51 protein-coding genes (2 of these 51 only partly in view) are annotated in these 56,031 nt (G+C 63.2%); 25 read left to right on the top strand and 26 right to left on the bottom strand.

Going from position 1 to position 56,031, the window contains the following annotated elements; all coding sequences use genetic code 11:
• The 6 genes from CGZ66_RS25540 to CGZ66_RS25565 form a co-directional block, all read right to left on the bottom strand.
• Positions 1–13: the beginning of a pyruvate dehydrogenase complex dihydrolipoamide acetyltransferase gene (locus tag CGZ66_RS25540; RefSeq protein ID WP_095089226.1), read on the bottom strand. It extends 1,403 nt beyond the left edge of the window; the window shows 13 of its 1,416 coding nt (coding positions 1–13); it begins with the start codon at positions 11–13; its stop codon lies beyond the left edge, outside the window.
• 3 nt (positions 14–16) lie between these two features.
• Positions 17–1,015: an alpha-ketoacid dehydrogenase subunit beta gene (locus CGZ66_RS25545; RefSeq protein ID WP_095089228.1), complete on the bottom strand. Its 999-nt coding sequence runs from the start codon at positions 1,013–1,015 to the stop codon at positions 17–19.
• The gene (locus CGZ66_RS25550; protein WP_095089230.1) at positions 1,015–2,043 is read right to left on the bottom strand and encodes a thiamine pyrophosphate-dependent dehydrogenase E1 component subunit alpha; all 1,029 of its coding nucleotides are present in this window, start codon (positions 2,041–2,043) and stop codon (positions 1,015–1,017) included. Before CGZ66_RS25550 ends, CGZ66_RS25545 begins: the two co-directional genes overlap by 1 nt.
• A gap of 2 nt (positions 2,044–2,045) precedes the next feature.
• A complete protein-coding gene (locus CGZ66_RS25555) occupies positions 2,046–3,374 on the bottom strand; it encodes an NAD(P)H-dependent oxidoreductase (protein WP_095089232.1) in 1,329 nt (442 codons plus the stop codon).
• 273 nt (positions 3,375–3,647) lie between these two features.
• On the bottom strand, positions 3,648–4,412 hold the full coding sequence (locus CGZ66_RS25560) for a phosphodiesterase (RefSeq protein WP_095089234.1): 765 nt from the start codon (positions 4,410–4,412) through the stop codon (positions 3,648–3,650).
• An 85-nt stretch (positions 4,413–4,497) separates the two neighbouring features.
• Positions 4,498–5,286 (bottom strand): 3-hydroxybutyrate dehydrogenase, encoded by a 789-nt coding sequence (locus CGZ66_RS25565; RefSeq protein ID WP_095089598.1) that lies wholly within the window; start codon positions 5,284–5,286, stop codon positions 4,498–4,500.
• A 246-nt stretch (positions 5,287–5,532) separates the two neighbouring features.
• Here CGZ66_RS25565 and CGZ66_RS25570 point away from each other — a divergent pair, with 246 nt between their 5' ends.
• Positions 5,533–6,321 (top strand): acetoacetate decarboxylase, encoded by a 789-nt coding sequence (locus tag CGZ66_RS25570; protein WP_095089236.1) that lies wholly within the window; start codon positions 5,533–5,535, stop codon positions 6,319–6,321.
• Positions 6,314–7,474, top strand: a complete 1,161-nt coding sequence (locus tag CGZ66_RS25575; RefSeq protein ID WP_095089238.1) for a patatin-like phospholipase family protein — start codon at positions 6,314–6,316, stop codon at positions 7,472–7,474. The genes CGZ66_RS25570 and CGZ66_RS25575 overlap by 8 nt, the downstream gene beginning before the upstream one ends.
• 155 nt (positions 7,475–7,629) lie before the next feature.
• Here the strand turns inward: CGZ66_RS25575 and CGZ66_RS25580 are convergent, their stop codons facing one another.
• On the bottom strand, positions 7,630–9,231 hold the full coding sequence (locus tag CGZ66_RS25580) for an inorganic phosphate transporter (protein WP_095089240.1): 1,602 nt from the start codon (positions 9,229–9,231) through the stop codon (positions 7,630–7,632).
• A gap of 128 nt (positions 9,232–9,359) precedes the next feature.
• The gene (locus tag CGZ66_RS25585) at positions 9,360–10,574 is read right to left on the bottom strand and encodes an ROK family transcriptional regulator (protein WP_095089242.1); all 1,215 of its coding nucleotides are present in this window, start codon (positions 10,572–10,574) and stop codon (positions 9,360–9,362) included.
• Between the two features lie 208 nt (positions 10,575–10,782).
• Here CGZ66_RS25585 and CGZ66_RS25590 point away from each other — a divergent pair, with 208 nt between their 5' ends.
• From CGZ66_RS25590 to CGZ66_RS25615, 6 genes are all read left to right on the top strand, one after another.
• The gene (locus tag CGZ66_RS25590; protein ID WP_095089244.1) at positions 10,783–12,021 is read left to right on the top strand and encodes an extracellular solute-binding protein; all 1,239 of its coding nucleotides are present in this window, start codon (positions 10,783–10,785) and stop codon (positions 12,019–12,021) included.
• A gap of 82 nt (positions 12,022–12,103) precedes the next feature.
• Positions 12,104–12,988, top strand: coding sequence for a carbohydrate ABC transporter permease (locus tag CGZ66_RS25595; protein ID WP_095089246.1), 885 nt, complete (start codon positions 12,104–12,106; stop codon positions 12,986–12,988).
• A complete protein-coding gene (locus CGZ66_RS25600) occupies positions 12,988–13,833 on the top strand; it encodes a carbohydrate ABC transporter permease (protein WP_095089248.1) in 846 nt (281 codons plus the stop codon). The genes CGZ66_RS25595 and CGZ66_RS25600 overlap by 1 nt, the downstream gene beginning before the upstream one ends.
• Complete coding sequence (locus tag CGZ66_RS25605) at positions 13,830–14,852, top strand: SIS domain-containing protein (RefSeq protein ID WP_095089250.1); 1,023 nt, start codon at positions 13,830–13,832, stop codon at positions 14,850–14,852. Before CGZ66_RS25600 ends, CGZ66_RS25605 begins: the two co-directional genes overlap by 4 nt.
• Positions 14,852–15,790, top strand: coding sequence for a PfkB family carbohydrate kinase (locus CGZ66_RS25610; RefSeq protein WP_095089252.1), 939 nt, complete (start codon positions 14,852–14,854; stop codon positions 15,788–15,790). Before CGZ66_RS25605 ends, CGZ66_RS25610 begins: the two co-directional genes overlap by 1 nt.
• Entirely contained in the window at positions 15,777–16,865 is a 1,089-nt protein-coding gene (locus CGZ66_RS25615; RefSeq protein ID WP_095089255.1) for an ABC transporter ATP-binding protein, read from the top strand. The genes CGZ66_RS25610 and CGZ66_RS25615 overlap by 14 nt, the downstream gene beginning before the upstream one ends.
• On the opposite strand, the gene CGZ66_RS25620 is transcribed toward CGZ66_RS25615, so the two are convergent.
• On the bottom strand, positions 16,856–17,422 hold the full coding sequence (locus tag CGZ66_RS25620) for a TetR/AcrR family transcriptional regulator (protein ID WP_095089256.1): 567 nt from the start codon (positions 17,420–17,422) through the stop codon (positions 16,856–16,858). The genes CGZ66_RS25615 and CGZ66_RS25620 overlap by 10 nt on opposite strands.
• Positions 17,423–17,567: 145 nt before the next feature.
• On the opposite strand from CGZ66_RS25620, the gene CGZ66_RS25625 reads away from it, so the two are divergent.
• Together CGZ66_RS25625 and CGZ66_RS25630 are read left to right on the top strand one after the other, a co-directional pair.
• A complete protein-coding gene (locus CGZ66_RS25625) occupies positions 17,568–18,878 on the top strand; it encodes an efflux RND transporter periplasmic adaptor subunit (RefSeq protein WP_095089257.1) in 1,311 nt (436 codons plus the stop codon).
• The gene (locus CGZ66_RS25630; protein WP_095089259.1) at positions 18,875–21,958 is read left to right on the top strand and encodes an efflux RND transporter permease subunit; all 3,084 of its coding nucleotides are present in this window, start codon (positions 18,875–18,877) and stop codon (positions 21,956–21,958) included. The genes CGZ66_RS25625 and CGZ66_RS25630 overlap by 4 nt, the downstream gene beginning before the upstream one ends.
• A gap of 275 nt (positions 21,959–22,233) precedes the next feature.
• Here CGZ66_RS25630 and CGZ66_RS25635 read toward each other — a convergent pair whose 3' ends face one another.
• Positions 22,234–23,604, bottom strand: a complete 1,371-nt coding sequence (locus CGZ66_RS25635) for an IS1182 family transposase (RefSeq protein ID WP_095081263.1) — start codon at positions 23,602–23,604, stop codon at positions 22,234–22,236.
• 188 nt (positions 23,605–23,792) lie between these two features.
• Positions 23,793–24,254, bottom strand: coding sequence for a L,D-transpeptidase (locus CGZ66_RS25640; RefSeq protein WP_095089260.1), 462 nt, complete (start codon positions 24,252–24,254; stop codon positions 23,793–23,795).
• Positions 24,255–24,499: 245 nt separating this feature from the next.
• Between CGZ66_RS25640 and CGZ66_RS25645 the strand changes: the two genes are divergently transcribed.
• Together CGZ66_RS25645 and CGZ66_RS25650 are read left to right on the top strand one after the other, a co-directional pair.
• On the top strand, positions 24,500–24,940 hold the full coding sequence (locus CGZ66_RS25645; protein ID WP_245331219.1) for a hypothetical protein: 441 nt from the start codon (positions 24,500–24,502) through the stop codon (positions 24,938–24,940).
• Between the two features lie 35 nt (positions 24,941–24,975).
• Complete coding sequence (locus CGZ66_RS25650) at positions 24,976–25,143, top strand: hypothetical protein (RefSeq protein WP_095089262.1); 168 nt, start codon at positions 24,976–24,978, stop codon at positions 25,141–25,143.
• A 70-nt stretch (positions 25,144–25,213) separates the two neighbouring features.
• On the opposite strand, the gene CGZ66_RS25655 is transcribed toward CGZ66_RS25650, so the two are convergent.
• A complete protein-coding gene (locus tag CGZ66_RS25655; protein WP_095089263.1) occupies positions 25,214–25,900 on the bottom strand; it encodes a response regulator transcription factor in 687 nt (228 codons plus the stop codon).
• A gap of 45 nt (positions 25,901–25,945) precedes the next feature.
• Between CGZ66_RS25655 and CGZ66_RS25660 the strand changes: the two genes are divergently transcribed.
• Positions 25,946–26,719 carry a response regulator gene (locus CGZ66_RS25660; protein ID WP_206073772.1) on the top strand — a complete coding sequence of 258 codons (774 nt, stop codon included), beginning with the start codon at positions 25,946–25,948 and terminating at the stop codon, positions 26,717–26,719.
• A 76-nt stretch (positions 26,720–26,795) separates the two neighbouring features.
• Positions 26,796–28,883 (top strand): PAS domain S-box protein, encoded by a 2,088-nt coding sequence (locus CGZ66_RS25665; RefSeq protein ID WP_167392247.1) that lies wholly within the window; start codon positions 26,796–26,798, stop codon positions 28,881–28,883.
• A 125-nt stretch (positions 28,884–29,008) separates the two neighbouring features.
• Here the strand turns inward: CGZ66_RS25665 and CGZ66_RS25670 are convergent, their stop codons facing one another.
• Positions 29,009–29,419, bottom strand: a complete 411-nt coding sequence (locus CGZ66_RS25670; RefSeq protein WP_095089265.1) for a hypothetical protein — start codon at positions 29,417–29,419, stop codon at positions 29,009–29,011.
• A gap of 497 nt (positions 29,420–29,916) precedes the next feature.
• Between CGZ66_RS25670 and CGZ66_RS25675 the strand changes: the two genes are divergently transcribed.
• Positions 29,917–31,119, top strand: a complete 1,203-nt coding sequence (locus CGZ66_RS25675; RefSeq protein WP_095089266.1) for an aromatic ring-hydroxylating oxygenase subunit alpha — start codon at positions 29,917–29,919, stop codon at positions 31,117–31,119.
• Positions 31,120–31,170: 51 nt separating this feature from the next.
• Here the strand turns inward: CGZ66_RS25675 and CGZ66_RS25680 are convergent, their stop codons facing one another.
• Positions 31,171–32,589, bottom strand: a complete 1,419-nt coding sequence (locus CGZ66_RS25680; protein WP_095089606.1) for an aminotransferase — start codon at positions 32,587–32,589, stop codon at positions 31,171–31,173.
• A 271-nt stretch (positions 32,590–32,860) separates the two neighbouring features.
• On the opposite strand from CGZ66_RS25680, the gene CGZ66_RS25685 reads away from it, so the two are divergent.
• Genes CGZ66_RS25685 through CGZ66_RS25695 form a run of 3 tightly spaced genes read left to right on the top strand, consistent with a single transcriptional unit; the run spans position 32,861 to position 35,710 of the window.
• Positions 32,861–33,778: an ABC transporter permease gene (locus CGZ66_RS25685; RefSeq protein ID WP_095089267.1), complete on the top strand. Its 918-nt coding sequence runs from the start codon at positions 32,861–32,863 to the stop codon at positions 33,776–33,778.
• Positions 33,775–34,599, top strand: coding sequence for an ABC transporter permease (locus CGZ66_RS25690; RefSeq protein WP_095089269.1), 825 nt, complete (start codon positions 33,775–33,777; stop codon positions 34,597–34,599). Before CGZ66_RS25685 ends, CGZ66_RS25690 begins: the two co-directional genes overlap by 4 nt.
• A 37-nt stretch (positions 34,600–34,636) precedes the next feature.
• Positions 34,637–35,710: an ABC transporter ATP-binding protein gene (locus CGZ66_RS25695; protein WP_095089270.1), complete on the top strand. Its 1,074-nt coding sequence runs from the start codon at positions 34,637–34,639 to the stop codon at positions 35,708–35,710.
• Here CGZ66_RS25695 and CGZ66_RS25700 read toward each other — a convergent pair.
• The 5 genes from CGZ66_RS25700 to CGZ66_RS25720 form a co-directional block, all read right to left on the bottom strand.
• Positions 35,674–36,984 carry a flavin monoamine oxidase family protein gene (locus CGZ66_RS25700; RefSeq protein WP_095089272.1) on the bottom strand — a complete coding sequence of 437 codons (1,311 nt, stop codon included), beginning with the start codon at positions 36,982–36,984 and terminating at the stop codon, positions 35,674–35,676. The two genes, CGZ66_RS25695 and CGZ66_RS25700, sit on opposite strands and share 37 nt — an antisense overlap.
• Positions 36,981–38,057, bottom strand: a complete 1,077-nt coding sequence (locus CGZ66_RS25705; protein WP_095089273.1) for an extracellular solute-binding protein — start codon at positions 38,055–38,057, stop codon at positions 36,981–36,983. The genes CGZ66_RS25700 and CGZ66_RS25705 overlap by 4 nt, the downstream gene beginning before the upstream one ends.
• Positions 38,058–38,172: 115 nt before the next feature.
• Positions 38,173–39,255 carry an ABC transporter substrate-binding protein gene (locus CGZ66_RS25710; protein WP_095089274.1) on the bottom strand — a complete coding sequence of 361 codons (1,083 nt, stop codon included), beginning with the start codon at positions 39,253–39,255 and terminating at the stop codon, positions 38,173–38,175.
• A 25-nt stretch (positions 39,256–39,280) separates the two neighbouring features.
• The gene (betI, locus tag CGZ66_RS25715; protein ID WP_095089276.1) at positions 39,281–39,994 is read right to left on the bottom strand and encodes a transcriptional regulator BetI; all 714 of its coding nucleotides are present in this window, start codon (positions 39,992–39,994) and stop codon (positions 39,281–39,283) included.
• 6 nt (positions 39,995–40,000) lie between these two features.
• Positions 40,001–41,383 carry a GNAT family N-acetyltransferase gene (locus CGZ66_RS25720; RefSeq protein WP_167392248.1) on the bottom strand — a complete coding sequence of 461 codons (1,383 nt, stop codon included), beginning with the start codon at positions 41,381–41,383 and terminating at the stop codon, positions 40,001–40,003.
• 200 nt (positions 41,384–41,583) lie between these two features.
• Here CGZ66_RS25720 and CGZ66_RS25725 point away from each other — a divergent pair, with 200 nt between their 5' ends.
• The 4 genes from CGZ66_RS25725 to CGZ66_RS25740 are packed head-to-tail and all read left to right on the top strand — an operon-like array spanning position 41,584 to position 46,263.
• Positions 41,584–43,203, top strand: coding sequence for a phytoene desaturase family protein (locus tag CGZ66_RS25725; protein WP_095089608.1), 1,620 nt, complete (start codon positions 41,584–41,586; stop codon positions 43,201–43,203).
• Positions 43,190–44,752, top strand: coding sequence for a phytoene desaturase family protein (locus tag CGZ66_RS25730; protein WP_095089278.1), 1,563 nt, complete (start codon positions 43,190–43,192; stop codon positions 44,750–44,752). Before CGZ66_RS25725 ends, CGZ66_RS25730 begins: the two co-directional genes overlap by 14 nt.
• Positions 44,753–44,755: 3 nt before the next feature.
• Positions 44,756–46,015: an aminomethyl transferase family protein gene (locus CGZ66_RS25735; protein ID WP_095089280.1), complete on the top strand. Its 1,260-nt coding sequence runs from the start codon at positions 44,756–44,758 to the stop codon at positions 46,013–46,015.
• A gap of 2 nt (positions 46,016–46,017) precedes the next feature.
• Positions 46,018–46,263 (top strand): hypothetical protein, encoded by a 246-nt coding sequence (locus CGZ66_RS25740; protein WP_095089281.1) that lies wholly within the window; start codon positions 46,018–46,020, stop codon positions 46,261–46,263.
• A gap of 6 nt (positions 46,264–46,269) precedes the next feature.
• Here the strand turns inward: CGZ66_RS25740 and CGZ66_RS25745 are convergent, their stop codons facing one another.
• The 4 genes from CGZ66_RS25745 to CGZ66_RS25760 form a co-directional block, all read right to left on the bottom strand.
• Positions 46,270–47,328, bottom strand: coding sequence for a dipeptidase (locus tag CGZ66_RS25745; protein WP_095089282.1), 1,059 nt, complete (start codon positions 47,326–47,328; stop codon positions 46,270–46,272).
• Between the two features lie 153 nt (positions 47,329–47,481).
• The gene (locus CGZ66_RS25750; RefSeq protein ID WP_095089283.1) at positions 47,482–47,781 is read right to left on the bottom strand and encodes a GNAT family N-acetyltransferase; all 300 of its coding nucleotides are present in this window, start codon (positions 47,779–47,781) and stop codon (positions 47,482–47,484) included.
• 2 nt (positions 47,782–47,783) lie between these two features.
• Complete coding sequence (locus CGZ66_RS25755) at positions 47,784–48,404, bottom strand: alpha/beta hydrolase (protein WP_095089285.1); 621 nt, start codon at positions 48,402–48,404, stop codon at positions 47,784–47,786.
• A gap of 4 nt (positions 48,405–48,408) precedes the next feature.
• On the bottom strand, positions 48,409–49,341 hold the full coding sequence (locus CGZ66_RS25760) for a VOC family protein (RefSeq protein WP_095089610.1): 933 nt from the start codon (positions 49,339–49,341) through the stop codon (positions 48,409–48,411).
• Between the two features lie 226 nt (positions 49,342–49,567).
• On the opposite strand from CGZ66_RS25760, the gene CGZ66_RS25765 reads away from it, so the two are divergent.
• On the top strand, positions 49,568–51,127 hold the full coding sequence (locus tag CGZ66_RS25765; protein WP_095089286.1) for an alkaline phosphatase family protein: 1,560 nt from the start codon (positions 49,568–49,570) through the stop codon (positions 51,125–51,127).
• A gap of 58 nt (positions 51,128–51,185) precedes the next feature.
• Here the strand turns inward: CGZ66_RS25765 and CGZ66_RS25770 are convergent, their stop codons facing one another.
• A complete protein-coding gene (locus tag CGZ66_RS25770; RefSeq protein WP_095089287.1) occupies positions 51,186–52,523 on the bottom strand; it encodes a PRC-barrel domain-containing protein in 1,338 nt (445 codons plus the stop codon).
• A gap of 255 nt (positions 52,524–52,778) precedes the next feature.
• Here CGZ66_RS25770 and CGZ66_RS25775 point away from each other — a divergent pair, with 255 nt between their 5' ends.
• Positions 52,779–53,699: a diacylglycerol/lipid kinase family protein gene (locus CGZ66_RS25775; protein WP_095089289.1), complete on the top strand. Its 921-nt coding sequence runs from the start codon at positions 52,779–52,781 to the stop codon at positions 53,697–53,699.
• Between the two features lie 29 nt (positions 53,700–53,728).
• On the opposite strand, the gene CGZ66_RS25780 is transcribed toward CGZ66_RS25775, so the two are convergent.
• Entirely contained in the window at positions 53,729–53,902 is a 174-nt protein-coding gene (locus CGZ66_RS25780; RefSeq protein ID WP_095089291.1) for a hypothetical protein, read from the bottom strand.
• 155 nt (positions 53,903–54,057) lie between these two features.
• Between CGZ66_RS25780 and CGZ66_RS25785 the strand changes: the two genes are divergently transcribed.
• Positions 54,058–55,599, top strand: a complete 1,542-nt coding sequence (locus CGZ66_RS25785; protein WP_095089293.1) for a sensor histidine kinase — start codon at positions 54,058–54,060, stop codon at positions 55,597–55,599.
• A gap of 75 nt (positions 55,600–55,674) precedes the next feature.
• On the opposite strand, the gene CGZ66_RS25790 is transcribed toward CGZ66_RS25785, so the two are convergent.
• On the bottom strand, positions 55,675–56,031 hold the 3' portion of the coding sequence (locus CGZ66_RS25790) for a hypothetical protein (RefSeq protein ID WP_095089294.1). It continues 102 nt past the right edge of the window; only the last 357 of its 459 coding nucleotides appear in the window; its start codon lies off the right edge, out of view; it ends in the stop codon at positions 55,675–55,677.

Here is a 56,031-nt window from a genome sequence, read left to right on the forward strand (position 1 = left end):
CTTCGGTCGGCATCGATCAGCGAACCCCTTTCACGAGGTCGCGCGCAGCCGCGATGATGTCAGGAACTTGCGGCACGACAGCCTTTTCCAGCTCCGGATTGTAGGGGATCGGCGTCTCGGCGCCGCCCAGCCGCACGATCGGCGCATCGAGGTAATCGAACGCCTCGCTCTCGGCGATCATCGCGCTGACCTCGGCGCCGATGCCCAGCGTCTTGACCGCTTCGTAGACGCACATCAACCGCGATGTCTTCTTGACGCTGTCGATGACGGTCTGCTTGTCCATCGGCCGGATGGTCCGGAGATCGATGACTTCGATGTCGATGCCTTCGGCTTCCAGCGCCGCCGCGGCGTCGAGCGCCTTGTGCACCATGATCGAGGTGGCGACGATGGTCAGGTCGCGGCCCTCGCGACGGATGTCGGCCTTGCCGATCGGCACCGTGTAGTAGCCTTCGGGCACCGGGCCCTTCATCTTGTAGAGCAGCTTGTGCTCGAAGATCATCACCGGGTCGGGATCGGCGACTGCGGCCAGCAGCATGCCCTTGGCATCGTATGGTGTCGCCGGCTGGATGACCTTGAGGCCCGGCACATGGCCGAGCCAGGCCTCGAGGCTCTGGCTGTGCTGGGCCGCGGCACCTGTGCCGGAGCCGGCGGGAAAGCGCATCACCACCGGAACCGAAACCTCGCCGCCGAGCATGAAGCGCATCTTGGCGGCCTGGTTGACGATCTGCTCCATGGCGAGCGTGGCGAAATCGGAAAACTGGAACTCGAAGATCGGCCGCATGCCGGTGAGGGCGGCGCCCACCGCCATGCCCGCGCCACCCAGTTCCGAAATCGGCGTGTCGATCACCCGCTCGCTGCCAAACCGATCGACCAGATCGCCAGTCACCTGGAAGGCGCCCCCATAGACGCCGATATCCTCGCCCATCAGGAAGACGCATTCGTCCATGTCCATGGCGATCGCCATGGCTTCCTGGATCGCCTGGGCGTAGCTCAGTTCACGCACCATCGCGTCCATCACGCCTGCTCCGTATAGACATAATTGCCGGTGTCGCGCACATCCGGCGACGGGCTCGCCTTGGCGAACTCGATGCCGTCGGCGATCTCCTGTGCCACCGCGCCGCGAATGGCCTCGATGCCCTTGTCGTCGATGAAGCCGAATTCGCGCAGCTCGCTTTCGAACAGGGTGATCGGATCGCGGTTCGACATCCAGTCCTCGATCTCCTCCTTGCTACGATAGCGGTTGCGGTCGCTCTTGGAATGGCCGCGATGGCGATAGGTCTTGGATTCGATCAGCGTCGGCCCCTCGCCGGCGCGTGCACGCTCGACAGCCTTGTACGACGCCTCGGCGACCTCCGAAAAAATGTTGCCGTTGACGATGACACCCGGCATCGAATAGGCGGCAGCGCGCTCGGCGATGTTCTTGACGGCGGTCGAGCGCGCCGTCGAAGTCGACATGCCGTAGCCGTTGTTCTCGCAGACGAAAATCACCGGCAGCTTCCAGACCGAGGCCATGTTCAACGCCTCGTGGAAGGCGCCTTCATTGTTGGCGCCATCGCCGAAGAACGACACCACGACCTTTCCGGTCTTCATCATCTTGGCGGAAAGTGCTGCCCCAACGGCGATCGGAATGCCGCCGCCGACGATGCCATTGGCGCCGAGATTGCCCTTGCCGACATCGGCGATGTGCATCGAGCCGCCACGGCCCTTGCAGTAGCCGGTGGTTTTGCCGAAGAACTCGGCGAACATGCGCTTGACCTCGGCGCCCTTGGCGATGCAGTGGCCGTGGCCGCGATGCGTCGAGGTGATCTGGTCATCCTCGGCAAGCGGCATGCAGATGCCCATGGCGCTGGCTTCCTGGCCGATCGACAAATGCATTGTGCCGTGGATGAGGCCGCGCGTGTAGCACTCCTCCGCGCCCTCTTCGAAGCGCCGGATGAGGTACATCTTGTAGAGCACATTTCTGAGCTGCTCGGCGCTGTACTGTCGATAGACGAAGGGCAGGTTGGCGCGACTGTCGGCGACGGCTTTGCTGGCTCCGGCCATGGTCAGGCTCCCACGGACCCGTAGACGAGCTTGTCCTGGCGGGCGCGCAATTCGGCGATCTTGGAGCCTGGCGCGGGAGCAGCATTCGCATAGGTGATGAGCTCGCCCTTCTTGATCTGCTGGGTCACCGAGCCGCCTTGCAGCAGGCCGCAGGGAATGGCCTTGGCGGCGCGCGCCTCCAGCGCCGTCATGATCCAGGCGCGGTAGCAATATTCGCCGATGGCATCGAGCTTCTCACCCGGCTTCATGTCCTTCTTGGCCACCGCGCAGACTTCGGCCGTTGGTTTCGCCAGCGGGACCATATCCGCCTTGCCGTAGAGCACGACACGGGCGCAGGTCAGCGGCACTTCGAGCGAGGTCAAATGATAGGGGCGGTGGAAGGTGAAATACGGACCCTTGCCCATGTTCAAATCTTCCATGCGCTCCGAAATGCGCGGGTGCGACATGTCGGCGACGACGAAGACGCCAGGCGCGACACCCTTGCCGATCGAGTAGTCGACGACGCCGACCTTCGACAGCACGCCGCCGTCCTTCTGCGGCACCAGGACCTTGGACAGTTCGCCAAGCGTCGCCGCTGGGCCGTGCATCCCGGGCTTGTCCGGAACCAGTCCGGTGGCATTGGCGATCGCCGCCATCTCGACCATGGTCTTGGAGCCATCGACGAATTCGACCAGCATGCGCACATTCATATGCCGGCGCTCGGCCTCCTCCTCATAGTCGGGGGGCGTGGCGTCGATGTTGAGCGGATTGTTCTTGCCCTTGCCGGCGGCGACGATCGGATGGCCCATCGCCGAGACGAATTCGATCAGCTCCATGCAGGACGACGGCTCGTCGCCGGCACCCAGCGAATAGGTGACGCCAAGCCTGTCTGCCTCGCTTTTCAGATAGGCACCGATGGTGACGTCGGCCTCGACATTCATCATCACCAGATGCTTGCCATGCTCCATGGCGCGCAGGCCGATCTCGGCGCCGACCGCCGGAACGCCGGTGGCGTCGATGACGACATCGATCAGGTCATTGTCGATGACCAGGCTGGCATCATTGGTGACCGCGACCTTGCCGGCCTCCATCGCCGCCGTCATCGCCGAAGCGTTCGACACTTCGCGCGCATGGCCGGTTTGCTGGAAGGCGATATCCACCGCCTTGCTGGCGGCGGGCAGGTTCAGTTCGGAAATGGCGCCGATCTCGATGCCGGACATATGAGCGACGCGGGTGACGATATCGGTTCCCATCTCGCCGGAGCCGATCAGGCCGATGCGGATGGGCTTGCCCGACCTGGCGCGCTCCTCGAGATCGCGGGCAAGGCCCGTCAACGAAACATTGGAAGCCATACCGCTCGTTCCTCCCATAATGCAGGCTATTCAACTGCCTGACCGGTATTGAACATATGTATTTCTGTCAAGACTAATGTGCATACTTGTCGTTTTTTTGGCGCCCCATTGTGGAGGCTCCGCGTGACCCAAAACAGCCCACCAAAGCGGGGCCGCGCAGCGGGTTGCGCAGACAACACACTGGCATGGCTGCGTGCCTCCCGGCACACGGATTCTGGGTAGCTTGTCCACCGGTCGTGGCGATCGCTGCGCCACGCCTCTCGACGCTTCAGGCTATGGAGCCGTCGGCACCGGAAAATCGTGAAAATGCACGATCACCCCACCCGCATCGATCAGGATCACGGCATAGGCAGGTGGCTCGTGGCCGAGGCTCCAGCCCTCCGAGAAATCCAGCGCGGTCTGATGATTGGTGCTGCGCAACGTGCTGACGGGAATGCCACGCCAGCTGCCGGCGATCAGCCGGTGGACGTGTCCGGCGAAGATGTGGCGGACATTGCCGTGGCGTAGCAGAACCTCATGCAAGGCATCGGCGTCGACCAGCATGACACGGTCGAGCTCGGGGATGTGGATCCGGAACGGCGGATGGTGCATGAACAGGAAGACCGGCCGATCGCAGGCCTCTTGCAGCCGCTCATCGAGCCAGTCGAGACGCGCTGCACATAGCTTGCCCTCGACACGTCCGCTGTCCAGCGTGTCGAGCAGGATCAGGCGGCCATGAGCGCCATCGACGACGCTCTGGACGAAGCCGCGCTCGGCGGTGGCTTGCGGGAACATCTCGAGAAACAGTGCCCGGTCGTCATGGTTGCCGAGCATCAGCCGGCAGGGCGGACCGAATTTTGTCAGACTCTCTCTCAGCGCGGCATAGGCGGGGCGCTCGCCGTCATTGGTCAGGTCGCCGGAAATCACCACCAGATCAGCGTCGGCATGGTTGGCGCCGATGTCGGCAAGGCAGGCTTGCAACCTGGAGAGCGGATTGGAGCCGTAAAGAAGACCGCCCGGCGTCATCAGATGGGGATCGGATATCTGGATGACTTTCATGGACCTGGCCGGGATGCTTCCTGCTGGCGGCTTTCATGTTGAAGCCTGGCAACACCAGCCGGCAAACGAAACGCCTTGACCATCCTCACTGTGCGGTCCAGCCGCCGTCCATGGGCAAGGTCGTGCCGGTGATCTGCTTGGCAGAATCCGAGCACAGGAACAGCGTCAGCGCGGCAAGTTCGTCGACGGTCACAAATTCCTTGGTCGGCTGCGCCGCCAGCAACACGTCGTGCTTGACCTGTTCCTCGGTCATGCCGCGCGCTTTCATCGTGTCGGGAATCTGCTTTTCGACCAGCGGCGTCCAGACATAGCCTGGCGCGATCGCATTGACCGTGATGCCGTCAAGCGCTGTCTCGAGAGCCACCGTCTTGGTCAGGCCGGCAATGCCGTGCTTGGCCGACACATAGGCCGACTTGAACGGCGAAGCGACCAGCGCATGCGCGGAGGCCGTGTTGATGATGCGGCCCCATTTGCGCGCCTTCATGCCGGGCAGCGCGGCCTTGATCGCATAGAAGGCGGCGAGCAGGTTGATGCGGATGATGGCTTCCCATTTGTCGTCCGGGAAGTCCTCGATCGGCGCGACATGCTGGATGCCGGCATTGTTGACCAGGATATCGAGGCTGCCGAACGCGGCCTCGGCCTCATGCACCATGGCGCTCACCGCCGCGCCGTCCATCATGTTGGCATCGGAGTAGCGGCACTTGACGCCGAAATCCTTCTCGATGCCGGCGCGCTCCTTTTCGATTGCCGCGGCATCGCCCAGCCCGTTGATGGTGACGTTTGCGCCTTCAGCGGCAAAGGCGCGGGCTATTGCCAGGCCGATACCGCTGGTCGAGCCGGTGACGAGGGCATTCTTCGAAGACAGGGAACCCATGGTGATCTCGCGCGAGGTGGGAGGGAACATGACATATAATTGTGCATCGCAGCATGACAATGGCAGAGCCATGTGTCGATGCGATTACAGCCTGACGACACCGCTGGAACATGGCTCCTGTCCCTTCGAAACCGCTGTCGCCGGGGTGACACGGCACTGTCATGGTGCCGTGCAACATAATCGGTTGCGCATTCGCGCGGTCATTCCTGACGAAATTTTGCCTGTAAAAGACCTTGGGGGTGCAGCTTGGAAATCGCCGATGTCGTCAAGCGCGCCTATGCGATGCCGCTGACCAATCCGTCCTTCCCTCCGGGGCCGTATCGTTTCTTCGATCGCGAATACGTCATCATCACCTACCGCACGACGCGCGAGGCGCTCGAGGCCGTCGTGCCGGCGCCGCTGGAGATCGATGAGCCGCTGGTCAAGTACGAATTCATCCGCATGCCTGATTCAACTGGCTTCGGCGACTATACCGAGACCGGCCAGGTGATCCCGGTGCGCTACAAGGGCCAGCACGGCGGCTACGTTCATTCGATGTATCTCGACGACGACGCGCCCATCGCCGGCGGGCGTGAACTGTGGGGATTTCCCAAGAAGCTGGCCAGCCCCAAGATCGTGCATGAGGGCGAAGTGGTGGTCGGCACGCTGCACTATGGCAGCGTTCTGTGCGCCACCGGCACCATGGGCTACAAGCACCGTGAGGCCGATCACGATTCCGTGCTTGCCTCGCTGGCTGCTCCCAACTTCCTGGTCAAGATCATCCCGCATGTCGACGGCACGCCGCGCATCTGCGAGCTGGTTCGCTACTACCTTACCGATATCACGCTGAAGGAGGCATGGACGGCGCCCGCGGCACTCGATCTGCGGCCCCATGTCATGGCCGACGTGGCGAAGTTGCCGGTGCTCGACATCGTATCGGCTGTTCATTTCACCGCCGATCTGACGCTCGGGCTGGGCGAGGTGGTTTACGACTACCTTGCTGATCGCAACCACTCCGAGATCAGCGCAACCCAGCCGGAGAAAATTCGTGCTTGAACGCAATCGCAAGAAGGAGGCCACCGCCACCATTGAGGAAATCTCGGCGCAGTATGACCGTATCGCGCTGGTGTTTCAGGGTGGCGGCGCGCTCGGCGCCTATCAGGCCGGGGTCTATCAGGCACTGGCCGACGCCGGCTGCGAGCCGAGCTGGCTTTCCGGCGTATCGATCGGCGCCATCAATGCGGCGATCATCGCCGGCAATGAATCAAGCCGCCGCCTGCAGCGTCTCGAGCAGTTCTGGCAGACGATCTCGGGCCGCAAGATCTGGGCCTTTACGCCGGAAGGCGACATCTACCGCGACATCCGCAACCGCACCAGTTCGTGGATGACGATGACCATGGGCCAGCCCGGCTTCTTCAAGCCGCGCAATCCCAATCCCTGGTTCGAACAGCCGGGAGCCGAAGGCGCCACCAGCTTCTATGACACGGCCGAATTGAAGGAGACGCTGGAAAGCCTGATCGACTTCGATATCCTCAACGACGGCAAGAAGCGGCTGAGCGTCGGCGCGGTCAATGTCAGGACCGGCAACTTCGTCTATTTCGACACCGAGAAAGTGCGCATCGAACCGGAGCATATCATGGCCAGCGGCGCACTGCCGCCGGCCTTCCCGTCGATCCGCATCGAGGGCGAATACTACTGGGACGGCGGCATCGTCTCCAACACGCCGCTGCAATACCTGCTCGACCAGGAGGAAGACCGCTCATCGCTGGTGTTCCAGGTCGACCTGTTCAGCGCGCGCGGCACCTTGCCACGCGGCATGGCCGACGTGCTGTCGCGGCACAAGGACATCATGTATTCCAGCCGCACGCGGCAGAACACCGACAATTTCCAGCGCATCCATGCGCTGAAGATGAAGCTGCTCGAGGCGCTGAAGCGCGTGCCCGCCGAACTGTTGAAGGATGGCGAAAAAGAGCTGATCGAGGACTATTCGCAGGCCGGCGTCGTCAACATCGTCCACCTGATCTACCAGCACAAAGGCTATGAAGGTCACGCCAAGGACTACGAATTCTCCGGCACCTCGATGCGCGAGCACTGGGAGATGGGGCTGGAGGACACGCAGCGCACGCTGCGCCATCGCCAGTGGCTGACCCTGCCGACCAATGTCGAAGGCGTCGCCATCCACGATCTGCACCGCGAGGATCCGACCTGAGGTCATTGCTGCGCCTTCCTCTGACGAGGCGCACGCCAAATTTCACAGTTTTGCAGACCAAGGCCTTCGGCCGCGTTGAAATAAGCCAGACTACCCCAAACGAAAGACGGCGCCGAAACCGGCGCCGTTTTCATTTCAACATCTGATTGTCCGCTCTAGAACACCTGGCGGAAGACGATGAACAGCACGAAGGCGAGCGTGATCGAGCACGGCAAGGTCAGCACCCAGGCAAGCAGCAGGTTGCGCACCGTCGACCATTGCAGGCCCGAACCGTTGGCCGCCATCGTTCCGGCAACGCCCGACGACAGCACGTGCGTTGTCGACACCGGCAGTCCTAGCCGGTCGGCCATGCCGATGGTCACCATCGCGACAAGCTCCGCGGCGGCACCCTGGCCATAGGTCAAATGGCTCTTGCCGATCTTCTCGCCGACTGTGACGACGATGCGCTTCCAGCCGACCATGGTGCCGAGGCCGAGCGCCAGGGCAACGGCGACCTTCACCCAGATCGGGATGAACTTCGTCGCGTTGTCGACCGCCTTGTGATAGTCGGTGACCGCTTTCAGATCGGCCGCCTCCATCGCCAGCAACTTCTTCTTGTCGATCAGCTTGAGTGCCTCGCCGATCAGGTAGATGTCGTTGCGGGCGTTGCTGACCAGATCGGTCGGCACGTTGTCGACAGTGGCATAGGGCTGCAGGCCCGCTGTCGTGTTGTGGATGTAGGTCTGCAGCGCGACCGTCGTCTGGTCGTTCCAGGTCCGGGTGCGCACGGCATCCTGGACGGCGGCCTTGGCGTCGGTGACGGTGACGCCCGGCTTGACATATTTGCCCAGCGCCTGTTCGACGCTGACGGAAGCCGACTTGTAGGCCTCGAGATAGTTGATGTCGGGCGTCCGGTTCAGCGCAAAGGCCGTCGGCACGACACCGATCAGGATCAGCATGATAAGGCCCATGCCTTTCTGTCCATCGTTGGAGCCGTGCGCGAAGCTGACGCCGGTGCAGGTGAAGATCAGCAGCCCGCGGATCCACCATGGCGGCGGCGTGTTGCCTTTCGGCGCTTCGTAGAGGGCCGGATTGCGCACGAGCAGCTTCATCGCATAAAGCAGGATCGCCGCCGCGAAGAAGCCGATGATCGGCGACACCAGCAAGGTGATGCCGACATTGGTCGCCTGCGACCAGTCGACGCCGCTGGTGGCGCTGCCGGCAGGCGCCATGAACTGGTTGGCGAGGCCGACGCCGATGATCGAGCCAACCATCGTGTGCGAGCTCGACGCCGGCAGGCCGAGGAACCAGGTGCCGAGGTTCCACAGGATCGCGGCGACGAGCAGTGCGAACACCATGGCAAAGCCGGAGGATGAGCCGACCTGCAGGATCAGCTCGACCGGCAGCAGCGACAGGATGCCGAAAGCGACCGCACCGCTGGAGGTGAGAACCCCGAGGAAATTGAAAGCGCCCGACCACATGACCGCGAACTCGGCCGGCATGGAGCGTGTGTAGATGACCGTCGCCACCGCATTGGCGGTATCATGAAAGCCGTTGACGAACTCGAAGCCGAGCGCGATCAGCAAGGCAATGCCGAGCAGGATCCACGGCACGGTCTTGGCCTCGGCCAGATCCTGGCTGAGCGCATAGCCGACATAGACGACGCCAACGAGCACCAGCACGCCGAAAGCCGGCAGGAACCACTTCGCGCTACCCGAATTGTGCAGCGGATGATCCGGTCTCGGAATGCCCGCCTCACTAGAAACTATGTCCACCATGTCCCACTCCTATTGCATTGCAGCAAAGAACCGGGACGAACGCTATGTCCGCACAATGAACCCTGTGTGACGATATCGAACACAACTTCCGAGGACATTTCAGGCGAAAAACCTGGCGGCCGACGCTGTCAGGCGCCGCGCGACCGCGTCTTCAGGATCGCCGAAAACAGCGGATCGAAGGCCCGGCTGATCGGCGCCGCGGCGGCACCGAGCGCGATCGACCAGGGATCGGTGGTGCCGAGCTGCAGGCGCGGCAAATTCCGCTCCGGCCGGTCGGCGATCGACGGCAGCAGCGGATGCATCGCCTCGACCAGCCGGCGGGCCAGCGCTTCCGGCGCTCCGCTGGTCAGGATGACGGTCTGCGGATCGAAGATCGTTTCGATGAGATGCACGCTCCAGCGTAGATCATGCGCCGCACCATCGATCCAGGCAATGATCTTGGGATCCTCGGCCGCGACCAGGCCGTTCATCTGTTGGTAGATGTCGTCGTCGGCCGGGTTGAGGCCGAGATGCTGGTAAAGCGAGGCCAGCGACGCGCGATGTTCGAGCGGCGTCGAGCCGGGGCCGGCCGGCGACAGCAGCGCCATGCCGATCTCGCCGGCATTGCCATAGCCGCCGCTGTAGAGCTCGCCGTTCAGGATCAGTCCGGCGCCGATGCCGTAACCGACGTAGAGGCAGACCGCGTGATCGACACCATGCGCCGCACCGACGATGCGCTCCGCCGTCGCGCAGGCGGCGGCATCATTTTGCAAGCTGACATTCAGGCCTGTGCCTTCGGCGAGCGTCTCCAGCAGCGGAAACTTTTGCCAGGCCGGCATCATCCATTTATCGTCCGAATTCTTCAGCCCGAAAGGACCCGGCATGGCGACGCCGAGGCCGACGAGCCTCTCTTCGGATTGGGCGGACATCTGGGATAGCTCACGCCGGACGCCGCCGACCAGGCCAAGGATCACCTCGACGCCCTTCGACGGCTCATCGAACGGCAGGTTGGCCTCGGCTCGCGCCAGCACGCTGCCGACCAGGTCGACGGCGACCGCCCGCGTCAGGTGGCGATCGATCTGCAGCCCGATGGCGAAGGCGCCTTCGGGAACCAGTCTGTAAGGGGTGGAGGGCTGGCCCCTGCCCTTGCGCACCGCCTCGAGGGCAATGACCAGGCCGTCGCTTTCGAGATCCTCGATGATGTTAGAGACCGCCTGCTTGGTGAGTTGGGTCGCCCGCGCCAGGTCGGCGCGCGACAGGGCGCCATTGAGGCGCAGCGCCTCGATCATGACACGACGGTTGTGCGCGCTCGTGCCTTCCTGGTTGGTGCCGCTCTTGGCGCGGATCGGGCTGATATCGTCCACCGGCGTTTCCCTCTTGACTCCATTAGGATATTGATCGACTAATTAAGTCAAGCGAATTGACTTAATAGCAAACCGACGCAGAAAAAGACGGCCAGGGCTTTGTGCCGGGCGCCGCCCACGGTCGGGGACCATTGGGTCACGTGACATCAATCCGGGGAAGGCAACGCATATATCGCCCGCCCGCCAACATCGGAAATGGGAGAAGAAGATGCTGAAATCGATCGGTAAGACACTCTTGGGCGCAGTCTTTGTCGGAGGATTGCTCGTTCCCCATGCTTTCGCCGAAACGTCCATCAATGCGCTTTTCATGGCGCAGGCCGCCTACAGCGAGGCTGACGTACGCGCCATGACAGACGCCTTCACGAAGGCCAATCCCGACATCAAGGTCAATCTCGAATTCGTCCCCTATGAGGGCCTGCACGACAAGACCGTGCTCGCGCAGGGCTCGGGCGGTGGCTACGACGTCGTGCTGTTCGACGTCATCTGGCCGGCCGAATACGCCACCAACAAGGTGCTGGTCGATGAGTCGTCGAAGATCACCGGCGACATGAAGAAGGGCGTGCTGCCCGGCGCCTGGACCACGGTCCTGTATGAAGGCAAGTACTACGGCATGCCGTGGATCCTCGACACCAAATACCTGTTCTACAACAAGGATATCCTGGAGAAGGCCGGCATCAAGGCGCCGCCGAAGACCTGGGAAGAACTCGGCGAACAGGCCAAGATCATCAAGGACAAGGGCCTGCTGAAGACACCGATCGCCTGGAGCTGGTCGCAGGCCGAGGCCGCGATCTGCGACTACGCCACGCTGGTCAGTGCCTATGGCGGCGACTTCCTCAAGGACGGCAAGCCGGACTTCCAGAATGGCCCCGGCGTCGCGGCGTTGAAATACATGGTCGACAGCTACAAGTCGGGCCTCACCAATCCCAATTCCAAGGAATTCCTGGAAGAGGACGTGCGCAAGGTCTTCGAAAACGGTGACGCCGCCTTCGCGCTGAACTGGACCTACATGTACAACATGGCCAACGATCCGAAGGACAGCAAGGTGGCGGGCAAGGTCGGCGTTGTGCCGGCGCCAGGCGTCAGTGGCACCAGCGAGGTGTCGGCCGTCAACGGCTCGATGGGCCTTGGCGTCACAGCGGTCTCCAAGCATCCGGACGAAGCCTGGAAATACATTGAATTCATGACCTCGCAGGCGACGCAAAACCAGTATGCCAAGCTCTCGCTGCCGATATGGGCGTCGTCCTATGACGACCCGGCGGTGACCAAGGGCCAGGAAGAGCTGATCGCCGCCGCCAAGCTCGGCCTGGCTGCGATGTATCCGCGCCCGACCACGCCGAAATACCAGGAGCTGTCGACCGCCTTGCAGCAGGCGATCCAGGAATCGCTTCTCGGCCAGTCGTCACCGGAAGACGCCTTGAAGACCGCCGCGCAAAACAGCGGCCTCTGAGCACTGTTGTCGTTCAACATGGGCGGCCTTGTGCCGCCCATGTTATGTCCAGATCAAAGATGAACGAAGAAAGGCTGCTCCGATGTCGGGCACCTGGATGACAACCCGTGCATGGCTGTTGATGCTGCCGCTGCTCGTGGTCATGGTCGCCGTCATCGGCTGGCCGCTGGCCGATACCGTCGGGCTTTCCTTCACCGACGCCAAGCTTGTCGGCACGGGCGGCAATTTCGTCGGCTTCGACAATTATGCGAACATGCTGTCCAGCTCGAATTTTTCGCGCACGCTGGTCACCACGACACTCTTCGCGGTGATTTCGGTCGCCGCCGAAATGGTGATCGGCGTTCTCGCAGCACTGCTGCTCAATCAGCAGTTTCATGGCCGCGCCATCCTGCGCGCCTTGATGATCCTGCCCTGGGCGCTGCCGACCGTGGTCAACGCCACCCTGTGGCGGCTGATCTACAATCCCGAATATGGCGCGCTCAACGCTGCCCTCACACAAATGCACCTCATCGATGCCTACCGTTCCTGGCTCGGCGAGCCGGGCACCGCGCTGGCGGCGCTGATCGTCGCCGACTGCTGGAAGAACTTTCCGCTGGTGGCGCTGATCGCGCTGGCCGCGCTGCAGGCGGTGCCGCGCGACATCACCGCCGCCTCGCTCGTCGACGGCGCCGGGGCTTTCAACCGCTTCCGCTTCGTCATCCTGCCCTATCTCGCCGGCCCGCTGATGGTGGCGCTGGTGCTGCGCACCATCGAGGCTTTCAAGGTCTTCGACATCATCTGGGTAATGACCCGCGGCGGCCCGGCCAACAGCACGCGCACGCTGTCGATCCTCGTCTACCAGGAGGCCTTCTCCTTCCAGCGCGCCGGATCCGGCGCGTCGCTGGCGCTGATCGTCACCTTGCTCGTCACCGTGCTGGCCGTCGCCTATGCGGCGCTGGTGCGCAAGACCGCCGGGAGTGCCGCCTGATGGAACGCCAGAGCCCGGCCTTCACCATCTTCATCCATGCCTGCGCTTTGCTGCTCGCAGCCGTCATCCTGGCGCCCCTTGCCTGGCTGTTCATCATGAGCATCTCGCCGGCCGCCGACCTTGCCGCCAAGCCGCTGCGCTGGTGGCCGCAAAGTGCTGACTTCTCGCGCTACGGGCAATTGCTGTCGACCGCCGAAAACAGCGCCGGCGCTGCCTTCACCTCATCGTTGCGCAACAGCCTCGAGATTGCCGGCATGGCCACCATCGCGGCGCTCGCGCTGGCGATCCCGGCCGGCTGGGCCGTCTCGCGCACGCCGTCGATCGGCTGGTCGCTGTCGATGGTCATCGCCACCTACATGCTGCCGCCGGTGGCGCTTGCCGTGCCGCTTTATATGGGCCTGTCGTATCTCGGCCTGCTCAACAATGTCTTCGGCCTGGCGCTGGTCTACCTGACCATTCTGGCGCCCTTCACCACCTGGCTGATGAAGTCTGGTTTCGACTCGATCCCACGCGAAATCGAGGCGGCGGCAATGATCGACGGCGCCGGCCTGTTCCAGACGCTGCGCATCATAACGCTGCCGCTGGCCGCACCTGTGATGGCGACATCGGCGCTGTTTGCCGTGCTGCTTGCCTGGGACGAATTCTTCTATGCGCTGCTGTTCACCTCGGACCAGCGCGCCAAGACCCTGACCGTCGCCATCGCCGATTTGGCCGGCGGCCGTGTTTCCGACTACGGATTGATAGCTACTGCCGGCGTGCTGGCAGCCTTGCCGCCTGTGCTGATCGGCCTGGTCATGCAGCGAGCGCTGATCTCCGGACTGACCAGCGGCGGTGTGAAAGGATGACGATGACCACTGGCAAGAGCCGCCCCGCCGGGCTCATGGCGATCGACCGCGAGATGGCGCGCCAGCATGCCGATGCGATCGCGTCGTTCGAACGCAACGCGGCCATGGCGGCAAAGGTCGCCGCCTCGATCCGGCAGAGCGGGCGCCTTTTGCTGCTCGGCATGGGCGGCTCGCATGCCGTCGGCCGCGCCGTCGAGCCGCTCTACCGCGCGCTTGGCATCGATGCGCTGGCACTGCCGCTTTCCGAGCAACTCGGCCAACCGCTGCCGCTGGCCGGCAGGACGGTGCTTGTCACCTCACAGTCCGGTGAGAGCGCCGAGGTCGTCAGATGGTTCTCGGAGGCTGGCAGCACCGCCGATGTTTTCGGCCTGACGCTTGAAGGCGATTCGTTCCTGGCTCGCACGGTGCCTTGCCTGGTCGGCGCCGGCGGCACCGAACTGGCGTTTGCCGCGACCCGCAGCCTCACCGTGACCTTCGCTTTGCATCTGGCGATCCTCGCGGCACTCGGCGAGGATCCGAGTGCCGCGCTTGACGCCCTGGATCAGCCACAAGACAACGACATCACACAGGCGCTCGCAGCACTGGCCGAAGCGACGGCCATCGTCACCTCGGGCCGCCGGTTGCAAGGTCTCGCCGAAGCGCTGGCACTTGGCCTCACCGAACTGTCGCGCCTGCCGTGCTTTTCACTCGAGGGCGGCCAGTTGCGTCACGGGCCGATGGAAATGCTCGGCCCGCACATCGGCGTCATCCTGTTTCGCGGCAACGACCCGACATCGGATCTGGTGACCGCCATGGCCATGTCCGTGGTCGAGGCCGGCGCACCGCTCGTCGTCTTCGATTCGTCCGGGCAAATGCCAGTCGCAGGAGCCGTGACGCTTTCCTTCAAACCGGCTTCCGGTATGGCCGCGATCTTCGCCATGCTGCCTCTAGCGCAACGCCTGATGATCGCTTTCGCCGATGCCCGTATCGACAATGCCGGCACGCCGGTTCGCTCGACCAAGATCACCAGGAGCGAGTGATGCGTCCGCTTGCGGTGATCGGCAACGTCAACGTCGACCTGATTGTCGGCCCGGTAGCGCCGTGGCCTGTCGCCGGAACTGAGACCGTCGTCGACCACGACGAATTGCGCGTCGGCGGTCAGGCCGGCAACAGCGCGCTGGCCTGGGACGCGCTAGGCGTCGATTTCGCCGTTGCCGCCAATGTCGGCGACGACCAGTTCGGCCGTTGGCTTCGCGAGGCCTTCGGCCGCCGCGCCGAGAAATGGCCGGTCCGCCCTGAAGGCACGACGCTGTCCGTCGGCATGACCCACCCGGACGGAGAGCGGACCTTCTTCACCACACGCGGACATCTGCCGCGCTTCGGCCTCGGCGATGTGTTTTCCATGCTCGACGGCAGGGCGCTCTCGGGCGGCTACGCGCTGTTGTGCGGCTCTTTCCTGACCGACGATCTCACACGCCATTACGACGCGTTTTTCGACTGGGCGGACAGCAACGGCATTGCGGTCGCGCTCGACACCGGCTGGCCGATCGATGGCTGGACCGAGGCCAATTGCACGGCCACCCGCGCATGGCTGTCGCGCTGCGAACTGGCGCTGTTCAACGAGGTCGAGACCGTGACCCTGGCCGGAACGCAGAGCCCTGTGGAGGCGGCCCGCGCGCTCCGGTCGAGCATGAGGGAAGGCGCGACCTTCGTCGTCAAGCGCGGCCCGCTGGGCGCCATCGCCATCGGCCCGGACGGCGCAGTTGTCGAAGCCGCCGCGCCCGATGTCCGGGTGGTCGACACGATCGGCGCCGGCGATGTCTTCAACGCCGCCTTCCTCGCTGCACTGGCGCAGGAGCAGCCGCTGTCGGCCTGTCTCTCCGCCGCGACGCATGTGGCGTCGCGCGCGATTTCCACCTTGCCCCGCAACTATGGTGGGCCGATGCAGTTCAGGGAATCCACACATGAGCGCGCTTGAAATCCGCGACATCCGCAAGAGCTACGGCAGTGTCGAGACGCTGAAAGGCATCGACATCGCGCTGCAGAGCGGCGAATTCCTGGTGCTGCTCGGCTCCTCGGGCTGCGGAAAATCGACGCTGCTCAACATCATCGCCGGGCTGGCCGAGGCGACCAGCGGCGATGTGCTGATCGGCGGCCGCTCGATCCTTGGCGTTCATCCCAAGAACCGCGATATCGCCATGGTCTTCCAGTCCTATGCGCTCTATCCGAACCTGACCGTCCACCGCAACATCGGCTTCGGATTGGAGATGCGCGGGGTTGCCGCCGAAGAGCGCGACAGGGCGGTACACGAAGCGGCGAAGCTGCTGCAGATCGAGACCTTGCTGGACCGCAAGCCCAGCCAGCTTTCCGGCGGTCAGCGCCAGCGCGTCGCCATTGGCCGGGCGCTCGTGCGCAAGCCGCAGGTCTTCCTGTTCGACGAGCCGCTGTCCAATCTCGACGCCAAGCTGCGCCTGGAAATGCGGACCGAACTGAAGCGCCTGCACCAGATGCTGCAGACCACGATCGTCTATGTCACCCATGACCAGATCGAGGCAATGACGCTGGCGACCCGCATCGCGGTGATGCGCGACGGCCGGATCGAGCAACTCGGCACGCCCGAAGATATCTACGACCAGCCGGCGACACTCTATGTCGCGGGCTTTGTCGGCGCGCCGTCGATGAACATGCTGCAGGCGGTCGTCGCCGACGGAAAGCTGGCCATTGCCGATACCGACGTGCGGATACCCGTGCCTGCACGCTATCGAAACTCGGCCCGTGACAGCGCACGGGTCGTCGTCGGCATCAGGCCCGAAGCGCTTCGCGCGACGTCCGGTGCTGCGACGGACTTGTCGTTGCCCGTTGAGATCGAGGTCGTCGAACTGACCGGACCCGAACTGGTCACCACGGCCCGCATCGGTGCACAGCGGCTGACGGCTTGCCTGCCGCCACGGACCCGGCTTGCCAAGGGCCAAACATGCAGCTTCGCCTTCGATGAGACAGCGCTTCGCTTGTTTGACCCGGCAACCGGCAAGGCCTTCCTGGATCAGCCCTGATCGATGTCCTCGCGGGTATGCGGCGACCCCGCAATCTCAAGCAGGGACGACACCAGCAACTGCCGTTCGTCTTTCGAAAGGACATCCGCATCGAAGAGGCTCATGCTGCGCAGCCCTTCTATGGCCAGGTAGCAGACCAGCAGCGACTTCAGATCCGGCGTCTCGCCTTTCAGCCGCTCGAAAAGCTGCTGCTTGAACGTCTTTATCGGCGTCATGAAGTCGGGATCCTCGGCGATCGCCGAAAAGATCCAGGATGCCGATGGCCGCTTCTCCTCGCAATCGCTTGCCGACAGCGTGATGTAGACGGCGAGTGGGTTTTTGCCTTTGTCGGCACTGTTTGCGGTTTCGAGCGCTTGCCCGAAGTCACGCAAATAGCCCTCGACCAGTCCTTGCATCAACTTGGCCTTGGTCGGGAAATTGTAGAGCAACCCACCTTTCGATACGCCGGCGCGGCTGGCGACCGCTTCCAGCGACAGGCTGCCGGGCCCGGATTCTCGTGCGACGTCCGCCGCCGCAGCAAGAATCTTCTCGCGCGAATTCGATCTTGGAGCTTTCATGGCCCCTCCCATCGCAAGCTTAGGCCCAATTGACAAGACCGTCCAGACGGTACAGTAAGACCGCCGTTATTTGAAATCGGGACCCGCAGTCGATATGTGTCCCGATGTCCGCGCTTCGCGCCGGATTTCGGCTGAGGGGACTTCCTTGTTCAAGCGCATCCTTCGTATCGTCATCATCGCCCTGGTTCTGCTCGTCCTCTTCGTCGTGGTCGGTGGCATTGTCGGCTTCAACTTCCTGCGCGACAACGGCATCAAGCAGTATTTCGCAACGATGAAGCCGCCGGCGGCGACCGTGTCGACGACCATCGCCAAGCCGTCGACCTGGACGCCGGGCGTCGAGGCGATCGGTACGGTCAGGGCTGTGCGCGGTGTCGATCTGACGGTTGAAACCACCGGCATCGTCAAGGAGATCCTGTTTCACGCCAACCAGAAGGTTGCGGAAGGCGCGGTCCTGCTGCAACTCGACGGTGCGGTCGAGCGCGCCGATCTGGAAGCGACGAAGGCGCAAGTCGCGGTCGTCCAGATGGCGCTGACTCGCGCCATTGAACTGCAGAGGCGTGGCGTCAATGCGGACGCTACGCTTGACACGGCGCGGGCAACCGCATCGGCAACCGCCGCGCAAGTGAACAAACTTCAGGCGGTGCTCGACCAGAAGCAGTTGACGGCGCCTTTCAGCGGCACGGTGGGCATTCCGAGAATCGACCTCGGCCAGTATCTGGCGCCAGGCACCGTAGTGGTGACGCTGCAGGATCTGGACACGATGCGGGTCGATTTCTCGGTGCCGGAACAACAACTGCCGCTGCTCAAGATCGGCCAGACGGTGCGGCTGGGCATCGGCGGCGGCGAGATGCCCTATGCCGGTACCATTCGCGGCATCGACCCGAAAATCGACCCGTCCAGCCGGTTGGTGAATATCAGGGCGGAAGTCGCCAATCCTGAAGGCAAGCTGACCCCTGGCCAGTTCGTGCAGGTCCGTGTCGAACTGCCCGAAGAGCAGAATGTGCTGGCGCTGCCGCAGACGGCGCTGACCACCAGTCTCTATGGCGACTATATATTCGTCGTGCAGCCGGCGAAGCCCGCCGAAGCGCCCCCCACGCAGGCAGCCAAGCCGGAGGAAAAGCCCGCCGCGTCGGCAACCGACAAACCGGCGGACGGCCAGCCCGCAGACAAAAAGCCCGCGGATACCAAGCCGGCCGATGCGATGAAGCCGGCAGACAAGGCTGCCGATCCGGCCAAGCCGGCGGCGGAAGCCGACAAGCCCGCGCTGGTGCTGTCGCAGGTCTTCGTCAAGCCCGGTCGTCGCAACGAGGGCATGGTCGAGATCGTCGAGGGGCTGAAGGCTGGAGACGAAGTCGTCACCGCCGGTCAGAACCGGCTTTTCAATGGCATGTCCGTCGCGGTCGACAACACCATCGACCCGACCAAATCGGCGAACAAGCAGGCCGACCAGCAATGAGCTTTTCCGATATCTTCATTCGCCGGCCTGTCCTTTCGACGGTCCTTGCCTGCATGATCCTGCTGCTGGGTTTCCAGGGCATCTTCAACCTGTCGATCCGGCAATATCCGAAGGTCGACGAGACGGCGATCACCATCACGACGGCCTATCCGGGCGCCAGTGCCGACCTGATCCAGGGTTTCATTTCCGCCCCGATCGCCCGCGCCGTCGCCTCGACCGAGAACATCGACTACGTCACCTCTTCGAGCCGTCCGTCCTCCAGCACCGTGACGGTGCAGATGAAGCTTGGCTCCAACCCCGACGTGGCACTGACCGAAGTGCTGTCCAAGGTCCAGGGCGTGCGCGGCACCTTGCCGGACGCTTCCAAGGATCCCGTCATCGTCAAGGGCACGGGCCAGCAGTTCGCGATGATGTACATCTCGATGCAGAATCCGAACATGACGAAGGAGCAGTTGACGGAGTACATCGAGCGCGTCATCCGGCCACGCATGTCGACGGTCGAAGGCGTCGCCGACGTGCAGATCTTCGGCGCCCAGGAATACTCGATGCGCGTCTGGATCGACCCGGTCAAGCTTGCCGCGCGCGGCGTGACGGCCGCCGAAGTTCTGGAGGCGATCGATAATTCCAACTTCCTTTCGGCACCGGGCAATACGCAGAACGAGTATGTCGTCTCGTCGATCACCGTGCGCTCGACACTGCAGACGCCGGAAGCGTTCGCCGCGCTGCCGCTGCGCTCGACCGACGGCAACGTGGTGCGGCTGCGCGACGTAGCTCGCGTCGAACTCGGCGCCGAGAACACCGACACCAGGGTCAGCTTCAACGGCAAGCCCGGCACCTTCCTCGCCATCTTCCCGACACCGGCGGCCAACCCGCTGACCACGGCGGCGGCGCTCACCAAGCTCGTGCCGCAGATTCAGGAAACACTGCCGAAGGGCATGACGATTGAGGTCGTCTACGATGCGACCGGGCAGATCAGTGCCTCGATCGACGAGGTGTTCAAGACCATCGCCGAGGCAGTTGCCATCGTCGTCGTCGTCATCCTTTTGTTCCTTGGCTCTTTCCGTTCGGTGATGATGCCGATCGTCACAATCCCGCTGTCGCTGATCGGCGTCTGCTTCCTTTTGTTTGCGGTGGGCTATTCGATCAATCTTCTCTCCCTGCTGGCCATGGTGCTGGCCATCGGCCTCGTCGTCGATGACGCCATCGTGGTGGTGGAAAACATCCACCGTCACATGGAAGAAGACCATATGTCGCCGATGCAGGCGGCGTTCAGCGGCATGCGCGAGATCGCCTCGGCCATTGTCGCCATGACGATGACGCTGGCAGCCGTGTTCGCGCCGCTGGCCTTCACCGGCGGCCTGACCGGCGCGCTGTTCCGCGAATTCGCGGTCACGCTCGCCGGCTCGGTTGTGCTGTCAGGTGTCATCGCCGTCACCATCACCCCGATGATGTCGGCGCGCCTCTTGAAGTCCGGCACACCGGGCCGTTTCCAGCGCATTGTCGACGGCACCTTCGCGCGGGTCGAACACGTCTACGAGAGGGCCGTCACCGGTTCGCTGAACTATCGCCCGCTGACGCTGATCATCGTGCTCGCGCTTGTCGGCGTCACCGGCTTCATGTTCACCAAGACCTCGAGCGAACTGGCGCCGGAAGAGGACCAGGGCTTTCTGCTCTCGATTGTGACAGCGCCACGCTATGCGACGTCCGACTACACCGAGACATACGTCAACCAGATGCTCGGCCTGGTGAGGGATATTCCCGAGACGCGGGCGCAGTTCTCCGCCGTCGCCTTCGGCGGTGAGACAAACAGCGCCTTCGTCGGCTTTGCCTTCAAGGACTGGGCTGAACGCAAACGCAATTCCAAGGAATTGCAGGCCGACATTACGGCCCGTCTCGCCAAGGTGGCGGGTGTCCAGGCCTTCGTCTTTGCGCCACCGACGCTGCCGGGCTCCGGCGGCGGCCTGCCCATCGCCATGGTGGTACGATCGACCGGCGATTCCTCGGAAGTGTACGATGTGGCGGAGAAGATCAAGAACAAGGCGCAGGCCTCCGGTCGCTTCATCGTCGTGCAGAATTCGATGGCCTATGACGCGCCGCAGGTGACGGTGACCATCGATCGCGACCGCGCCGCGGCCCTCAACCTGCCGATCGCCGATATCGGCCGGACGCTGACCTTGCTTGTCGGCGGCGCCGAAGTGGCGCAGTTCGATCGCGACTCCAACAGCTACGACATCATTCCGCAGGTGCCGCAGGAATTCCGCGACAATCCCGAAAAGCTCGGCCAATACTTCGTGCGCAGCGTGACGGGCGAGATGGTGCCGCTGTCGGCCGTGGTGAAGATCTCCAACAATGCCGCGCCGGCGGCCATCGAGCAGTTCAACCAGCTGAATTCAGCAACGATTTCCGCGCTTCCGCTGCCCGGCGTCACCACCGGCGACGGGCTGAAGGCACTGGAGGACATCGCCAGAGAGAACCTGCCCGATAGTTTCTTCATCGATTACTCCGGCCAGTCCAGGCAGGAGAAAGAACAGGGCAACACCATCCTGATCGCCTTTGCGGCGGCCGTCATCGTCATCTATCTGGTGCTGGCGGCGCAGTTCGAAAGCTTCCGCGACCCGCTGATCATCATGATGGCGGTGCCGCTGTCGATCTTCGGCGCCATCGTGCCGCTCAATCTGGGTCTCGGCACGCTCAACATCTATACGCAGGTCGGCCTGATCACGCTGATCGGCCTGATCACCAAGCACGGCATCCTTCTGGTCGAGTTCGCCAACCAGCAGCGTGAAATCCATGGCATGCGGCGGCGTGACGCCATCATCGCCTCAGCCAAGGTCCGCCTGCGCCCGATCCTGATGACGACGGCGGCGATGGCGCTTGGCGTGGTGCCGCTGATCACGTCAAGCGGTGCGGGCGCCGCTGCGCGCTATTCGATGGGCCTAGTCATCTTCACCGGCATCCTGGTCGGCACCATGTTCACGCTCTTCGTCGTGCCCATGTTCTACACCTTCATCGCCAGCAAGGACCTGCCGCATCTGGCCGAGAAGCCGGATCCCAAGCTGATGCCGGCACTGCCGAACTAGAGCAATTCCAGGAAAAGTGTGAAACGGTTTTCCGTCCGGAATTGCGTCAAAACAAAGAGTTAGAGCAGTCGGCCGTTTCAGAGAAACGGTGAACTGCTCTAAAGCAAAACAGGATGACAACAAAAAAGGGGCCGGAAAATTCCGGCCTCAGACTGCTGACAAACCCCGTCTATTTTAGGCGGGGTTTTGTTTTATGCGACTGAACGGGTTAGCGATTTCGTTGTCAGGACAATTTGACAGGAGGTTGCAGGACGGGGACCCGTGGTTCGCTGGCCTCAGGCGATGCCTGGTTTTGGCTTTGGCCACAGGCAAAGGGCGATTTTCTTGATGTTCTGGGCGGCGGCTGCAATCAGGCACTGGCAGGCGACGCGAACGTGACTTCGGAAGCGGGCGTAGCGGTGGCCATGCAGTTGCTTGGCGTCCGCGAAGGAGCGCTCGACGGTCTCCTTGCGGCGGCGGTAGATAAGCTTGCCCCAGCCGGTGAGGCGATTGGCGTCGATGCGCTCTCGCGCATCTTGCCAGACATGGCGGGTGATGGTGCGTGTCGCGGCGGCGTTGGTCGTGCAGGAGGCCAGCAGCGGGCAGGTTTGGCAAATGGCCGGGTCGCTCTTGTATTGGCGGTAGCCGTTGCGATCGGTGGTGGCGTAGCTGAGAAGCTGGCCCTGTGGGCAGCGATAGCCATCCAGATCCGGCTCATAAGCGAAGGCGGTTTTCCTCATCATGCCGGGCTTGGGTGGTGTTGGATTGCGATAGCCGGTGACGCCGAGGATGTCGCGGTCCTCCAATCCCTTGGCGATGCCAGCGGTTGCGTATCCCGCATCGAGCCCAACCGCCCCCACTTGGAAGCCGAAGCGTTGGCGCTGTCGGTCGAGGCGTGAGAGATAGACGATCGAGTCATGCACGTTGGCCGGCGTGGCATGGGTGTCGGTGATGATGGCATGGGCGGCGTCCACCGTGCGGTGGTCGAGATAGAAGAAGCCCTTCGGCTTGCCGTCGCGCACCATGTAGCCGCTGTCGGGGTCGGTACGCGACACCTTGGTCTGCTTCTCGGCGGGCTGGCGTTCCTTCTCCTTCAACGGCTTCTTGCCATGTTGGACCCGGTCCTCCTCGATCGCGGCGTCCAGCGCTTCCCAGTAGTCGGCGCGCGACTTGGCCACCACCGCAAGGTCGAAGCGGTTCTTGTTGGCGCTGGCCTTCAGATGCGTACTGTCGGTGTAGAGCACTGTGCCGTCGACAAGCCCATGCCGGATCGCCTGCTCGACGATCCTGTCGAAGATACCCTGCGCGATGGTCTCATCCTGATAGCGCCGGCGTCGGTTCTGCGACAGCGTCGAGGCGTCGAACACCTTGTCCGTCAGCTTCAGCCGCAGGAACCAGCGATAGGCGACGTTGACCTCGATCTCGCGCACCAACTGGCGTTCCGAGCGAACCCCAAACAGGTAGCCGATGAACAGCGCCTTGAACATCAAGGTCGGGTCGAGCGGCGGCCGGCCATTGTCGGCGCAGTACAGCGGCGCGGTCAGATCGTGGATGAACGAAAAGTCGATCGCGCGCTCGATCTTGCGCAACAGATGATCAGCCGGAACAAGCTGATCCAACGTTACCATCTCAAGCGCGGTCTGTTCGGGGGCGGGTCGCTTCAACATGACCCAGTGAATCAAAAACCCCCAGCAAAAGCCAGGGGTTTGTCAGCAGTCTGGGGCCGGAAAATTCCGGCCTCTTTTTTTGGCTGGGCTCGATACCGCCGGTTTGAGCTGTACTCGATACCGCGCAAACTTTCCTGCGGGAGCCTTGAACGAGGACGCGGCAGTTGGCCTGCTCGTTTCACAGCCTGCTACTTGACGATGACGATGCTGGTGTTGGTCGGCCCGAACATTTCGACGAGTTGATAGAAATCGGCCGCGTTGTCGGGATGCAGCCGCACGCAGCCATGCGAAGCCGGCTGGCCGAGACGCTTGATCGCGTTGGTGGCATGCACCGCATAGCCGCCGCTGAAGAAGACCGAGTGGGGCATCGGCGCGTTGTCGTACTTCTTCGAATACCACATCTCATGCATGCGCGTCGGCTTGAACGAGCCGGTCGGCGTCACATGGGCTCCGTCGCCGGTGGAAACCTTCCAGGCGAAGGCTGGCCGACCGTCGACCGACACTTCCATGACCTGCTGTGAAAGCGAGACGCGCGCCACAATCTTGTTGGCGGCGTGCGCTGCGCCCGAGCCGGCGCCGAACAACAGTGCCGCACCAGTCAGGGCGGCGGCGGCGACGTTGATCAGCTTGGCGGAAATGGCGGTGTGCATGATGGTATCCCCTCTCTCTGCCGGACTTGGCCGGCTCCAATTCGATGGCTGCTTATCCCAATGGCATGTTTCGGGGAGATTTCGTGAAATGCTCGTTTGTGTTTCGAATCTGTTTCCTCTGGTTAACAAGAAACGCCGCTGACGCAGCCGAGAATGGGGGACAGACACTGCTTGCTGGCGGGGCCCAGATCACAAACATGGGTATTTGCCTCTAAACGAAGGTGCGAATTTCTGTATATGAAACAATGACCTTCGATCTCGAAACCAAGCGGCAACAAAGCGCGACTCCAAGCGGCATGATCCGGATACGGGCCGCAAGCAAAGTTGACGTAACGAAAACAGCCGGTACGAAAATGGAAACGAAATCGAACGCACTGTCCTGGGTTCTCAGGATCAGCATCGCGGCAGTGGTCATCGGCGGCGTCGGCACGGTTGCCGGCAACTCGTTGACAAGTCTCGGCGCGATGACGTCGGGCGAGATTTCGACCATGCATACCGCACTGTTTTTTGCCACGGTCTGGATTGTTTCCAGCCTGCGCGTCGTTCGGCTCAAGGCCCTCTGGCGGGTCGGTCTTAAGCTGACGGGAATGCGCGGCCCCTCCGGCAACTTGCTGCCGAGAGGACCGAAGGCCCGCGCCGCAGCGGGGGGCTCCGTGAGCGGCGCGGGCACTTCGGGAGTATCCTGAAGTGACCTGCAACACACATATGGGGAACTGATACGATGAACACGAAATTCGCCGCTTCGGTGCTTTCTGCACTGCTTTACGCACAGGGCCTGCTGGGCTTTGCCGCTGTTGCCACCGTGCTGCTCAGGGACCGCGCCCATGCGAGCGAGCTAACCATGGGCAATGACATGCCGGCGGGTCCCTCGCTGCTGGTGGTGCGCTGAGCGTCAGGAGCATCGGACCCAGGTGGAAACTCCGATGCTCGAACGAAGAGATGGCGTCAGTGCCCAGCCGTCAGTCGACGAATTGCTGCGGCGGATCGAACCGATAGCCGGCGCCGCGAATGGTGGTGATGGTGTCGGTGTCGAGCTTGCGGCGCAGCCGCACGATGCGCGAGTCGATCGAGCGATCGAAGGCGTCAGCGTTTTCGGCCGGTGCCGCGGCAATGATATCGTCACGCGTCAGCACCTTGCGCGGACTGGCCAGGAACAGCCTGAGCAGCGCCACCTGACCGGGCGAAAGCTGCTCTTCCGTGCCGGACCGATGCATGACCATGGCCGATCTCAGATCGACGGTCGCGTTCTCCAGCACGATCAGTTCCTGCGTGCCCCTGCCGCGCCGCGAAAGCAGGCCGCCGACACGGGCGGCGAGTTCCCTGACATTGAGTGGGCTCTCGACGACGTCGGCCGCACCAAGCTCGAGCGCCAGCACCTTGTCGACGAGATCTGCCGGCCGGCAGATCAGGATGAAATCCGGTCCGCCCTCGCCACCATGGCGCTTGAGCAGGTCCCGCCCCTCCGCCTGGGTGACGCTGTCGCCGATGACGACGACGTCGATGCCCTTTCCCGACAGCAGCGACTCAGCCTCCCATGGCTGCCGCGCCTGATGCACATCGTGGCCACGCCGCTCGAGATGGTCGGCGAGTTCGGTCGCGACCACTTCGGCGACCGAAACGAGCGCAATGACGGATCGTGCGGCCATATTTTTCAACCGTTCCCTGGCAACTAGATATGAGTGCTGGACATCATGTTTATACCCAATCTACTTTCCACTGAAAGTGGGAGCGAGAGCATCGTGCGGGCAAGAATTGTCATCGTCGAGGATGAGCCCGACTTGAGGGACGCGGTCGCCGAATATCTCGGCGCCGCCGGCTATGACGTGGCCACCGCTGAAAGTGCGGCCGCCGCGCGCAGCCTTGTTGAAACGCAGTCGTTCCATCTCGCCATCCTCGACATCGCCATGCCGGGCGAGGATGGCCTCTCGCTCGGTCGCTGGCTGCGTTCGCGGCTGCCGATCGGTATCATCTACGCGACCGCCGCCGGCACCGCGCTCGACCGCATCGTCGGGCTGGAACTCGGCGCCGACGACTACATCGTCAAGCCCTACGAATTGCGCGAAGTGCTGGCAAGGGTCCGTAGTGTGCTGCGCCGGGTTCCTCAGCCGCAGGAGCCTCAGGGCAAGAAGGCCGCGACGGATCGCCGTTCCGTTGCCTTTGGCCCTTTCCAGGCCGATCTCGACGGCAGGCTGGTCACCGGCGCCAATGGCTCGGTGATCGACATGGCCAAGAGCGAGTTCGACGTGCTGGAGGTTTTCCTGACCCGCGCCAACCGGCTGCTGACCCGCGCCGCGATCTCCGAGGCGATCGGCTTCACCGAAGACCCGGACTCGTCGCGCGCGGTCGACATCCGCATCATGCGGCTGCGCAAGAAGATCGAGACGGATCCGGCCAATCCGAAATTTCTGCGCACGGTGCGCGGCGAAGGCTATATCTTTTCGCTGCCGACCGGCGACGGCAACTGAGCACCCGACCCCAAAGAGGGGTCAGGCTCGCAGCCGTCGCTCGCCGATCGAACTGGCCTTGGAATGACGGCAGAAGATGACCGCTGAAACAGCAAACACGGATATGCAAGGGTTCAGGCAGGGCGCGGCAATGGCGGCCGTGCGCGTCGTTCGCCGGCTGCGCGAGGCCGGCGACTGGCAGCGCGAGATGGAGGGCATTCTCGAAACGCTCTGCCGGGCCATAGAATGCCAGCGCGGCATCCTGTTTCGCTTGCGCGAGCTGCCCGGCCAGGGCTTCGCCCAGTCGGTCGCCGCCTACTGGATCGACCCAGACTTCGGCGGAGAACTGGCCTCGCCAACCGTCATCATGCAGTCGGTCGTCAATTCGGATCCGCTGCTGGAGCGGGTGGCCGAGGATGAACGGCAAGGCAAGATCTTCGCCGGTCACACGCGCGATCTCGAAGGCTTCCTGAGAACCGACTTCGAAAAGCAGAACATCAAGTCGTTCCTGTCGGTGTCGGTCTTCGCGCATGGCCATCTGTGGGGCACGCTGGCGGTCAATGACTGCGTCGACGAGCGCGACTGGACCGACGAGGAGGAGGCGACGCTGCACATCATCGCGCTCGCCATTGGTGACGCCATCGAACGATCGCCCTCCGACGCCCATGCCAGCGAGGTCATTCGCCGCACCATGCTGCAGGCCTCGCTCGACGCCATCATCGTCATCGACGAGGCCGGGTCGATCATCGAATTCAACCCTGCCGCCGAAAAGATGTTCGGCTTCCAGCGCAGCGACATCCTCGGCAAGGACCTGCTCGACACCGTCGTGCCCGAATACTACCGCAAGGGCTATTCTTCGGGCGCCGACTATATGTCCGGCCGCGGCGCGCCTATGGTTGGCCAGCGGCTAGAGACCGTGACGCAGAATGCGGCCGGCGAGGTGTTTCCGATCGAGCTGACGGCGACCGAGATGCGGGTCGCCGATCGCCGACTGATCTTCGGCTCGATCCGCGATTTGCGCGATAGGCTACGCGCCGAGGAGGAGATCGGTCGCCAGCGCGAGAAGCTACACCAGAACGAGAAGATGGCGGCGATGGGTTCGTTGCTGGCCGGCGTCTCGCACGAACTCAACAACCCGCTGGCCGTGGTGGTGGCGCAATCGACACTGCTGCACGAATTCGCCTCCGATCCGCAGACCAAGGTACGTGCCGAGAAGGTGCGCGCCGCCGCCGAGCGTTGCGGCCGCATCGTCAAGAGCTTCCTGTCGATGGTCCGCCTTCACCCCGCCGCCCAAGCCGAGACCGATCTCAACCAGGTGATCCGCGCGGCCCTCGAGGTGACCGCCTATGGCGCGCGGTCGAGCGGCATCATCATCGACACCGATTTCGCCGCCGGCCCGCTGCTGGCCATGGCCGACGCCGACCACGTGACGCAGGTGGCGGCCAACTTCCTCATCAACAGCCAGCATGCATTGGCCGGCATTGCCGGCGACCGGCTGATCAAGGTGCGGACGTTCCGCGACGACCGGGGCAACCCCGGCTTCTCGGTCGAGGACAATGGGCCCGGCGTGCCGGAAGCGATCCGGGGCCGCATCTTCGAATCCTATTTTACCACCAAGCCGGTCGGCGTAGGCACCGGCATCGGCCTGTCGATCTCGAAATCGATCATCGAGCGGCACAATGGCAATGTCTGGTTCGAGGAAGTGATACCGAGGGGAGCACGCTTCGTGGTCCAGCTGCCGGCCATTGCGGCCGGCGCCGCCAGTGCCGTCGAGAACCAGCCGCGCTCGAGCGGCTTGCGTCATGCCTTGATCATCGACGACGAGCCGGATGTCGCCGGCTCGCTCTCCGACATCCTCGAATTGATGGGCATCAAGTCGCGGATTGCACCCGTCTGGGAATCAGGCACCATCACCTTGGGCGGCCACATGCCGCCCGATATCGTCTTTTCGGACCTGCGAATGCCCGGCATCAGTGGCATATCGATCTATCGCGAGCTGCTTGTCGAAAGGCCCGACCTGGCGCAGCGTTTCGTGCTGGTCACCGGCGACCTGATCGGCGCGAAAGCCGAAATCGAGGCCTTGCCGGCGCAGCAGCGGCCGCAGATCCTGGAAAAGCCGTTCAGCACTTTGGATGTACGCAGCGTGCTGTCCGCCATTGCCGAACAGGCGGCCTTGAAAGGATAAAAAGAGGCCCCCAGCCGGGCTCGTGGCAGGGGGCCGAAGAAGAGCGCGCTGGAGGGAGCGCTCGGGGGAGGTCAGAGCATGATCCCAAAGAGGGAACCGGTTTTGGGATAAGGCTTTGACAAAAATCAGAAAACGTTCGGCGTGCTGGTCAACGGCGCAGCATTGGCGATCATGCGGATCGCGCGGATCTTGTGCGCTCCTGACTGCTCGGCGATGGCGCGCAGGCAATCCATGCTCTCGGCGCCCCAGGCCTGCCCCTTGCAGGCGAAGTCGATCGTCGGCATCGGCAGACGCGCGGTCCTGGTCGTCGTCTGCGCGCCGTCGACAAGGTTGGCTGGCGGATTCAACGAAGCGAAGGCCGGCCCAACTGTCGGCGCGAACGCCATGCCGATGAAGGCGCAAACAGCCAGCAGAATGAACATAGCCATGGGATGGTCGCTGGCCTGCTGGCGCAGCGCCAGTTTCGGACGGCGGTCATCGCGCTCTGGAGCCTGGAGGAGGTGCTCGCCACGGGTCGTGTTGATTTTCGCATACATCGCCGTTCCCTTCGCTGAGTTTCTTTTTGGTGATGAAACGAACTTAGCCGCACTTTGTAACCGGGCTAGGGTGGCGCAAGTCTGACAATGTAACCGGCCTGAAACAGTGTTTCGGGCAGAATCGGGCAAAACCGGTCACAGCGTTTCGCACATCCTCTCGAAGAATGAGTCTTCACCCGATTCCGGCCCTGATTGCTCTGGCCAAGCGCCGCCGCAGCGCGGCCCAAACCGACGACCGGCAAGCCCGTTCCGGCCCCTGCAAGGTGCTTTGTCCGCCGCTCCGTCCGCCTCGCAAAGTCGTGCCGGGACAGCGTCATTGAAAACGTAACTAACACCCGGATTCTCCGGGATTTTCCGGGCCGACAGCCGCGCAGATTCTGGCTCCAGACGACATCAAGATTCCGCCCCGGAAACCTTCCGATTTTCACAAGCCATTGCATTTCAATGAAAAATATGCTTTTATTGAATGAATATTCAATAAATAGAAGAGACGTTTTATGAACCCGCACCTCCGCGACGTGGCGATCCCCAACGATTGGGACCGGCGGGGACTACCGGGCTGGAGTTACCATTCCGACGCCCTTCTCGAACTCGAGAAGGAGCACGTCTTCCGCAACCACTGGCAGATCGTCGGTCATGTCTCGGACATCCCGAATGCAGGCGACTACCTGACCATGGACGTGGTCGGCGAACGCGCCTTGATCGTGCGCGGCAAGGACGGCGTCGTGCGCGGCTTCAACAACATGTGCCGCCACCGCGGCAGCCGCGTCGTCGCCCACAGCCAGGGCAATTGCAAGAACGCGCTGGTGTGCCCGTTCCATGGCTGGGTCTACAATCTCGACGGCACGCTGCGCGGTGCCGCGCGCCCGCGCTCCTTCCCCGATCTCGACAAGACCGAATTCGGCTTGATGCCGCTCGATCTGGAAATCTGGATGGGTTTCATCTTCATCCGTTTCCGCAAAGGTGGGCCGCAGCCTTCGGTTGCCGAGCTGATGAAGCCGATCGAGCCGGAATTCGCGCATTACAACGCCGCCGACATGGTGCCCTCCTGGGGCATCTGGACCCAGAAGACGCCGGTCAACTGGAAGTCGGTTCGCGATGTCGACAATGAGGGCTATCACGTCGCCATGGCGCATCCCGCGCTGCAGGATCTCTATGGCGCCACCTATTTCGACGAGCCTTTCATCAACGGCGTGTCACGCTCCTTTGCCACCTACAATCCGCATGCCGGCCGCCGCTGGAGCGTCAAGAACTATGTCAAGATCGCGCCCGAGCCGACGCATCTGCCCGACTATCTGAAGAAGGCCTGGGTCTATTACGGCATCTTCCCCAATGCGGTCATTTCGGTGATGCCGGAATCGGTGCAGTTCTATCAGGAGTTTCCGCTGTCGACCGGGCAGACCCTGCTGCGCGGCGCCATCTACCGCTACCGCGACGAGAGCCGTGAGCAGGCCGCCGCCCGCTACCTCTCCTTCCGCATCGATCGCGACACCATGTCGGAGGACGTCCAGCTTTCGGTATGGTCGAACGAATCCATGCTGTCCGAGGCCTTCGAGGGCTTTTATCTCTCGGACCTCGAATATGGCGTGCGCACCCATCACGACCATCTGCGCAAGATGCTGCCGGTGCTGGGCCTGGAAACCGCGCCCGAGGAGAAGGACATGTGGAATCTGAACGACGCGCTCAGGTCGCGGTCTTAAGGGCAGACGGCCATCAGAGGCCTCTCCCCGTGAAACGGGAGAGGGGAGAATTCACCCCCGCCACACGCCTTCTTTCGTCAGATCATCCATCGTGCGCGAAATGCCCTCGCGCAAGATGCCGACCATGTCGTCGATCTGCTCGCGCGTGATGATCAACGGCGGCGACATCACGCACATGTTGATCAGCGGCCGGACCAGCAGGCCAAGCTCGTGGCAGTGCGCGTCGATGCGCTTGCCGACATTCTTGTCGAGTTGCAGCGGGTCCTTGCTTTCGCGGTCGGCCACGCATTCGACGCAGCCCATCAGCCCGAGGCCACGCACCTCGCCGACCAGCGGCAGCTCTTCCAGTGTCTTCAGTTGCGCCTGGAAATAGGGCGCGACGTCCCGTGTATGGGCAAGCACGCCCTCCTCGAGCAGATCGAGGTTTTTCAGCGCCACGGCGCAGCCGATGGGATGGCTGGTATAAGTCAAGCCGTGGCCGAAGATCGCGTCCGGATGGTTCGACCGGCGCAATTCTTCCAGCAGCCGCTCCGAGATGATGACACCGCCGAGCGGGAAATAGCCCGAGGTGACCCCCTTGGCGAAGGTGATCATGTCGGGATCGATGCCGAACATGTCGCCCGAGGCAAAGACATGGCCAAGCCGGCCGAAGGCAGTCACCACCTCGTCGGAGACATAGAGGATGTCGTTGTCGCGGCAGATCTCGCGGATGCGCTTGAGGTAGCCGTCGGGCGGCACGACGACGCCGCCGGACGCCTGCACCGGCTCGCCGACGAAGGCGCCGATCTTCTCAGCGCCGACTCGGGCGACCGTGTCGCGGAACTGATCGACCAGGAAATCGGTGAAAGCGGCAAGGCTCATCCCTTGCGGGCGGCGGAACGGATCGGGCGAAGACAGCTTGATCACCAGCTCGTCGGCGCCGTCCATCCAGTCGTGGTCGCGCGGTCGGCCATTGAGCGAGGCCGACAGATAGGTCGAGCCGTGATAGGCGCCGCCCCGGCTCAGGATCAGCTTCTTTTCCGGCCGGCCGCGCACATTGTTGTAGAACTGCATGAAGCGCAGCGCCGTCTCGACGGCCGAAGAGCCGCCGGTGGTGTAGAAGACATGGCTGAGATCGCCTGGCGCATGGCCGGCGATGCGCTGGGCAAGTTCCGCCGACGGCGCGTTCATCGTGTACCAAGGCGTGTTGTAGGACAGCGCCATCGCCTGGTCGTACATCACCCTGGCGAGTTCCTCGCGGCGGTGGCCGACATTGACGCACCACATGCCGGCGGGCCCGTCGATCAGCCGCTTGCCGGTGCTGTCGGTGATGTAGATGCCGTCGCCTTCGCCGATCAGCGTGCGCGCTTCGGCACCGGCCGAACCGGCATAGGGCCAGGGCTGGATGAGATGGCGCTTGGCCAGCTCGACGGCATCGTCATCGCCGACATCAGCCGTATCGCTAGCCCTCAGGTCTCTCACAGCAGCCACAATCACCTCCACATCATCTCGTCCAATTTCTCTCGGGCATGAAATTCAGCGTCAAATGCCGGAAATGAGGGCTTTCTTCACTTCATTTTGAATGTCCGTTCAATCAATATTACAGAAATAGCGCTTGATTTCAATCCGCCGATGCGCGCATGATCAAAGAAAGCCGGCAAGCCAAAACAAAATTGGGAACAGGCGCCGGCGCCAGCACAATGGGATGCCGTATGGCGGGACAGTCCTAGCCAGCAACCGAGATCACACCCGGAGCCCTGCAATGACGGCGGCGGCAGAAGGGTCGCCCCCGTGGCGCATGACGCGGGCCAGACGAAATGCCCTTCTGCAATCCGAACCCGTACAGGGCCTTGCCCTGATCAGCCCGACCTTTCTCTACGCGCTCATCCTTCTCGTCCTGCCGATCCTGGTGGTCATTGCGCACTCCTTCTGGACGCAGAACTACCTGACCATCGACCGCACCTTCACGCTGGAAAACTACCGCATCGCGCTGACCGAGCCGATCTACCGCGATCTGTTGTGGCGCTCTCTCTACATCTCGCTGACGGTCAGCCTGTTCACGGTCATCCTGGCCTATCCGATCGCCTACTTCATTTCGTTCCACGGCGGTCGCCACAAGAGCCTGTGGTTGTTCCTCATCACCATCCCGTTCTGGACCAGCTATCTCCTGCGCGTCATGTCGTGGAAGGTCATCCTCGGCTACAACGGCGTCCTGAATTCGGGCTTGATGGGTCTCGGCATCATCGACGAACCGTCGACCGCCCTGCTCTACAACTCAAGCGCCGTCATCATAACGCTCACCCATGCCTGGGCGGCCTTCGCCATCCTGCCGATCTTTGTCTCGCTGGAAAAGGTCGACCGAACGCTGGTCGAAGCAGCCACCGATCTCGGCGACGGCCCACTACGCTCATTCTTGCGCGTGACCTTGCCGCTGTCGGCGCCAGGCGTGATTTCTGCGGCCTTGATCGTCATGATCCCGACCGTCGGCGACTATGTCACGCCGAAGCTGGTCGGCGGCAAGGACGGCGTCATGATCGCCAATGCCATCCAGGCGCAGTTCGGCAAGGCCTCCAACTGGCCGCTGGGCGCGGCCCTGTCCGTCACCACCATGCTGATCGTGACGCTGATGGCGGGCGCCACGGTGCTCATCATCCGCGCTCTGCAGAGGCTGGCGCGATGACGGCGGTGCGGCGTTTCCTGTCCGGCGGCTGGCTGCCGTCCTACGCGTTTCTCTACGTCCTGTTTCTCTACCTGCCGGTCATTTTCCTGCCGATCTTCTCGATCAACACGGCGGCGACCCCGAAGTTCCCGCTCTCCGGCTTCACCTTGCATTGGTACGAGGACCTGCCCCGAACCCCGGCACTGCTCGACGCCGCCTGGAACAGCCTGATCGTCGGCGTGTCGGCCGCGGTTCTCTCCACCGTGCTCGGCATCCTCGCCGCCCGTTCGATCACCCGCTACCGCTATCCCGGCCGCCGCACCATCAACGGCCTGATCATGGCGCCGCTGGTTCTGCCCGAAGTCATCGTCGCCATCTCGATGCTGCTGGTGATGCTGCAGCTCGGCTTGAGCCTGTCGCTGTTCACCGTCGTTCTCGGCCATGTCCTGGTCTGCATCCCCTATTCGATGACGGTGCTGACCTCCGGCTTCGAGGGCTTCGACCGCAGCCTGGAGGAAGCCTCTGCCGATCTCGGCGAAAGCGCCTTTGGCACGTTCCGGCGGGTGACGCTGCCGATGGTGGCGCCGGCGATCATCTCCAGCCTGCTGGTCTGCTTCACCATTTCGCTGGACGAGTTCATCATCGCCTTCTTCCTCACCGGCACAGAGGCGACACTGCCGATCTACATCTGGGGCCAGTTGCGTTTCGCGGCGAAATTGCCCGGCGTGCTGGCGCTCGGCACGCTGTTGCTGGTTGCCTCCTTCCTGCTGATGACAATTGCCGAAATCCTGCGTCGCCGCGCCGCCAGACGCACCCAGAACGAGGGAGGCCTCTATGCCTGAGCAGCCTCAAGTCGAGCGCTCGCAGTCCGATAGGCCAATGATCGAGATCCGCAACGTCACCCGCAGCTATGGCGCGTTCAAGGCGCTCGACGACGCCTCCTTGACCATCAAAGAGGGCGAATTCTTTTCGCTGCTCGGTCCATCCGGCTGCGGCAAGACCACCCTGCTGCGCATGATCGCCGGTTTCGACAATCCGACCGGCGGCTCGATCTCGGTCGGCGGCCAGCCGATGGAAGGCATCCCGGCCAATCGCCGGCCGACCAATATGGTCTTCCAGAGCTATGCGATCTTCCCGCATCTCAATGTCGAGCAGAACGTTGCCTATGGGCTGAAGCGGCTCAAGCTGCAGGGCGGCGAGGAGAAACGCCGCGTCGAGGAAGCGCTGGCGCAGGTGTCGCTGACCGGCCTCGGCAAGCGTCTGGCAACCGAGCTTTCCGGCGGCCAGCGCCAGCGCGTGGCGCTCGCCCGTGCGCTGGTCATGCGGCCCAAGGTGCTGCTGCTCGACGAACCGCTGTCTGCGCTCGACAAGAAACTGCGCGAGCAGATGCAGGTCGAGCTGCGCCGCCTGCAGCAGGCCGTCGGCATCACCTTCGTGCTGGTCACCCACGACCAGTATGAGGCGCTCGCCATGTCCGACCGCATCGCCGTGATGTTCGGTGGAAAAATCGCGCAGGTCGCCTCGCCCAAGGAAATCTACCAGCGGCCGGTCAATCGCCAGGTCGCCGACTTCCTCGGCGGCATGAACTTCGTCAAGGCTGAGATCGTCGAGGAGAATGGCGCCTCATTGGTTGTCGACACGCTGGGCTTCGGCCGCGTCAAGACCGACAAGCCCAAGGCCTTCGTGCGCAATGGAGGCGCAGCCACGCTCGGCATCCGGCCGGAACGCCTGCGCGTGCTGTGGGACAACGCGACGGCCAAGTTCGAGGTCGCAGGCAAAGTCGTTGAACGCCACTATTTCGGCGAGATCACCCATTTGATCGTCGAGATACCGGGCCTGGAAAAGCCGCTGTCAGTGACCGAGACCAACGATTTCGGCGCCGACGACATTCCGGTCGGCACCTCGATCCGCCTTGCCTACGATCCCGAAGCGCTGGTGGCGATGGCCGACTGAAGATCGGCCATGATCTTGCGCGCCGCGATGCGCCCGGCAACGATGGCGCCTTCGACATAGCCCGGAAATGACGGCGACAGTTCTGAACTGGCGAAATACACCGGCGCAGCACCGGTGAGAAGCGCGCGCTCGGCGTCGGTTGCCGTCGCATCGATGATCAGATCGCCGTAGGCGCCGCCGCTCCAGCGGTCATCTGTCCAGTCGCGATAGCTGAGATCGAGGATGCCGGCCGCCTCAGGCCCCAAAGCCTCCACCAGTCTTTTCGCTATTTCGGCGCGCAGTGCCGCATCGCCGAGTTCGCGCCAGCGCAAGGCGAGCGGCCCGCCGACGAAGACGACCAGCGCGGCGTCATCGTCGTCCTTGCTGACATCACAGGCAAAAAGCCCCGGCAGGTCGCGCCACATCACCATGCCGCTCAGGCCGCGGTCGCGCCAGAAGGCGGTGGGAAAGCGAACCAGCACCTTGATCACCGCGCCGCTTTGCCAGACCGCCAGGGCTCTTTGCAGGCTAGCCGGCAACGGCGGCGCAAAATCCAGGTTCGCGGCCATCGTCGGCGGTACGGCGATCAACACCGTCCGCGCCTCGATGGTGCCCGCCGCCGATGCGAGACGGACCCTTCCCGGCCCATGTTCGATCCCCGTAACCGCTCTGCTCAACCGCAGCCGGTCGCCGAGATCGCGAGCCAGATCGTCGGCCAGCGAATGCATGGTTTCGCGCACGAAATACTGCAGCTCCGTCACCTCGTTGGTGATGCGCCGGTCATTGTCGATCAGGTGCCACAACGGCAGCTCTTCCAGAGCCTGACACCACAGGCCTTCGATCATCGAGCGGAACACCGCCTTGGCGTCGTCAGGATCGCTCTGGCCAGCGAGCCATGTGGCTACGGTCAGGCCGGCAATTGCCGGATCATCAGGCGAGATCGCATTCATGCGGTCGCGGATCGCCATCGAGCCGGCATAAGTTCGTTCCGCCTCCCTCGCAGACATCGCCGGTTGGGCGACGAAGTCGCCATCCAGATAAGTCTCGACCAGCGTCTTGCCGCGCGCCGCGACGAGGGCCATCAGCTCCGGCATGTCCTCGCACAGGAACTGACCGCCGCTGTCGACGCGCTCGCCAAGCCCATTCTGCCTGGACTCGACGCGCCCGCCGACGCGGTCACGCGCCTCGAGCAGCAGGAAGTCGATGCCGACCGCCTTCAGCTCGAGCGCTGCCGACAGGCCGGTGAAGCCGGCACCGACGATGACGACGTCGGTTCTTTGCGGTTCGCTCGTCAATAGCCGGCCTTGATCTTCTCGAACTCAGCGACCATGCGCTGCTTGAGCTCCGGCGCCACCGGCTGCTGGAACAGCGTCTTGTCGAGGAATTTGTCGAGATTGTCGAAGCCGCGGTCGACCAGCACCTTGTGGTCGATCGCCGCCATGCCGGCGCCATTGCCATGGCCATACCCGAAGGTCTTGACCAAGTAGTCCGACACGGCGGGTGCATTGACGGAGTTCAAGAAATCATAGGCTTCGTCGAGCTTGCCCGGCGCATCCTTCATCAGCACATAGCCGCACACCCAGGTCGAAATGCCTTCCTTGGTGTCGCGGTTCATGGCGATCGGCATGCCTTGCCCCTTCAGCGTCACGAAGGTCTCGTTCCAGCCCCAGACGAGGTCGACCTCGTTGCCGATAAAGGCCTGGTTGAGGTCGGTGTCGTCGGTCCAGTAGAAGCGGATGTTCTTGTGCACGTCGCGCAGGAAGGCGGATGCCTCCTGGAACTGTGCATCGGTCATCTTGGTCCAGTCCTTGAGGCCGATGACGAGGCTCGCCAGCGCATAGGCGTCGTCGACATTGTCGCCGATGGTGACGCGGCCCCTATACTTGGGATCGGCAAAAATCCTGAGCGACTGCGCCTGTTCAGCCGTCACATTGTCGGTGCGGTAGAGCAGCGAGGTGTTGCCCCAGTCGAACGGCATGAACCAGGCCTTGCCGTCGGCGGTGGTGGCGAGATCCTTCATCGCCATGATGCCGGGATTGAGGTCCTTCCAGCCGGCGATCCTGGAGGTGTCGAGCGGCTGCAGCATGCCGGCCTCGCGCCACTTGACCACGCTTTGCGAACAGGGGTGGGCAATGTCGGCCTTGAAGCCCGCCCGCATCTTCTCGAAGGCTTCGTCCTCGTCACCAAAGAAAGCGAAGGTCGGTTCGGCGCCGTATTTGGCAGCGTAGGTGGGGTGCAGCAGCGGATCTTCATAGCCCGACCAGTCGAACACCACGAGGTCGCCACCACCCTCCGCCAAGGCATGGACGGAGCCTGCGCCGATCAAACACGCGGCGGCAAGGGCAAGGCGGCGTAGCACTGACTTCATGGCTCGAAAACTCCCCCGTCGCGAAAAAGGTTGCTGCGACGTTAGGAGAATTCGGCTTCTTTGGCGAGCCCGTCCGCCCGCCATGTCGACGGGCGGACGGACCGGCTAGACAGGCTCAATAGCCGGCTTTGATCTTCTCGAATTCGGCGATCATCTTGAGCTTGAGTTCGGAAGGAACCGGCGACTGGAACAGCGTCTTGTCGACGAATTTCTGCACGTCGTCATAACCCTTTTCCTTCAGCACCGCCTGATCGACGCCAGCCATGCCCTTGGCATTGGCCTGGCCATAGCCCCAGTCCTTGACCAGCACCTTGGCGGTCTCCGGATCGTTGACGGCGTTCAGATAGTCATAGGCCTTGTCGATATTGTCGGGCGCGTCCTTGAACAGCACGTAGCCGCAGACCCAGGTCGAGATGCCTTCGTCGGTGTCCTTCTTGGACATGATCGGCACGCCGGCCGCCACCGACTGCACCGTCGCGTCATTCCATGCCCAGGCGAGGTCGACCTCGCCACCGCTTAACAGCTGCACGACGTCGGTGGTGTCGGTCCAGTAGGAGCGCACGTTCTTGTGCACCTGGCGCAGGAAATCCGAAGCCTGCTTGAACTGGTCGTCGGTCATCTTGGTCCAGTCCTTGAGGCCGATAGCGAGGCTCGCCAGCGCATAGGCGTCGTCGACGTTGTCGCCGATCGACACCCGTCCCTTGAACTTGGGGTCGGCGAAGGCCTTCAGCGACTGCACGTCCTTGGCGTCGATCTTGGAGGTGTTGTAGGTGAGTTGGGTGTTGCCCCAATCCCAAGGCATGAACCACGCCTTGCCGTCCGGGGTGGTGGCAAGATCCTTCATCGCCATGATGCCGGGATTGAGGTCCTTCCAGCCCGTGATCTTCGACGTGTCGAGCGGCTGCAGCAGGCCCGCCTCGCGCCATTTCACCACGCTCTGCGAGCAGGGATGGCCGAGGTCGGCCTTGAAGCCGGAGCGAACCTTCTCGAACGCCTCGTCTTCGTCGCCGAAGAAGGCGAAGGTCGGCGAGTCGCCGTTCTTCTCGACATATTTCGGGTGGAAGCTGGGGTCTTCGTAGCCGGACCAGTCGAACACGATCAAGTCCTTGTCGGCGGCGACCGCAAGTGCGGCTGCCGACGCCGCCAGCGTTCCGGCCAGCACCAGGGTCAGTGTCAGGCGTCTTGTCAGTGTCTTCATTGCTGTTCCATCCTCTGTGGTTTTCTTATGGTTTCGCCGCGCCGGCCGCCTTCCACGGATAGTGTTTGGGGAATGCCGCCGACAGGAATTCATTGGCCGCCTGCAAGGCGGTTTCACGGGTGGTGTCCTCGGTGCCCATCATCAACCGCAGCCACAACCCTTCGGTCATGGCACTGAGTGCCAGCGCCATGACCTGCGGCTCATAGGCATAGTCGCCGCTCTGCTTCAGCGCCGCGCAAAGGTCGATGAAGATGTTTTGGTAGACGGCATCGCGGGCACTGCTCAGCGCCTGATAGGTCGGCCGCGACTTGGCCTCGCCCCAGAAGGCGCACCAGGCGGCGAGCTTGCGCTTGTTGCAGATCGAACGGTCGAAATCGGCCGCGACCAGCGCCTGGAGTTGCCGGGCGGGATCATCGCCGGCCTTCTGCAGGGCATTGCGCCAATGCGCCGAGTACTCGTCATACATATGCTGCAAGGTCGCGATGAGCAGCTTTTCCTTGCTCTCGAAATGGAAATTGACGATGCCGCGCGACAGGCCCGCGCCATCGGCGACATCGGCCATCGTCGTCTCCGAATAGCCGCGCTTGGCCAGTGAATCGATCGTCGCCTCGATCAGCTGAAGCTGCCTGACCTCCTTCGAGGCCTTGCGTCCGCGCTTCTCGGATTCAGCTTTCCGCATTGGTTCAAGGAGGGCGTCCCTGGCGTCTGCCGTCTTCATGGGTCTGATGGTCTCCAGCATCGCCGGCTATCCAACCGGCTTCCGACCGCGAAGATGAGTGGGACGGTGTTCGCCACTGTCAAGCACCTTCTGCATGGCTTCCCAGGTTCGTATGTTCTTGTCGACATAGGCGGCGCCGACCACCGCGGCCACAGTCGGATAGAGCGGTCCTTTCAGCCTTTCCAACTCGCCACGCGCGACATCGCGGTACCAGGGATTGCGGTCCCTGACGGTGACATTGGCAAAGCCGGCCCGGCGCATTGCCTGCGCATAGCGGGAGGGTGATGCCATGGCGAAGGACAGGCCTTCGGCGGCGATGTAGGCCTTCATCTCGGGCGACGGTTCGCCGTCATGCGAGATCATCCAGTTGGAGGCCGCAAAGACGCCGCCCGGCTTCAGTACGCGGAAGATTTCTGCGAACAGGCCATCCTTGTCGGGCACATGCAGCAGCGCATCCTTGGAGAAGACGACATCGAAGGAATGGTCGGCGAAAGGCAGCGAGCCTGGTGGTGCTTGGATGAAGCTGACACGACCCGCGAGCCCACGCGCGGCGGCGCGGCGCCGGGCCGTCTCGATCACCGGCTGTTCGACATCGAAACCGGTGGCGTGTGCAGCGCAATGGCGCTCGACCAGATGCAGCGTGATGCCGCCCGAGCCGCAGCCGATGTCGAGGATCGTCTTGCCTTTGAGCGAAAGCCCTTCGACCACCCGGTCGACCTCGTCCGGCCCACCGGGCGACAGGTAGCCATCACCCCACAGCGCCTCGAGGAAGCGGATGGCGGTGTCGTCATACTCGGCTTCGTCATGGGGCATGGGCGGGCTTTTGCTGCGCAGAGGGGAAGTTTCCGGAAGCGAAGGTGTACCTGTCAGTCGATCGAATTCCATGACATGGCCGAACTCCTTGCCGTCGCCCCATTCGAATTCCATCCTACCGGTCTTCCTGAAGCCCTGCTTGACGTAGAAAGCGATGGCGCGGTCGTTGCGATGCCAGACATTGAGCCAGACGCGGCGGGCAGCGAGCCTGCCGGCTGCGCCGAGGACCTCGTCCAGCAAAGCTTTCGCCAGGCCCGTCCCCTGCCAGATCCGGTCGACATAGATGCGCTGCAGCTCAACCAATTCCCCTTCCTCGTCCTCTCGATGATGCGCGAAGCCGACGATCGGATGCTGTCCGCCGGCCTCGACCGGAGCGGAACGGTCCTCGGCCAGCAGGATGGTCGTCCGGGGATCGGCGATCTCGGCCGCCTGCAACCCGGGACCGTAGGATTCGTCGACATAACGATCCATGTCCTCGACCGTCGCCGTGTGGGCGAAGGTGTCGCGGAAGACACGCGCTGCGAAGGTGGCGAGCCGGTCGGCATCCATCCCCTCGGCCTTGCGGTATCTTATCTTCGCCAGCGGCCGCTCGGCCACGGCCCCTCTTCGGCTTGACACGAAATTCAACTCCCAATTCCCTGCAAAGCGTAGCTCAACATGATGAAATTGCAACCTCGTTTGTTGAACATTCATTCAGAATGGCTAGACAGATTGGCCTTTGCCATGCCAAATTCCGCGCATTCGGGAACAGATCACGCAAAAATGAAGAGCGGGTCGCACGGGAAGACTGGGCCAAAATGAAAGCTTGGGATGCGATCATCATCGGCGGCGGACACAACGGCCTGGTCAACGCCTGCTATCTGCAGCGCGCCGGCCTCGACGTGCTGGTGATCGAGAAGAACGACTGGGTCGGCGGTGCCGCCACCAGCCGGGAATTGACGCCGGGCTTCCTCTATTCCAACTGCTCCTATGTCTGCTCGCTTTTTCGCCCCGAGATCATGCGCGACCTCGAACTGCCGCGCTTCGGCCTGCAGGTCATCTCCTATGAGGGCGGCGCGGTGTTCACGCGCGACGGTGACTACCTCGCCAACTACCGCGACCACGATGCCCACCGGCGCGAGTTCGCCCGCTTCTCGAAGCGCGATGCCGAAGCCTATGACCGCTACGCCCGCGACGTGACGCGGCAGTGCCGCTTCATCCAGCCGCTCCTGATGCGCACCGCACCCGATCCAACCAGCCTGCGGCCACGCGACCTCGGAGAACTGCTCTATCTCGGCAAGAAATTCGCTGGCCTGTCGGCGCCGGAAATGGCGCTGACGCTGCGCTTCTGGACCATGTCGATCTCGGAGTTCCTCGACGAATATTTCGAGACCGACGTCATCAAGGCGAACTTCGCTTTGTCCGGCATCATCGGCACCGCGCTCGGGCCGATGTCGCCCGGCACCGCCTACGTGCTGCTGCACCACTATATGGGCGAGGTCGATGGCTCGGTCGGCGCCTGGGGTTATGCGCGCGGCGGCATGGGCGCGGTCACCAAGGCGCTGGCCGCGTCGTTCAAGGCGTCGGGCGGCACCATCCGCACAGGCGCCGAGGTCGACCATGTGCTGGTCGGCAGGGGTAAGGCCAAGGGCGTGGTGCTGGCCGGCGGCGAGGAGATTTTTGGCAAGCTCGTCGTCTCCAATGCCGACGTGAAGCGCACTTTCCTGAAGCTGGTCGAGGAAAAGGAACTGCCCGATGTCTTCCTGCGCCGGGTCAGGAACTTCAAGATCCGCGGCTCGTCCGGCAAGGTCAACATCGCCCTCGACTCGCTGCCGGAATTCCCGGCGCTGCCGAAGGATTCGCCGGTCTATCGCGGCGACATGCATTTCACCGATTCGATGGAACGCATGGAGCGCGCCTATGACGACTGGAAGGCCGGGCGCTGGTCGGCCGATCCGTTCCTCGACATGGTCATTCCAACGACGCTCGACCCGACCATGGCACCGCCCGGCAAGCACTTCATGAGCTGCTTCGTGCAATACGCGCCGCCCAGGATTGCAGGAGCCGAATGGACCGATGCCGACCGCGACGGCTTTGCCGAGAGCGTGATTTCGCAGATCGCGGAATACTCGCCGGGCTTTCGCGATCGCATCGTTCATATGGAAGTGCGCACGCCGCGCGAGATCGAAGCCGAGGTCGGCCTCACCGAAGGCAACATCTTCCAGGGTGAACTGACCTTCGACCAGCTTTTGTTCAACAGGCCCGTGCCGGGTTACGCGCAGTACCGCTCGCCGGTCGGCGGCCTCTATATGTGCGGCTCCTCGACCCACCCCGGCGGTGGCGTCATGGGAGCGCCCGGGCGCAACGCCGCGGCGGAAATCCTGCGCGACCTCGCCAAATCCACCTCGCATATGAGCGCTGCCCATGACGTCATCTGAGACAATCGTCATTGGCGGCGGCCACAACGGCCTCGTCGCCGCGGCCGCGCTGGCGAAAGCCGGCCGCAAGGTGCTGGTGCTCGAAGCCGGTAGCGAAGTCGGCGGCGCCGCGCGCACCGAGGAATTCGCGCCGGGCTTTCGTGTCTCGTCAGTCGCCCATCTGCTGAACCGGCTGCATCCCGATGTGGTCAAGGCGCTGGACCTGGACAAGCACGGGCTGCAATTCGCGCGCGCCGACTTCATGCCGTCGGTTGCGCTGTCGAAGGACGGCCCGCTGGTCTTGCATGGCGCCTATGGCGAGGTGCTGACAGGCACCAATTCGTCCGAGCAGTCGGCCTGGAAGGAATTGCGCGCGCAGCTGCTGCGCTATGCCGGCATATTGAAGCCGTTCCTCTCCCGCCGCCCGCCCGATCTCGCCGGCATGTCGCTGCGCGAGACCGCCTCGCTCGGCCAGACCGCGCTGGCGCTGAAGAAGCTCGGCAAGGAAGACATGCGCGACTTCCTGCGCGTGCTGCTGATGAATGTTGCCGACCTGCTCGACGAGCAGTTGGCCGATATCAGGCTAAAAGGCCTGCTCGCTTTCGATGCGACGCTGGGCAGCAATCTCGGCCCCCGCTCGCCGACATCATTGCTCGGCCTCTACTACCGGCTGGCCGGCGAGACCGGCGGTGCAGCCGGCGCGCAGATATTTCCGCAAGGCGGCATGGGCGCGGTTGCCGCTGCCATCCGTGCCGCGGCGGAAAAGGCCGGTGTTACCATCCGCACGTCGACGCCGGTGGCGAAGATCATTGTTGAGAAAGGCCGCGCAGTCGGTGTTGCGCTCCACACTGGCGAGGTGCTGCGTGCCAGGACGATCGTCTCGGCCATCAATCCGGCGACCACCTTCCTCGACCTTGTCGGGCCGCGCGAGATCGATACCGGCTTTGTGCGCAAGGTGAAAAACATTCGCATGAAAGGCGATGCGGCCAAGCTCAATCTGGCGCTCGACCGGCCGCCGCAATTCACCGGAGTCGATGCCGCCGGCCACAAGGGCCGCCTGGTGATCGCGCCCTCGCCCGACCATGTCGAGCGCGCCTTCAACCCATCCAAATATGGGGAGTTCTCACCCGAGCCGGTGATGGAGATCACGCTGCCAAGCCTCGCCGACCCGTCGCTCGCGCCGAGCGGCGCCTGCGTGCTGTCGGCGGTCGTGCAATACGCGCCCTACGCGCTGAAAGAGGGTTGGGATGCCGGCAAGCCGAAATTCCTCAAGGCGATCATGGCCCAGCTCGAAGCCTATGCGCCTGGCATCGGCAAAAGCGTGGTCCACGCCGAGCTTCTGACGCCGGCCGACATCGAAACGCGCTACCGCATGCCGGGCGGCCACTGGCACCACGGCGAATTGCAGGCCGACCAGATGCTGATCTCGCGACCAGTGTCCGGCTGGTCAGGCTATGACACACCACTCGAAGGGCTGTTCCTGGCCAGCGCCGGCTCACATCCCGGCGGCGGCGTCTCCGGCGCTCCCGGCCTCAACGCCGCGCGACGCATCATTGCGATGAAGGGGTAAGCCATGGCCCAGGCAATCAGGAAGAAGCCCCTCTCGAAGACAGTCAACGCGGCTGTTTCCGCCCGCATCGTCGCGCAGGACCATTTCCGCACGCTGCGGCTCGGCACGCCGTTCCAGCCGCGCATCGATGCGTTGGCCAAGACCCAGGACTGGTACAATTGGGCCGGCTACCGCGCGCCAAATTCGCTGTGGAACGAGGAACTCGAATATTTCGCCATCCGCAGCCAGGCGGCCGTGTTCGACATTTCGCCGATGACCAAATACCGGATCGAAGGGCCGGACGCCGAAGCCTTCCTCGACCGCGTCACCTTGCGCGATGTCGCTAAGCTCAGGCCGGGCCGTGTCCACTACACGGCGTGGTGCGACGACGAGGGCTTCGTCCTCGATGACGGCACGCTGTTCCGGTTGTCGCCGACACGCTTCCGGCTGTGTTCGCAGGAGCGGCATCTGCCGTGGCTGCTCGACAGCGCGATTGGCTTCGATGTCAGCGTCGCGGAGGAAACGGAGGCCGTCGCCGGGCTCGCGCTGCAAGGGCCGACCTCGTTTGCGGTGCTGCGTGATGCCGGTTTCGCTGGCGTCGAGAAGCTGAAAATATTCGACCTCGCCGATTTACCGCATGATGGCGGCACCGTCGGCATTTCGCGCACCGGCTTCACCGGCGATCTCGGCTACGAACTTTTCGTCCCGGCCGACAGGGCGCTCAGCCTCTGGGACCGCTTGATGACGGCCGGCCAACTGCGCGGTATCCGCGCCATCGGCTACACCGCGCTCAATCGCGCTCGCCTCGAAGCCGGGTTGATCGTCGCCAATGCGGATTTCACCACAGCCGAGCACGCCATCCGCGCCGATCGCCTGCGCCTGCCGGACGAGATCGGCCTCGGCTTCATGATCGATCTGCAGAAAGGTCATTTCAACGGTCGCCGCGCCATCCTCGAGGCTCGCGCCAAACGCAAGCTGCGCCATGTGCTGGTCGGGCTGGAGATCGACGGCAACATCCCCGCCGAACACGCCATCGTCTACCACAAGAAAAGCCAGGAGGTCGGCCTGGTCAGCGCCGCCATGTGGTCGCCAATGGCCAAGCGCAACATCGCCATCGCCTCGCTGGCGCGGCCGTATGGTGACACCATGGTCGAGGACCTCTGGGTCGAGATCTACGCCATGCGCGAGCTGCAGCATCAGAAGCTGATGAAGCGGGCCAAGGTGGTGGCGCGGCCCTTCATCAAGCTCGACCGCCGCACCGCCAATCCGCCGGCGGATTTCTGACCATGACCGACGAAGCCGAACTCGAAACCGCCGAGCAATGGGAGCTGGTCAACACGCCGCTCGGCGAGAAATGGTCGGGCCGCACGCGCTATGCCGCCGCCATGTTCTTCTACAAGGGCGGCGAGATGAGCGCCGAGACGCTCGAAGTCTACCGCATCTGCGCGCGGCTCGATTCGGAAGATCCGCTGCCGATCATCCGCGATCGCGGTGTCGGCAAGGACTGGCTCAAGCGCATGGGTTTCGAATAGGTCTTTCTACCCGATGGTTCTCTCCAGCATGCTGAGCCAGTTGCGATAGGCGATCTTCTCGATCAGCGCGCGGCCGAAACCGCGCGCCGCCAATGCATCGATCAGCTTCGGCAGGCCGGCGACATCGCCGATGACGGCTGGGATCATGGCGCCGTCGAAATCCGAGCCAAGGCCGACACCGTCCTCGCCCAGCGCCTGCAGGAGCGAATCGACATGGCGCACCATGATGTCGAGGCTGGTGTCGGCATTCATCCGGCCGTCCTCACGCAGGAATCCGGTGGCGAAGTTCAGCCCGACCATGCCGCCGGATTCGCGGATCGCGCCGAGCTGCCAGTCGGTGAGGTTGCGCGAATGGCCGCAGATCGCGTGCACGTTGGAATGAGTGGCGACCAGCGGTGCGTCGCTGAGCGCGGCGACATCGCGAAAGCCCTTCTCGTTGAGATGCGACAGGTCGATCATGATCTTCAGCTGGTTGCAGGCCTTGACCAGCGCCTTGCCGGCATCGGTCAGCCCGGGGCCGGTGTCGGGCGAGGACGGAAAGCGGAACGGCACGCCGTGACCGAAGGCGTTGGGCCGGCTCCAGACGATGCCGAGCGAGCGCAGGCCGGCAGCATGCAACACGTCGAGCATGGTGAGCTCGGGATCGATCGCCTCGACCCCTTCGATGTGGAATACCGCCGCGATCGAGCCTTGCGCCATGGCGTTGCGGACATCGCCGGCACTGCGGCAGACGGTGAGCCCTCCGGCTCGCTCCAGCCTGAACAGGATCGAGGCCATGGCGATCGTCGAGGTCAACGCATCGGCGCGCGGGACCTCGGGCGGCAGTGGCTCGGCATCGCTCGGCGCCAGCGGCACGGCGCTGCGCCTGGTTTTCTCGACAGGCGGCGGAAAGATGGCGAACATGCCGCCGGCAAAGCCACCGGCTTTCGCGCGCGGCAGGTCGATATGACCGCCCGATTTCCCCTCGATGAACAGCTTTTCGACATCCGTGTCTTTCGACTGGTAGAGTCTGAGCAACGTGTCGTTGTGGCCGTCGAAGACGGGAACGAGGTCGGTTTCGGTCATTGGGGGATCATTCGGTTCGTTTGTCGGCGCGGTGGCTGCGATAGATCATATCCACTTAGGCAAGATGCGCTACCCGTGCAAATGCCAAAGCCATCGAAGCGGGACGACAGCCTGATGTCGCGCCCGTTCCGATCGACGAAATGCCGGCCGATCCTACTGCTTCAGCACGTCTGCCCACTCGTGGTGGCGGCGGAACTGGGCGTTCGCGAACGGGCAAAGCGGGATGATCTTCTTGCCCGCCGCGCGCGCATCCTCGACGGCGCGGGTGACGAGCCGAAGCCCGGCACCCTGACCGCGGAAGACGTCCGGCACTTCCGTATGGTCGATGATGATCTGGTGCTCGCCGATCTTGGTAAAGGTCATCTCCGCCTCGGCGCCGTCTGGCCCGCGCAGGACATAGCGACCCTTGGAACCGCGATCTTCCAGTTCGATTTCAGGCAGTTGGTCCGGCATCGCTATACTCCCTGGGTGGCGCCGGCAAAGAGATGCCGTGCCGCCTCGATCTCGTTTGGCCGCACCTCGTGCCCGCCTTCATGCCACGCCACTGTGACATCGGCGCCGTCGGCACGCAAATAGGCTTCGAGCCGCGTGGTCAGGTTCGGCGGGCAGATTGGATCGCGCCTACCGGCGGTCACGAGAATATGACGGCCGGCGAGACTGCCGTTGATCTCTGGTTCGAACGGGATGAGCGGATGCATCAGCGCCGTGGCATCGAACACCTCCGGCGCGGCGAACACCACCGAGGCCAGGATGTTGGCGCCGTTGGAATAGCCGAGGCCGAACACGGATGACGGCTTCGCCGCCTCGATATGGGCCTTGATGAAGCCGGCGATCTTGTCCGTCGCCCGCGCCAGATCGCCCATGTCGTAGACGCCTTCGCCGGTGCGGCGGAAGAAGCGCGCCGAACCATGTTCCGCCACATCGCCGCGTGGCGAGATGATGGTTGCCTGGGGCAAGAGATCGCGCCCCAGCGACAGAAGCTGGTTCTCATCGCCCCCCGTGCCGTGGAAGACGAAGAGCAGCGGACCGCCCGGCGAACCGGGCAGCACCTTGTAAGTGTAAGCGTCCTTGCTCATGGTCTCAGCCTTCCAGCTTCTGCAAATGCTGTTCGAGATAGGGCCGCAGATGCTGGTGCTGCGTTGGCAGCTTCAGCGCCTCACCGAGATGAGCGGTATCCTCATCGCGATCGAAACCCGGTTCGTTGGTGGCGACTTCGAACAACACGCCACCCGGCGTGCGGAAATAGATCGCCCAGAAATAATCGCGGTCGATCACCGGCGTCACCTGATAGCCGGTGTCCATCAACGCCTTGCGCACTTCGAGCTGCTTGGCGCGGTTCTCGACGGCGAAGGCGACATGGTGGACGGAGCCCGCGCCGAGATCGGCGAAGGCGGCGCCCGGCAGCGATTCGATGTCGACGACGTCGGCGCCATTGCCGTTCTTCACCGCCAGCCGCCTGACATTTCCGGACTTGTCGATCTCCTCGTAGCCCATGAACTTAAGCAGCTCCTCGGTGGCGCCGCCATCCTTCAGCCTGAGCGACACGGAGTGAAAGCCGCGGATCGCCTCATCGGTGGGGATGCCGCCTTTCACCCATGGCTTTCTGGCGTCGGCCTTGTCCTCGACCAGGGCGAAACCATCGCCGTCCGGTCCGGCAAAGGCCAGGCGCTTCTCGCCGAATGTCTCGTCGCGCGAAAGGCCCGAGACGCCTTCATCGGCAAAACGCTTTTCCCAATAGGCGAGCGTGCCTTCCGGCACGGAATAGACCGTGGTGCCGACTTCGCCGACGCCATGACGGCCCTTGCCGATGTTGGGAAACGGAAAATAGGTCATCACCGAACCCGGCGTGCCGGCCTCGTCGCCATAGTAGAGATGGTAAACGTCAGGCGCATCGAAATTGACGGTCTTCTTGACCCGGCGCTGACCGAGTTTCCTGGTGAAGAAATCGTTGTTCTGCCGGGCATCCCTGGCCATCGAGGTGACGTGATGGAGGCCCTTGATCTGATCGAGCATTGTCTTGCTCCTTCCCTTGGTGCTTGTGCGGCCCGTGCCGCTGTCCACGCCTATATGAGGACACCACCGCCTGCGGCAAAGGCGGCAAACACAGAATGGACTGTACTTTAATAGTGAACAATCCAAATAACTTCGTTCACCAATTGACGAACATGTCAGGCTTGCGCCGTCGCCGGAATTCGGTTCCATGAGCGGCGTTCGACCGTACAGGATAAGGGTATCGCGAGTGACCGGAAAAGCCAGGCGCCCGAATGTTCTTCTGATCACATGCGACCAGTGGCGCGGCGATTGCCTGTCGTCTGCCGGCCATCCGGTTGTCAAGACGCCGAATGCCGACGCGCTGGCCGCCGAGGGTGTGCTGTTCAAGCGGCACTATGGTGGTGCGGCACCTTGCTCGCCGGCCCGCGCCTGCCTCTACACCGGCCTCTACCAGATGAACAACCGCGTCTGCCGCAACGGCACGCCGCTCGACGCCCGTCACGGCAACATCGCGCTGCATGCAAGGAGCCTCGGCTATGATCCGACGCTGTTCGGCTACACCGACGTATCGCTCGACCCGCGCCTGCTGGCGCCGGGCGACCCACGGCTGCAAAGCTATGAAGGCGTGCTGCCTGGATTCACGGTGCGCCAGTTGCTGCCCGAGCATCAGAAGCAGTGGCTGTCCTGGCTCAAGCAGCGGGGCATCGATACCGGCGCCGGATCGCCGGATATCCATCGCCCGGTGAACGAAGGCGGCAAGGCCGTCAGCAACGCACCGCCCGTTTATTCGAAGGACGAAACCCCAGCCTCCTTTCTGACCGGCGAATTCACGCGCTGGCTCAGCGAGCAGGAGGCCGATACACCATGGTTTGCCCATCTTTCCTTCATCAGCCCGCACCCTCCCTTCGTCGCGCCGGCGCCATACAACACGCTGTATGATCCGGCTGACGGTCCCGCCTTCCACCGTGCGGCAAGCTGGCAGGCAGAGGCAGAGAGCCACCCCTATCTCGCCTATGATCTCGGCCGGCAGAAGCAGGCCAAGTTCCGTCCCGAGGCCAGTGGCAAGGTGCATGATTGGAGCGGCGACGATTTTCGTCGCATCCGCGCGATCTACTACGGCATGATCTCGGAGGTCGACGCGCAGCTCGGCCGTATCTGGCAAGCGGTCAAGGCCGCAGGCGCGTGGGACGACACCATCATCGTGCTGACATCAGACCACGCCGAGATGATGGGCGACCATTTCATGCTGGGCAAGGGCGGCTATTTCGACGGCAGCTACCACATTCCGCTGATCATCCGCGACGCGTGTCACGGCAAGGCCGCCGGCGGCAGTGTCGATCGGTTCACCGAAGCGGTGGACATTTTGCCGACGCTTCTCGACCTGCTCGGCGAAGCCCCACAACCGCATCTCGACGGATGCTCGCTAAAGCCTTTCCTGAGCGGCGGGAGCCCTGCAGCGTGGCGCGATGCCGCGCATTGGGAGTTCGATTTCCGCTCGATTGCCGAGGGCGAAGCCGAACGGCATTTCGGCATCGCCTCACGCCAATGCAATCTCGCCGTCATCCGCACGGAAAAATTCAAATATGTGCATTTCGGCGGTAACTTGCCGCCGCTGCTGTTCGACCTGGAAAGCGATCCGGGCGAATTGAACAATCTCGCCGCCGATCCGGCCCACCTGGCCGTGCGGCTGGAGTTCGCCGAAAGGCTGCTTGCCTGGCGGGCTGAACATCTCGACCAGTCGTTGGCATTGGCCGAACTGACCGAGCATGGCGTTGTCGGCCATGTTAGCAGGGGATCACGGCAATAGAGCGGTAGGCCTGGATGCGCCGCACCCTACTGCCCTACTGCCCTACTGCCCTACTATCCTACTGCACGATCATGCGCTGCTGGTCACGCTTCTCCGTATAGCTGCCTTTGTCGTAAGCAGTTTGAGCCTCGAGCTGTTCCTTGGTGAAGGTCGTGTACAGGTACTTCCTGCCATCCTTGTCGGCCATGAATTTGAGATTATCCATGCCGACCGCGACTTCCTTCTCGCCAATGCCGAGGAAGCCGCCGACGTCGACGATCACAGCGTCAGTCTTGTTGTCGGGCGCCAGCACGACGTCACCGATTTCGCCAACCTTGGCATCATTGGCGCCGTAGACGGTCGTGCCCTTCAGGTCGTCGGCGCGAATCTCGCCGACAGGCATCTCGGTTAAGGTCGACTTGTCGATGGCCGCCGTCTGGGTCTGGTCGGGTGCCGAGGCATCGGGTGTCGAAGCAGCAGGAGCCTCAGCCGTCTTGTCAGCCGGTGCGACGGCAGGAGCCGTGGCATCGGACGGTGCAGCAGCCGGTGCGGTTGCAGCCGGCTCATTGGAAGCCGTCGTTGCCGGTGCCGGATCATAGGCCTTGCGGTTGAAATCCGGCTGCGCCTGAAGTTCCTCCTTGGTGGTCTGAGCCACCAGCCAGCGGTCGCCGTTTTTATCCGCCCACTGGGCCTTGCCGAAGTCATAGGTGACATTCTTGGCGCCAAGGCCGAGGAACCCGCCGACGCCGATGACAAGCGACTCGGCCTTGCCTTCCTTCGTCAGCACGATGTCGTTGACGCTGCCGATGTTCTGCGCGTCATCGCCGATGCCGTTGTAGACGGTTTCGCCAATGATGTTGGTGGCGAGATTGCCGTCGGCGCGCTTCACCGGTTCGGCCGGCGCAGCATTCATGTCGACGGGTGTCTGCGCGGTGTCAGCCGGCGCGGATGCAGCCGGAGCCTTTGCGTCCGTCGATGCGGCCGGTGCCGGAGCCGGTGCATAGGGCTTGCTGTCGAACTCCGGCTGCGCCGTCAGTTCGTCCTTGGTCGTCTGGGCAACCAGCCAGCGGTCGCCGTTCCTTTCGGCCCATTGCAGCTTGTCGTAATCGAAGGCGACATTCTTCGCTCCGACACCCAGAAAACCGCCCACGCCGATGACGACGGACTTGGCCTGGCCATCCTTGTCGAAGACGACATCGCTGACCTGGCCGATGTTCTCGGCATCGTCGCCGGTGCCGTTGTAGACGGTTTCACCGATGATGTTGGTGACGATGCTGCCTTCGGTGCGCACCGGAGCGGCGGCTGGCTCCTGAACAGCGGGGGGCTGGGCGGGCGCCGGGGATGTCGCATTCTGCGCATAGGCCCCGGTCGCGACCAGCGCTGCGAGTGCGGTCGTGGCTAAGAGGTTGCGGGTCATGATGATCTCTCCTCGTGGGTGATTTCGTACGCGCCGCGCCCGGGTGAACCGTCGCTGAGGAGGTTCGGACGCGGCATCTTCTTCACAACGTCGTGACCATGCTGTTGTTCCGACAAAACACTTCGCGTTGTGGCGAAGCCAAGAAGCGGGGAAGCGCCTGCGATTTTTCAAAACGGAACCTTTCCCGCTTCGTCGCGTTTCAGCCCGTGGCTGGGTCTATCCCGGCCCTATCGTGATGGAATGGCGGAGCGGGGCATGAAATTTGCTGCGGTGCTGAACCGGGACGGCGGCACCTTGCGCACAACGGACCTTGCCGCCTTTTCCGACAGGATGCGCCAGACCCTGGAGACGGCAGGCCACTCCCTCAGCATTGACGTTGTTGCCGGCAAGGACGTGGTGGAGACGCTCGATGGCGCTGCATCGCGACGCTCTGTCGATGTCGTGCTGGCCGGCGGCGGTGATGGAACCATTTCCGCCGCGGCCGCTCGGCTGATGGGCACCAGGAAGGCGCTTGCCATATTGCCGGCCGGCACGATGAATCTGTTCGCACGCGGACTGGGTATTCCGCAGTCCCTCGATGCCGCGCTGAAATCCTTCGCCGATGGCGAGATCATCGCAGTCGACGTGGCCACGGCAAACGGCCGGCCCTTCGTTCATCAGTTCTCGATCGGCATGCATGCCAAGATGGTGCAGCTGCGCCAGAAAATGGAATTCGGTTCACGTTTGGGAAAGATCGGCGCCTCGGCCAAGGCGGCCTGGGCGACGATCAACAATCCACCGGCGATGAACGTGACGCTCAGCATCGGCAACGCCGAGATGGCGGCCCGCATCACCGGCATCGGCATCACCAACAATCTGTTCGGCGAAGGCCACCTGCCCTACGCCGACAACCCGGCGGGCGGCGTGCTTGGCGTCTATGTCACGGTGGCGCAGCAACGTGCGGAACTGGTCAAATTCTTCTTCAACATTGCGCGCGGAAAATGGCGCGACAACGAACACGTGGAAATCCATCAAGCCGACCGAACGGTCCTGAAAATCCATTCGGGCAGCAGAAAGTTCCGTGCCGTCATCGACGGTGAACTGGTCAGGCTTGACCGTGAGACGACGATCGAAATCCGGCCTGGCGCACTCAATGTCCTGGTGCCGGCCCGCATCGCAGAGGCGAAGGCTGCCTGATGCGATCTCGAACGATGAAGGCCGAGAATCTAGCCGCTTGGCGCGCTTCCTTGCTCCGTCGCCGGCGTCTTGGCCATTTGACCATAGATTTCGGCGATGCCCCAGGCCGCGAAGGCCAAAAGCAGCGCTGCAATCAGGATACGCAAGCCGTGCCAGCCCCACCGCCCCTGACGCGCTTTGTTTTCGGGGATGATCTTGGTCATGATCGGTCCTTGTCTCGTTATTCGCCAACTGGCGCGGTCGGCAAAACACGGTCGGGTAACGGTTCCTCGCTAGGATGGTTCCGGGGACGCCGGCTGGTCATGAGCCGGCAGGTGCGGGAAGCAGCGAAGGCCGTGACGGGCCATTGGGGACTTGGGTGAACAGCAAGTCGGAAACAGTGCCGAATCTGCCGGCCGAAGTTGCGCGCGCGGTCAAGGACGAGGACCGGCTGGCCGTGCTGCACGGTCTGGAGGCGTTGGATACGGCGGCCGATCCGGATTTCGACCGCATAAGCAGCCTTGCCGCGGCGGCTATGCAGGTTCCGATCGCGTTGGTGACGCTTGTCGACCACAAGCGCCAATGGTTCAAATCCTGTGTCGGTCTGGACGAGACCGAAACCGCGACCGACATCTCCTTCTGCGCCCATGCGATTGCCGCCGGCGACGAGCCGATGGTGGTGGCGGATGCCACGACGGACCCACGTTTCAAGACCAACCCGCTGGTCACCGGCAAGCATCATCTCCGCTTCTACGCCGGCGCGCCGATGATCGTGGCTGGCGCCCGCATCGGCACGCTGTGCGTGCTCGACCGCAAGCCGCATGCCTTTCCGTCCAGCGCCATGCTCGAGCAGTTGAAGGCGCTCGCCGGCCTCGCCGGCAGCCTGTTCACCTTGAAGGATGCGACCCGCAGCGGCGCTATCGCCGAGGCAGCACTGGTGCGTGAGGAAAAGCGGCGCGCCATTGCGCTCGACGCAGCTTCGCTCGCCAGCTGGGCATGGGACATCCGCACCGACATCATCGAATGCGATACTTTGCTGTCGGAGCTGTTCAACCTGCCGCGCTCGAACCGGCTGCGGGCGCGCGACATCCTCACCGCCATCGATCCTCGCGACGTCTACCAGACCGAAACCCGCTTTCGCGATGCCTTGACCGGCAGCGACGACTATTTCGGCGAATACCGGGTGAAGGGCTTTCATCCGCCGCGCTGGCTCGCCACGCGCGGCCGCGTCATCGAGCGCGACGGTGACGGCAAGCCGACCCTGATCTTCGGCGTCAACTACGACATCTCCGAGCGCAAGCTTGGTGAAGAGCGGCAACGGCTGCTGCTGCGCGAGCTCAACCACCGCGTCAAGAACACGCTGGCGACCGTCCAAGCACTGGCGACGCAGACCGTGCGCCATGCCCGCCAGCCGAGCGAGTTCCTCGAAGCCTTTGGTGCCCGGCTTCAGGCCCTGGGCATCGCCCACAATTTGTTGTCCGACCGCGAGTGGCGCGGCATCGGCATCCGTGAACTCGTCCAGATCGAGGTCAGGCCTTTCGACACCGCCGACCAGCCGCGCATGACGATCTCCGGCGACGATTTGTTGCTGTCGCCAGACCAGGCTGTCGGGCTCGGCCTGATCCTGCATGAGCTGGCCAGCAATGCGCTGCAATATGGCTCGCTGTCGGTGGCGTCAGGCAAGGTTGATCTCGGCTGGAGGACGAAAGGCAGAAAGGGGACTCGGCGCCTTGTGCTGACCTGGCGCGAAAGCGGCGGCCCGCAAGTCGCCCCGCCGGAGCGACACGGCTTCGGCTCGATCCTCATCCGACGCAGCCTTGCCAAGGTCATTTCAAGCGAAGTGACCCATGAGTTCCGGCCGGAAGGCGTGTTTGCCGAAATATCGATGCCGCTGGAAGATCTGCCGAGTGACAAGCCATGATGCCGAACCAAAAGGCCGCGACGCAAAGTTGAAGCCGGTTTTCGGAAGAGATCATGGTCAAAGAGAGAACCGACCTTACTTCCGCTCGTCTTCTTCCGGATCGTCTGGTTTCACGTTTTCGCGGTAGATGGCGTAGGCAGCCAGCGCCACGGCAGGACCCAGAATGACGCCGAGACCGCCCTTGCCCTTGAGCAGCGCCGGCAGCACGGCAAGCGCCGCCGTGATTCCGATCGCTTTCATGTCGGCATTGCGCTGTTGTACGCGGCGCCGGGCACGTGAGCCTGCGGATATCTGGAAAATCAGCAGGATCAGCCCGGCAAGCAGCAGGAAACCGGCGCCAAAGCCCAGCGCGGCGGCAAGCGATCCGTAGCGACTTGCCGTCCAGATATAGGCTGCCCCGACCAGAAAGCCGAGGCCGCAGAGCGCCACGGA

Source organism: Mesorhizobium sophorae, from assembly GCF_002270415.1.
Classification (GTDB): domain Bacteria; phylum Pseudomonadota; class Alphaproteobacteria; order Rhizobiales; family Rhizobiaceae; genus Mesorhizobium; species Mesorhizobium sophorae.

What these genes read in the sequence shown, in the direction of transcription:
- CGZ66_RS25740 (WP_095089281.1), top strand. Translation starts at nt 46,018, where the DNA reads ATGACCGACGAAGCCGAACTCGAAACCGCCGAGCAATGGGAGCTGGTC.
- CGZ66_RS25580 (WP_095089240.1), bottom strand. Translation starts at nt 9,231, where the DNA reads ATGGTGGACATAGTTTCTAGTGAGGCGGGCATTCCGAGACCGGATCAT.
- CGZ66_RS25630 (WP_095089259.1), top strand. Translation starts at nt 18,875, where the DNA reads ATGAGCTTTTCCGATATCTTCATTCGCCGGCCTGTCCTTTCGACGGTC.
- CGZ66_RS25770 (WP_095089287.1), bottom strand. Translation starts at nt 52,523, where the DNA reads ATGACCCGCAACCTCTTAGCCACGACCGCACTCGCAGCGCTGGTCGCG.
- CGZ66_RS25650 (WP_095089262.1), top strand. Translation starts at nt 24,976, where the DNA reads ATGAACACGAAATTCGCCGCTTCGGTGCTTTCTGCACTGCTTTACGCA.
- CGZ66_RS25550 (WP_095089230.1), bottom strand. Translation starts at nt 2,043, where the DNA reads ATGGCCGGAGCCAGCAAAGCCGTCGCCGACAGTCGCGCCAACCTGCCC.
- CGZ66_RS25780 (WP_095089291.1), bottom strand. Translation starts at nt 53,902, where the DNA reads ATGACCAAGATCATCCCCGAAAACAAAGCGCGTCAGGGGCGGTGGGGC.
- CGZ66_RS25670 (WP_095089265.1), bottom strand. Translation starts at nt 29,419, where the DNA reads ATGTATGCGAAAATCAACACGACCCGTGGCGAGCACCTCCTCCAGGCT.
- CGZ66_RS25710 (WP_095089274.1), bottom strand. Translation starts at nt 39,255, where the DNA reads ATGAAGACACTGACAAGACGCCTGACACTGACCCTGGTGCTGGCCGGA.
- CGZ66_RS25760 (WP_095089610.1), bottom strand. Translation starts at nt 49,341, where the DNA reads ATGCTCGATCAGATCAAGGGCCTCCATCACGTCACCTCGATGGCCAGG.
- CGZ66_RS25750 (WP_095089283.1), bottom strand. Translation starts at nt 47,781, where the DNA reads ATGCCGGACCAACTGCCTGAAATCGAACTGGAAGATCGCGGTTCCAAG.
- CGZ66_RS25560 (WP_095089234.1), bottom strand. Translation starts at nt 4,412, where the DNA reads ATGAAAGTCATCCAGATATCCGATCCCCATCTGATGACGCCGGGCGGT.
- CGZ66_RS25610 (WP_095089252.1), top strand. Translation starts at nt 14,852, where the DNA reads ATGCGTCCGCTTGCGGTGATCGGCAACGTCAACGTCGACCTGATTGTC.
- CGZ66_RS25755 (WP_095089285.1), bottom strand. Translation starts at nt 48,404, where the DNA reads ATGAGCAAGGACGCTTACACTTACAAGGTGCTGCCCGGTTCGCCGGGC.
- CGZ66_RS25695 (WP_095089270.1), top strand. Translation starts at nt 34,637, where the DNA reads ATGATCGAGATCCGCAACGTCACCCGCAGCTATGGCGCGTTCAAGGCG.
- CGZ66_RS25595 (WP_095089246.1), top strand. Translation starts at nt 12,104, where the DNA reads ATGTCGGGCACCTGGATGACAACCCGTGCATGGCTGTTGATGCTGCCG.
- CGZ66_RS25665 (WP_167392247.1), top strand. Translation starts at nt 26,796, where the DNA reads ATGACCGCTGAAACAGCAAACACGGATATGCAAGGGTTCAGGCAGGGC.
- CGZ66_RS25675 (WP_095089266.1), top strand. Translation starts at nt 29,917, where the DNA reads ATGAACCCGCACCTCCGCGACGTGGCGATCCCCAACGATTGGGACCGG.
- CGZ66_RS25590 (WP_095089244.1), top strand. Translation starts at nt 10,783, where the DNA reads ATGCTGAAATCGATCGGTAAGACACTCTTGGGCGCAGTCTTTGTCGGA.
- CGZ66_RS25660 (WP_206073772.1), top strand. Translation starts at nt 25,946, where the DNA reads ATGTTTATACCCAATCTACTTTCCACTGAAAGTGGGAGCGAGAGCATC.
- CGZ66_RS25615 (WP_095089255.1), top strand. Translation starts at nt 15,777, where the DNA reads ATGAGCGCGCTTGAAATCCGCGACATCCGCAAGAGCTACGGCAGTGTC.
- CGZ66_RS25775 (WP_095089289.1), top strand. Translation starts at nt 52,779, where the DNA reads ATGAAATTTGCTGCGGTGCTGAACCGGGACGGCGGCACCTTGCGCACA.
- CGZ66_RS25555 (WP_095089232.1), bottom strand. Translation starts at nt 3,374, where the DNA reads ATGGCTTCCAATGTTTCGTTGACGGGCCTTGCCCGCGATCTCGAGGAG.
- CGZ66_RS25735 (WP_095089280.1), top strand. Translation starts at nt 44,756, where the DNA reads ATGGCCCAGGCAATCAGGAAGAAGCCCCTCTCGAAGACAGTCAACGCG.
- CGZ66_RS25685 (WP_095089267.1), top strand. Translation starts at nt 32,861, where the DNA reads ATGACGGCGGCGGCAGAAGGGTCGCCCCCGTGGCGCATGACGCGGGCC.
- CGZ66_RS25545 (WP_095089228.1), bottom strand. Translation starts at nt 1,015, where the DNA reads ATGGACGCGATGGTGCGTGAACTGAGCTACGCCCAGGCGATCCAGGAA.
- CGZ66_RS25690 (WP_095089269.1), top strand. Translation starts at nt 33,775, where the DNA reads ATGACGGCGGTGCGGCGTTTCCTGTCCGGCGGCTGGCTGCCGTCCTAC.
- CGZ66_RS25635 (WP_095081263.1), bottom strand. Translation starts at nt 23,604, where the DNA reads ATGTTGAAGCGACCCGCCCCCGAACAGACCGCGCTTGAGATGGTAACG.
- CGZ66_RS25725 (WP_095089608.1), top strand. Translation starts at nt 41,584, where the DNA reads ATGAAAGCTTGGGATGCGATCATCATCGGCGGCGGACACAACGGCCTG.
- CGZ66_RS25640 (WP_095089260.1), bottom strand. Translation starts at nt 24,254, where the DNA reads ATGCACACCGCCATTTCCGCCAAGCTGATCAACGTCGCCGCCGCCGCC.
- CGZ66_RS25705 (WP_095089273.1), bottom strand. Translation starts at nt 38,057, where the DNA reads ATGAAGTCAGTGCTACGCCGCCTTGCCCTTGCCGCCGCGTGTTTGATC.
- betI (WP_095089276.1), bottom strand. Translation starts at nt 39,994, where the DNA reads ATGCTGGAGACCATCAGACCCATGAAGACGGCAGACGCCAGGGACGCC.
- CGZ66_RS25745 (WP_095089282.1), bottom strand. Translation starts at nt 47,328, where the DNA reads ATGACCGAAACCGACCTCGTTCCCGTCTTCGACGGCCACAACGACACG.
- CGZ66_RS25620 (WP_095089256.1), bottom strand. Translation starts at nt 17,422, where the DNA reads ATGAAAGCTCCAAGATCGAATTCGCGCGAGAAGATTCTTGCTGCGGCG.
- CGZ66_RS25645 (WP_245331219.1), top strand. Translation starts at nt 24,500, where the DNA reads ATGACCTTCGATCTCGAAACCAAGCGGCAACAAAGCGCGACTCCAAGC.
- CGZ66_RS25565 (WP_095089598.1), bottom strand. Translation starts at nt 5,286, where the DNA reads ATGGGTTCCCTGTCTTCGAAGAATGCCCTCGTCACCGGCTCGACCAGC.
- CGZ66_RS25730 (WP_095089278.1), top strand. Translation starts at nt 43,190, where the DNA reads ATGACGTCATCTGAGACAATCGTCATTGGCGGCGGCCACAACGGCCTC.
- CGZ66_RS25655 (WP_095089263.1), bottom strand. Translation starts at nt 25,900, where the DNA reads ATGGCCGCACGATCCGTCATTGCGCTCGTTTCGGTCGCCGAAGTGGTC.
- CGZ66_RS25605 (WP_095089250.1), top strand. Translation starts at nt 13,830, where the DNA reads ATGACGATGACCACTGGCAAGAGCCGCCCCGCCGGGCTCATGGCGATC.
- CGZ66_RS25600 (WP_095089248.1), top strand. Translation starts at nt 12,988, where the DNA reads ATGGAACGCCAGAGCCCGGCCTTCACCATCTTCATCCATGCCTGCGCT.